At 63.8% G+C, this 53927-nt stretch carries 58 protein-coding genes and 1 pseudogene (1 of these 59 running past the window's edge); 30 read left to right on the forward strand and 29 right to left on the reverse strand.

The annotated features are described in order from the left end of the window. Positions 1-51: 51 nt before the first annotated feature. Positions 52-306, forward strand: a complete 255-nt coding sequence (locus Q3C01_RS23130; protein ID WP_458147613.1) for a hypothetical protein — start codon at positions 52-54, stop codon at positions 304-306. Positions 307-394: 88 nt separating this feature from the next. Further along, positions 395-1036, forward strand: a complete 642-nt coding sequence (locus tag Q3C01_RS23135; RefSeq protein ID WP_458147614.1) for a hypothetical protein — start codon at positions 395-397, stop codon at positions 1034-1036. A 4-nt stretch (positions 1037-1040) separates the two neighbouring features. Here the strand turns inward: Q3C01_RS23135 and Q3C01_RS23140 are convergent, their stop codons facing one another. After that, positions 1041-1529 carry a J domain-containing protein gene (locus Q3C01_RS23140; protein ID WP_458147615.1) on the reverse strand — a complete coding sequence of 163 codons (489 nt, stop codon included), beginning with the start codon at positions 1527-1529 and terminating at the stop codon, positions 1041-1043. A 287-nt stretch (positions 1530-1816) separates the two neighbouring features. On the opposite strand from Q3C01_RS23140, the pseudogene Q3C01_RS23145 reads away from it, so the two are divergent. Together Q3C01_RS23145 and Q3C01_RS23150 are read left to right on the forward strand one after the other, a co-directional pair. Beyond that, positions 1817-2583 (forward strand): annotated as a pseudogene (locus Q3C01_RS23145) (SDR family NAD(P)-dependent oxidoreductase). 183 nt (positions 2584-2766) lie between these two features. Next, positions 2767-3015 (forward strand): helix-turn-helix domain-containing protein, encoded by a 249-nt coding sequence (locus tag Q3C01_RS23150; protein ID WP_458147616.1) that lies wholly within the window; start codon positions 2767-2769, stop codon positions 3013-3015. A gap of 134 nt (positions 3016-3149) precedes the next feature. On the opposite strand, the gene Q3C01_RS23155 is transcribed toward Q3C01_RS23150, so the two are convergent. Further along, positions 3150-3401 carry a hypothetical protein gene (locus Q3C01_RS23155; RefSeq protein WP_458147617.1) on the reverse strand — a complete coding sequence of 84 codons (252 nt, stop codon included), beginning with the start codon at positions 3399-3401 and terminating at the stop codon, positions 3150-3152. Between the two features lie 160 nt (positions 3402-3561). Here Q3C01_RS23155 and Q3C01_RS23160 point away from each other — a divergent pair, with 160 nt between their 5' ends. Next, positions 3562-4098 carry a collagen-like domain-containing protein gene (locus Q3C01_RS23160; protein ID WP_458147618.1) on the forward strand — a complete coding sequence of 179 codons (537 nt, stop codon included), beginning with the start codon at positions 3562-3564 and terminating at the stop codon, positions 4096-4098. 12 nt (positions 4099-4110) lie between these two features. On the opposite strand, the gene Q3C01_RS23165 is transcribed toward Q3C01_RS23160, so the two are convergent. The 3 genes from Q3C01_RS23165 to Q3C01_RS23175 all read right to left on the reverse strand — a co-directional run bounded on the left by Q3C01_RS23165 (position 4111) and on the right by Q3C01_RS23175 (position 5470). Next, positions 4111-4329: a hypothetical protein gene (locus Q3C01_RS23165; protein ID WP_458147619.1), complete on the reverse strand. Its 219-nt coding sequence runs from the start codon at positions 4327-4329 to the stop codon at positions 4111-4113. A gap of 87 nt (positions 4330-4416) precedes the next feature. Continuing rightward, positions 4417-4683 carry a DUF2277 domain-containing protein gene (locus Q3C01_RS23170; RefSeq protein WP_458147620.1) on the reverse strand — a complete coding sequence of 89 codons (267 nt, stop codon included), beginning with the start codon at positions 4681-4683 and terminating at the stop codon, positions 4417-4419. A gap of 94 nt (positions 4684-4777) precedes the next feature. Then, the gene (locus Q3C01_RS23175) at positions 4778-5470 is read right to left on the reverse strand and encodes an ArsR/SmtB family transcription factor (RefSeq protein ID WP_458147621.1); all 693 of its coding nucleotides are present in this window, start codon (positions 5468-5470) and stop codon (positions 4778-4780) included. A gap of 142 nt (positions 5471-5612) precedes the next feature. Between Q3C01_RS23175 and Q3C01_RS23180 the strand changes: the two genes are divergently transcribed. Further along, on the forward strand, positions 5613-6020 hold the full coding sequence (locus Q3C01_RS23180; RefSeq protein WP_458147622.1) for a nuclear transport factor 2 family protein: 408 nt from the start codon (positions 5613-5615) through the stop codon (positions 6018-6020). A gap of 166 nt (positions 6021-6186) precedes the next feature. Next, positions 6187-7248 (forward strand): alpha/beta fold hydrolase, encoded by a 1062-nt coding sequence (locus Q3C01_RS23185; RefSeq protein WP_458147623.1) that lies wholly within the window; start codon positions 6187-6189, stop codon positions 7246-7248. A 225-nt stretch (positions 7249-7473) separates the two neighbouring features. Here the strand turns inward: Q3C01_RS23185 and bfr are convergent, their stop codons facing one another. The 3 genes from bfr to Q3C01_RS23200 all read right to left on the reverse strand — a co-directional run bounded on the left by bfr (position 7474) and on the right by Q3C01_RS23200 (position 8862). Continuing rightward, positions 7474-7962 carry a bacterioferritin gene (gene bfr, locus Q3C01_RS23190; protein ID WP_027522416.1) on the reverse strand — a complete coding sequence of 163 codons (489 nt, stop codon included), beginning with the start codon at positions 7960-7962 and terminating at the stop codon, positions 7474-7476. A 134-nt stretch (positions 7963-8096) separates the two neighbouring features. Continuing rightward, positions 8097-8369 (reverse strand): (2Fe-2S)-binding protein, encoded by a 273-nt coding sequence (locus tag Q3C01_RS23195; RefSeq protein ID WP_283040766.1) that lies wholly within the window; start codon positions 8367-8369, stop codon positions 8097-8099. A 169-nt stretch (positions 8370-8538) separates the two neighbouring features. Further along, entirely contained in the window at positions 8539-8862 is a 324-nt protein-coding gene (locus Q3C01_RS23200; RefSeq protein WP_458147624.1) for a hypothetical protein, read from the reverse strand. A 151-nt stretch (positions 8863-9013) separates the two neighbouring features. Between Q3C01_RS23200 and Q3C01_RS23205 the strand changes: the two genes are divergently transcribed. Together Q3C01_RS23205 and Q3C01_RS23210 are read left to right on the forward strand one after the other, a co-directional pair. Beyond that, positions 9014-9346 (forward strand): hypothetical protein, encoded by a 333-nt coding sequence (locus Q3C01_RS23205; protein ID WP_458147625.1) that lies wholly within the window; start codon positions 9014-9016, stop codon positions 9344-9346. 230 nt (positions 9347-9576) lie between these two features. Continuing rightward, positions 9577-9858: a hypothetical protein gene (locus tag Q3C01_RS23210; protein ID WP_458147626.1), complete on the forward strand. Its 282-nt coding sequence runs from the start codon at positions 9577-9579 to the stop codon at positions 9856-9858. A gap of 179 nt (positions 9859-10037) precedes the next feature. Here Q3C01_RS23210 and Q3C01_RS23215 read toward each other — a convergent pair whose 3' ends face one another. Next, positions 10038-11264 (reverse strand): lytic murein transglycosylase, encoded by a 1227-nt coding sequence (locus Q3C01_RS23215; protein WP_458147627.1) that lies wholly within the window; start codon positions 11262-11264, stop codon positions 10038-10040. Between the two features lie 7 nt (positions 11265-11271). Next, complete coding sequence (gene ettA / locus Q3C01_RS23220) at positions 11272-12921, reverse strand: energy-dependent translational throttle protein EttA (RefSeq protein ID WP_458147628.1); 1650 nt, start codon at positions 12919-12921, stop codon at positions 11272-11274. A gap of 237 nt (positions 12922-13158) precedes the next feature. Between ettA and Q3C01_RS23225 the strand changes: the two genes are divergently transcribed. Both Q3C01_RS23225 and Q3C01_RS23230 read left to right on the forward strand, forming a co-directional pair. Then, positions 13159-13371: a hypothetical protein gene (locus Q3C01_RS23225; RefSeq protein ID WP_458147629.1), complete on the forward strand. Its 213-nt coding sequence runs from the start codon at positions 13159-13161 to the stop codon at positions 13369-13371. A gap of 138 nt (positions 13372-13509) precedes the next feature. Continuing rightward, complete coding sequence (locus Q3C01_RS23230; RefSeq protein ID WP_458147630.1) at positions 13510-14472, forward strand: D-2-hydroxyacid dehydrogenase family protein; 963 nt, start codon at positions 13510-13512, stop codon at positions 14470-14472. Between the two features lie 55 nt (positions 14473-14527). On the opposite strand, the gene Q3C01_RS23235 is transcribed toward Q3C01_RS23230, so the two are convergent. Beyond that, positions 14528-15685, reverse strand: a complete 1158-nt coding sequence (locus tag Q3C01_RS23235; protein WP_458147631.1) for a L,D-transpeptidase — start codon at positions 15683-15685, stop codon at positions 14528-14530. 360 nt (positions 15686-16045) lie between these two features. On the opposite strand from Q3C01_RS23235, the gene Q3C01_RS23240 reads away from it, so the two are divergent. Next, positions 16046-16807 carry a hypothetical protein gene (locus Q3C01_RS23240; RefSeq protein WP_458147632.1) on the forward strand — a complete coding sequence of 254 codons (762 nt, stop codon included), beginning with the start codon at positions 16046-16048 and terminating at the stop codon, positions 16805-16807. Between the two features lie 7 nt (positions 16808-16814). Here the strand turns inward: Q3C01_RS23240 and sseA are convergent, their stop codons facing one another. The 3 genes from sseA to Q3C01_RS23255 all read right to left on the reverse strand — a co-directional run bounded on the left by sseA (position 16815) and on the right by Q3C01_RS23255 (position 19536). Then, positions 16815-17678 carry a 3-mercaptopyruvate sulfurtransferase gene (sseA, locus tag Q3C01_RS23245; RefSeq protein WP_458147633.1) on the reverse strand — a complete coding sequence of 288 codons (864 nt, stop codon included), beginning with the start codon at positions 17676-17678 and terminating at the stop codon, positions 16815-16817. Positions 17679-17816: 138 nt separating this feature from the next. After that, the gene (locus Q3C01_RS23250) at positions 17817-18230 is read right to left on the reverse strand and encodes a rhodanese-like domain-containing protein (protein ID WP_458147634.1); all 414 of its coding nucleotides are present in this window, start codon (positions 18228-18230) and stop codon (positions 17817-17819) included. 130 nt (positions 18231-18360) lie between these two features. Beyond that, positions 18361-19536, reverse strand: a complete 1176-nt coding sequence (locus Q3C01_RS23255) for a vWA domain-containing protein (protein WP_458147635.1) — start codon at positions 19534-19536, stop codon at positions 18361-18363. Between the two features lie 123 nt (positions 19537-19659). Here Q3C01_RS23255 and Q3C01_RS23260 point away from each other — a divergent pair, with 123 nt between their 5' ends. Continuing rightward, positions 19660-19905: a GlsB/YeaQ/YmgE family stress response membrane protein gene (locus Q3C01_RS23260; RefSeq protein ID WP_458147636.1), complete on the forward strand. Its 246-nt coding sequence runs from the start codon at positions 19660-19662 to the stop codon at positions 19903-19905. 93 nt (positions 19906-19998) lie between these two features. Further along, entirely contained in the window at positions 19999-20841 is an 843-nt protein-coding gene (locus tag Q3C01_RS23265; protein ID WP_027522430.1) for an AAA family ATPase, read from the forward strand. A 370-nt stretch (positions 20842-21211) separates the two neighbouring features. Here the strand turns inward: Q3C01_RS23265 and Q3C01_RS23270 are convergent, their stop codons facing one another. The 5 genes from Q3C01_RS23270 to Q3C01_RS23290 form a co-directional block, all read right to left on the reverse strand. Next, positions 21212-22858: a GMC family oxidoreductase gene (locus Q3C01_RS23270; RefSeq protein ID WP_458147637.1), complete on the reverse strand. Its 1647-nt coding sequence runs from the start codon at positions 22856-22858 to the stop codon at positions 21212-21214. 16 nt (positions 22859-22874) lie between these two features. Then, on the reverse strand, positions 22875-23468 hold the full coding sequence (locus Q3C01_RS23275; RefSeq protein ID WP_458147638.1) for a GNAT family N-acetyltransferase: 594 nt from the start codon (positions 23466-23468) through the stop codon (positions 22875-22877). A 204-nt stretch (positions 23469-23672) separates the two neighbouring features. Further along, positions 23673-24599, reverse strand: a complete 927-nt coding sequence (locus tag Q3C01_RS23280) for an SMP-30/gluconolactonase/LRE family protein (RefSeq protein ID WP_458147639.1) — start codon at positions 24597-24599, stop codon at positions 23673-23675. A 133-nt stretch (positions 24600-24732) separates the two neighbouring features. Further along, positions 24733-25578 carry an AraC family transcriptional regulator gene (locus Q3C01_RS23285; protein WP_458147640.1) on the reverse strand — a complete coding sequence of 282 codons (846 nt, stop codon included), beginning with the start codon at positions 25576-25578 and terminating at the stop codon, positions 24733-24735. A 169-nt stretch (positions 25579-25747) separates the two neighbouring features. Further along, complete coding sequence (locus Q3C01_RS23290) at positions 25748-26107, reverse strand: hypothetical protein (RefSeq protein WP_458147641.1); 360 nt, start codon at positions 26105-26107, stop codon at positions 25748-25750. Between the two features lie 187 nt (positions 26108-26294). Here Q3C01_RS23290 and Q3C01_RS23295 point away from each other — a divergent pair, with 187 nt between their 5' ends. Continuing rightward, positions 26295-26519, forward strand: coding sequence for a hypothetical protein (locus tag Q3C01_RS23295; RefSeq protein WP_449383108.1), 225 nt, complete (start codon positions 26295-26297; stop codon positions 26517-26519). A gap of 242 nt (positions 26520-26761) precedes the next feature. On the opposite strand, the gene Q3C01_RS23300 is transcribed toward Q3C01_RS23295, so the two are convergent. After that, the gene (locus Q3C01_RS23300) at positions 26762-27418 is read right to left on the reverse strand and encodes a glutathione S-transferase family protein (protein WP_458147642.1); all 657 of its coding nucleotides are present in this window, start codon (positions 27416-27418) and stop codon (positions 26762-26764) included. Positions 27419-27592: 174 nt separating this feature from the next. Here Q3C01_RS23300 and Q3C01_RS23305 point away from each other — a divergent pair, with 174 nt between their 5' ends. The 3 genes from Q3C01_RS23305 to Q3C01_RS23315 all read left to right on the forward strand — a co-directional run bounded on the left by Q3C01_RS23305 (position 27593) and on the right by Q3C01_RS23315 (position 31121). Continuing rightward, positions 27593-28816: a polyhydroxyalkanoate depolymerase gene (locus tag Q3C01_RS23305; RefSeq protein ID WP_458147643.1), complete on the forward strand. Its 1224-nt coding sequence runs from the start codon at positions 27593-27595 to the stop codon at positions 28814-28816. 256 nt (positions 28817-29072) lie between these two features. Beyond that, positions 29073-30947, forward strand: coding sequence for an ATP-binding protein (locus Q3C01_RS23310; protein ID WP_458147644.1), 1875 nt, complete (start codon positions 29073-29075; stop codon positions 30945-30947). 3 nt (positions 30948-30950) lie between these two features. After that, on the forward strand, positions 30951-31121 hold the full coding sequence (locus tag Q3C01_RS23315) for a hypothetical protein (protein WP_458147645.1): 171 nt from the start codon (positions 30951-30953) through the stop codon (positions 31119-31121). 24 nt (positions 31122-31145) lie between these two features. Here Q3C01_RS23315 and Q3C01_RS23320 read toward each other — a convergent pair whose 3' ends face one another. Then, on the reverse strand, positions 31146-32654 hold the full coding sequence (locus tag Q3C01_RS23320) for a helicase HerA domain-containing protein (protein WP_458147646.1): 1509 nt from the start codon (positions 32652-32654) through the stop codon (positions 31146-31148). 284 nt (positions 32655-32938) lie between these two features. Between Q3C01_RS23320 and Q3C01_RS23325 the strand changes: the two genes are divergently transcribed. Then, complete coding sequence (locus tag Q3C01_RS23325) at positions 32939-33958, forward strand: alpha/beta hydrolase (RefSeq protein ID WP_458147647.1); 1020 nt, start codon at positions 32939-32941, stop codon at positions 33956-33958. 75 nt (positions 33959-34033) lie between these two features. On the opposite strand, the gene Q3C01_RS23330 is transcribed toward Q3C01_RS23325, so the two are convergent. Continuing rightward, the gene (locus Q3C01_RS23330) at positions 34034-34633 is read right to left on the reverse strand and encodes a TetR/AcrR family transcriptional regulator (RefSeq protein WP_458147648.1); all 600 of its coding nucleotides are present in this window, start codon (positions 34631-34633) and stop codon (positions 34034-34036) included. Between the two features lie 123 nt (positions 34634-34756). Here Q3C01_RS23330 and Q3C01_RS23335 point away from each other — a divergent pair, with 123 nt between their 5' ends. After that, positions 34757-35137, forward strand: coding sequence for a tautomerase family protein (locus Q3C01_RS23335; protein WP_458147699.1), 381 nt, complete (start codon positions 34757-34759; stop codon positions 35135-35137). A gap of 15 nt (positions 35138-35152) precedes the next feature. On the opposite strand, the gene Q3C01_RS23340 is transcribed toward Q3C01_RS23335, so the two are convergent. Then, complete coding sequence (locus Q3C01_RS23340) at positions 35153-36178, reverse strand: AraC family transcriptional regulator (RefSeq protein WP_458147649.1); 1026 nt, start codon at positions 36176-36178, stop codon at positions 35153-35155. Positions 36179-36352: 174 nt separating this feature from the next. Between Q3C01_RS23340 and Q3C01_RS23345 the strand changes: the two genes are divergently transcribed. Next, positions 36353-36802 (forward strand): cupin domain-containing protein, encoded by a 450-nt coding sequence (locus tag Q3C01_RS23345; RefSeq protein ID WP_449383116.1) that lies wholly within the window; start codon positions 36353-36355, stop codon positions 36800-36802. A gap of 108 nt (positions 36803-36910) precedes the next feature. Continuing rightward, positions 36911-38404, forward strand: a complete 1494-nt coding sequence (locus Q3C01_RS23350) for a flavin-containing monooxygenase (protein WP_458147650.1) — start codon at positions 36911-36913, stop codon at positions 38402-38404. Here Q3C01_RS23350 and Q3C01_RS23355 read toward each other — a convergent pair. Next, a complete protein-coding gene (locus Q3C01_RS23355; protein ID WP_458147651.1) occupies positions 38386-39114 on the reverse strand; it encodes a GntR family transcriptional regulator in 729 nt (242 codons plus the stop codon). The two genes, Q3C01_RS23350 and Q3C01_RS23355, sit on opposite strands and share 19 nt — an antisense overlap. A 172-nt stretch (positions 39115-39286) precedes the next feature. Here Q3C01_RS23355 and Q3C01_RS23360 point away from each other — a divergent pair, with 172 nt between their 5' ends. From Q3C01_RS23360 to Q3C01_RS23375, 4 genes are all read left to right on the forward strand, one after another. Next, positions 39287-40189: a VOC family protein gene (locus Q3C01_RS23360; protein ID WP_458147652.1), complete on the forward strand. Its 903-nt coding sequence runs from the start codon at positions 39287-39289 to the stop codon at positions 40187-40189. Then, positions 40186-41793: a bifunctional 3-(3-hydroxy-phenyl)propionate/3-hydroxycinnamic acid hydroxylase gene (locus Q3C01_RS23365; RefSeq protein WP_458147653.1), complete on the forward strand. Its 1608-nt coding sequence runs from the start codon at positions 40186-40188 to the stop codon at positions 41791-41793. Before Q3C01_RS23360 ends, Q3C01_RS23365 begins: the two co-directional genes overlap by 4 nt. Then, positions 41790-42638, forward strand: a complete 849-nt coding sequence (locus Q3C01_RS23370; RefSeq protein WP_458147654.1) for a fumarylacetoacetate hydrolase family protein — start codon at positions 41790-41792, stop codon at positions 42636-42638. The genes Q3C01_RS23365 and Q3C01_RS23370 overlap by 4 nt, the downstream gene beginning before the upstream one ends. Before the next feature lie 118 nt (positions 42639-42756). Continuing rightward, positions 42757-44085, forward strand: a complete 1329-nt coding sequence (locus Q3C01_RS23375; RefSeq protein WP_458147655.1) for an MFS transporter — start codon at positions 42757-42759, stop codon at positions 44083-44085. A gap of 10 nt (positions 44086-44095) precedes the next feature. Here Q3C01_RS23375 and Q3C01_RS23380 read toward each other — a convergent pair whose 3' ends face one another. Beyond that, positions 44096-45310: an ABC transporter substrate-binding protein gene (locus Q3C01_RS23380; RefSeq protein WP_458147656.1), complete on the reverse strand. Its 1215-nt coding sequence runs from the start codon at positions 45308-45310 to the stop codon at positions 44096-44098. Between the two features lie 41 nt (positions 45311-45351). Then, positions 45352-46311: an alpha/beta fold hydrolase gene (locus Q3C01_RS23385; protein ID WP_458147657.1), complete on the reverse strand. Its 960-nt coding sequence runs from the start codon at positions 46309-46311 to the stop codon at positions 45352-45354. Positions 46312-46394: 83 nt separating this feature from the next. On the opposite strand from Q3C01_RS23385, the gene Q3C01_RS23390 reads away from it, so the two are divergent. The 3 genes from Q3C01_RS23390 to Q3C01_RS23400 all read left to right on the forward strand — a co-directional run bounded on the left by Q3C01_RS23390 (position 46395) and on the right by Q3C01_RS23400 (position 49542). Further along, on the forward strand, positions 46395-46925 hold the full coding sequence (locus Q3C01_RS23390; protein ID WP_458147658.1) for a MarR family winged helix-turn-helix transcriptional regulator: 531 nt from the start codon (positions 46395-46397) through the stop codon (positions 46923-46925). A gap of 154 nt (positions 46926-47079) precedes the next feature. Further along, positions 47080-48222, forward strand: a complete 1143-nt coding sequence (locus tag Q3C01_RS23395) for a helix-turn-helix domain-containing protein (protein ID WP_458147700.1) — start codon at positions 47080-47082, stop codon at positions 48220-48222. Between the two features lie 84 nt (positions 48223-48306). After that, on the forward strand, positions 48307-49542 hold the full coding sequence (locus tag Q3C01_RS23400; RefSeq protein WP_458147659.1) for an acyltransferase family protein: 1236 nt from the start codon (positions 48307-48309) through the stop codon (positions 49540-49542). Between the two features lie 10 nt (positions 49543-49552). Here Q3C01_RS23400 and Q3C01_RS23405 read toward each other — a convergent pair whose 3' ends face one another. The 3 genes from Q3C01_RS23405 to Q3C01_RS23415 form a co-directional block, all read right to left on the reverse strand. Beyond that, the gene (locus Q3C01_RS23405; RefSeq protein ID WP_458147660.1) at positions 49553-50881 is read right to left on the reverse strand and encodes a cytochrome-c peroxidase; all 1329 of its coding nucleotides are present in this window, start codon (positions 50879-50881) and stop codon (positions 49553-49555) included. A 16-nt stretch (positions 50882-50897) separates the two neighbouring features. Beyond that, the gene (locus tag Q3C01_RS23410) at positions 50898-52595 is read right to left on the reverse strand and encodes a phospholipase C (RefSeq protein WP_458147661.1); all 1698 of its coding nucleotides are present in this window, start codon (positions 52593-52595) and stop codon (positions 50898-50900) included. Positions 52596-52772: 177 nt separating this feature from the next. Beyond that, the gene (locus Q3C01_RS23415) at positions 52773-53564 is read right to left on the reverse strand and encodes a transporter substrate-binding domain-containing protein (protein WP_458147662.1); all 792 of its coding nucleotides are present in this window, start codon (positions 53562-53564) and stop codon (positions 52773-52775) included. A 241-nt stretch (positions 53565-53805) separates the two neighbouring features. Here Q3C01_RS23415 and Q3C01_RS23420 point away from each other — a divergent pair, with 241 nt between their 5' ends. Then, a protein-coding gene (locus Q3C01_RS23420) for an efflux RND transporter periplasmic adaptor subunit (RefSeq protein ID WP_458147663.1) crosses the window boundary here: on the forward strand, positions 53806-53927 show its 5' portion. The gene runs 1072 nt beyond the window's last position; only the first 122 of its 1194 coding nucleotides appear in the window; the start codon lies at positions 53806-53808; its stop codon lies beyond the right edge, outside the window.

Here is a 53927-nt window from a genome sequence, read left to right on the forward strand (position 1 = left end):
TCCCAGACATTGTCGGGAGGAGCATCACATCTTTCATTTGAGGAGCTATCCATGCGTCGTTTTTCCATGCTGTGTGCCGCTGTCGGCGTTGCTGCTGCAGCCTTCGTTGCCACCAGCCCCGCTGAAGCCGCCGGCTATCACCTGATCCGCTGGCAGAACACCGGCATCTGCCAGATCTGGGACGAGAGCCTTCCGACCACGCCGTGGCCGTCCGACTATCATCGCGTCAGCGGCTCCGTTCCGACCTTCGTCGACGCGCTCGCACTGAAGGAGCATGCGCTGAAGAAGGGTCACTGCACCCTCTAAGCTTTCGTCGATCGGCGAACCTTTCGAAGGGGCAAGGGCGCGAGCCGCGTCCTTGCCCTCTGCGTTTTGACAAGGGGGGACAAGCTTGATGCGCATTGTAATGGCGAAGGCTGCAGTTCTCGGACTGTCGCTTCTGGGGTTGGCGATGCCGGCGCAAGCGCAGACCTTGCAATCCTTCCGCGTGATCTCGCCGATCTTCAGCCAGCTTGTCAGCTTTGACATGCCGTCGAATTTTGCCGCGGTGTTCGAGAACACCAAGGGCGGTCACTATATCCGCGAGGCCGCGCTCAAGGGCGAGAGCGCGCAAGCCTGGAGCCAGATGATCACGGTCACCGGCGAGAAAGGTGTTTCCGGCAATCCGGGCCTTACCCCGGAAAAATTCGCCGGCAACATTGCTGGCGGCTTCAAATCCGCGTGCCCCGAGAGTTTTGCCGCAAAAGCGCTCGGCACCACAAAATTCGGCGGCTCCGATGCATTCATCGCCGTGATCGGCTGCGGCAGCGTCGACACCGGCCCTGAGCGCCACAGCGAAACCGCGCTGCTGATCACGCTGAAGGGCGAAGCCGACTACTACACCATTCAATGGGCCGAGCGCGGCCCCGCCTCCGGCAAGCCGCCGCTCGACGACGAGAAATGGCCGGCACGCCTGCGCGAGCTGCGTCCGATCGACCTCTGCCCGATCGTCGCGGGCGAGAAGGCGCCTTATCCAAGCTGCGTGAACAGAAGCTGACGCCTCATGCGTCCTTGTGCGCGCCGGGGTGGATCAAGATGTCCCGCGCGGTGGCGAGGTCGAGGAAGGCCTGCTCGCTGCCGCCGCGGTCGGGATGCATGGTCTTGGCGAGACGGCGATAGGCCTGGTGGATGTCGTCGCAGGTGAGCTGAACCGCGAGCGGCAGGCCGAGCGTGCGGCGCGCGCGTTCTTCGTTGGTGAGCTTCTTCGGCAACGTGTTGCGGCGGCCGAAGCGCGGCGCGGTCAGGCCGTGGATCACCTCGAGCACGACACCGAGGCGACGCTGCGCCGCGACCGTAATGTCGTGGGCTTGCCCGTCATGGGCTGCCTGACGCAGGATCGGAATCGCCTGCTCGGCCGCCTGGCGCAGCGTCGTGTCGGTGCTTGCACGCGCGATTTCGGCGGCAAGCCGGCCCGCCTCGTCCCAGTCGACGGTGTGGGCGGTCCGCAAACGTTCGAGGGCCAACTTCCAGGATTCAATCCGGTCCATCATGTGCGCAACACTTAGCAACGAAAGCGAGTATGCCAAGCGCGGCGTTTCCGACGTCTTAATTTCGGGTTAGCCTTTCGCGAAACTTCGACACGAATCCGGCGGGAATTTCCGCGCATCTTGCCGGCGCCGGCCTCCTCAATGAGGCCTGATCGGCGCATCGCGGCCGTCCAAATCGCGCGGCATCCAAAACGGGATGACAGCAACGCGCAGAGCTAGCTTGGCGTTTCGATTGGTTCGGTTTTGAATTAGCTTGTCGGCAACACAAGAAAAGCAGTCGAGGAAGCGCCATGTCCCTGCTCGCCAACCACGTCGCAGTCATCACCGGCGCAGGATCCGGCATCGGCCGCGCGATCGCGACAGGCTACGCGCGCGAAGGGGCGCGCGTCGTGCTGTTCGACATCAACGCGGGCGCGGCGGCAGACACCGCGGACGCGATCCGCAGCGCCGGAGGAACCGCCGACAGTTTTGCCCTCGACATCACCAGCCGCGACGCCTGCTTTGCACTGGCAAAGGAAGTCGCCGAACAGATCGGGCAGGTCTCGATCCTCGTCAACAATGCCGGCATCACCCGCCGCAACGCTTTCACCGCGGACACCGAAGCGGTCGCGAAGGACTGGCAGGACATCATCTCGCTCAATCTCAACGGCGTCTTCAACATGACGCAGGCTTATCTCGCGCCGCTGCGGGCCACAAAAGGCCGCATCGTCAATATCGGCTCGATCCAGTCCTTCGTGCATCTGCGCACGCCGAGCTCGGCCGCCTACACCACTTCCAAGCACGGCGTGCTCGGCTTCACCAAGGCGCTCGCCGCCGAGCTCGGCAAGGAAGGTGTGTGCGTCAACGCCATCGGACCGGGCTTCATCGAACACCGCTGAATGCCCAGGTACGCGCCACCAATACGGCGCTGGTGCAGGCCTTCCTCGATCACACCCCGCTCGGGCGCACCGGCAAGCCCGAGGACATCGTCGGCCCTGCGATCTTCCTGGCGTCTGATCTGTCGGCCTACGTCACCGGCTCGATCGTGATCGTCGACGGCGGCTACAGGACGGTGTGAGCGGGCTACGCAGCTTGTGCCAATGGCGGCCACTTTGCGGTTATCCCAAGGTCATCTGGTGCATTCCGTCGTTGTTAACCATCCGTTAACCAAACCCGACCACCGTAGAACTACGGCTTGGGGGTCGTTTGTTCTCGATCCGCTTTCAACGATGGAAGCGGGCGTTGGTCGGGAGGTGTGTTGATGACCATTGTTCACTCTGCTGCGTCCGCGTCGGCTATGCAGCTTCTTTCCCCCAATGAAATCGTTCCGCTCCTGATCGGGTCGACTGTCGGCGAGATCGAGCGCGAGCTCGTGCTCCAGACGCTCGCCCGCTGCGACGGCAACCGCACACGCGCCGCGCGCGTGCTCGGCCTCTCCGTGCGCACGCTGCGCAACAAGATCCGGATCTACGCAGCCGAAGGCATCGACGTGCCCGCCTATCACGATTAGAGCACGATCCGGACCCGAAGGGCCGCGTCAGTGCAAAGCGTGAAGCAGTTTTCCGTCGCGACATACGCGGAACGCGTTTGCGCGCGGACCATACTCGAGACCCTGACCTCAAGTGCGATGGGCATCATCGCGCTTTAGGACGCGGCGCGGCGGCGCCACCATCTCCTGAGCGTCACGCCAAGCGCGATCGCGAGCGACAGCGCCGCGACGAAAGCCGCGGTCAGTTCGATCGCGCGCAGCAGGAAGGCGGTCATGACCGCCCAGGAGGGTTGCGGCTCTTCGGCAAAGGCGATCGGGACGATGCCCGGCACGAGGACCTGCTCGAGCCCGGCGGCAATCGCGAACACCAGCATGAACAGCAAGAGCATCTTCCATGCCGCGGTCATCAACGGCTCCGCTTGGGGGGTAATCTCGCGCAGCCGATCCAATGCCATGGCTTGCCGCGCCGCCGGTTGATGTTGATCAAGCGCGGCAAAACGGCCCCGCGCAATTGCTGCCGTCGTGAAACGCCGCTAATTAACGGGCTTCTCGATCAGGAGTAGTGGCGTGGCAGACGATCAGGGGCGGCAAGGGCGACAGGGACCTCAGGGTCCGCGTGGGCGGCAGGGCGAGCCGGGGCGAACGGGCCCGCAGGGACATCCCGGGCGGCGCGGCCCGGACGGTGAGCGCGGCAAGCCGGGGCCGCAGGGCAAGCCCGGGGCGGCCGGTAAGGCCGGACCGCAGGGTAAACCGGGAGCGCAAGGCAAGCCGGGCGAGGCTGGTTCGCGGGGACCTGTCGGCGCGCAAGGGGCAGCCGGACCGCAGGGACAGGCCGGTCCGCAAGGCCCGCGCGGCGAACCCGGCCCGGCCGGTCAGTTGCCCTCGATCGAGCAGGTGCTGCCATGGCTGGGGCAGCTCTTTGATGCCTGGGACGAGCGGCGGCGCCAGCGCGAGCGCGAAGCCGCCGAGCGCGAGGCGCTGGAAGCCGCCGTCCAGGACGACATCGATGCCGATATCTACGTTGGCGACGCGAGCGAGGAGACGGACGAGGACGACCACAGAAAAAAGAAGAAAAAGAAGAAGCACGGCAACAAGGACAAATAAGCGCAGCCGCGCCTAGTGTGCGGACCCGTTATCCTTGTGCGGCAGCATGCCCATGCGCTCGAACTGCCAGCGCATGGCGCGGTACCAGACATAGCCGACCGCCGCGCCGCAGACCGCCAGGATGACGAAGTTGGCACTGCTGTAGGAACCGCTCCACCACATCATCCAGGCGGTCCACAGCGCCGTGAAGATGACGGCACCGGCTTTCAGAGAGATCAGAGGGCGGCTCATGGTGATGCTCCGGGTTTGCTCAAAAACCCCGGCGAACATCTTCGCGCGCCGCGAGGTGCTCGACCGTGAGACAGGTCACGTAAGCCGCTAGCCGAAGCGCAGCCGCGAGCGCTCCTTCGCCTTCTCGGCCTCCGTCGCGCGGTCTCGCGCCGGCGCGTGGGTGTGCAGCGAGGTCAGGAGTCGTCGCGCGGCCTCCGACACCTCCGCCACCGCAAGATCAAATGCCGCCTCATTGGCCTGCGACGGCTTGTTGAAGCCGGACAGTTTTCGCACGAATTGCAGCGCGCTGGCGTGGATCTCGTCCTCCGTCGCCGGCGGCTCGAAATTGAACAGCGTCTTGATGTTGCGGCACATAAGTTCCTCCTGAAAGGCGCTCCTGTTCGAGGACGATCGGCGTCAGCCCAATGCTACATGCCGGGTCCGCCGATGTCATCGGCACCACGATGGGTCAGAACGGAACGGGGACGCCAAGCCGCTCGAAGAAGGCGCGCCCCTTCGGCGTGAGACGAAGCGCACGTGGAATGCGATGCGGCACGAGCGCGTGCGTCTCGACCAGCCGCTTCAGCAGCGCATTAGCAAATGGGCCCGCCAGATGCGGAACACGTTCGGTCCAATCGTTGCAGAGGCGCATGTGAGGATCACGGCCCGGCTTGAAGTCGATTGCCTCGGCGCGACACCAGGCCAGGCCCTGCTCGGTAAGAGAGCCGTCCTGGCCGCGCAACGCGATCAGTTCGCGACGCACCAAACCGTCCAGCAGCGCCACGCCAAGCTGGCCGGCGAGATGGCAATAGCAGGTGCGCGACTGCCGGAGCGGTGTCGGCATGCGTCGCGTTCGTTCGGCATGATCGGTCCTGGTGGCGAGATTGACGAGATTCTCGATCAGGCCAGCGACCTCATCGTCGGCGATCCGATAATACCGGAACCGGCCCTGCTGCCACACCGAGAGCAGGCGCGCGTCCGTCAGCTTCTGCAAATGCGCGCTGGCGCTCTGCGGCGACACGCCGGCAAGCGATGCCAGTTCGCCCGCAGGCAAGGCCTTGCCGCCGAACAGGGCACTCACCATGGCCTCACGCGCCGGATCGCTCAAAGCCTCCGTGAGCCGCGAAAATCCCGATTGCACCGACACTCGTGCGATCACCATCAAAAACTCCCATCCCTGATCTGGGCGCGCCCCCGCCTCATCGCAACCATCCAGAGTGCGGTCATTTCAGGATTCCGTGAAACTTTGGCGGCGCAGCCCTGCGATCCTCGGGGAATATCCCCCGAATCCCGAGGATTACACCATGATCAACGAAGCACACCAAAGCGACGCCGAACGTATTTGCAAGCTGTGGGACGAAGCCCTCGGCAACAAGGATCTCAAGTCAGCGCTCGCGCTCTATGCGGATGACGCATCCATCGAAAGCCCGCTGGTCCAACACCTCCTGAAGACCCCAAGTGGAATCGTCAAAGGCAAGGACAATTTGCGCAGCTTCATTGCCCGCGTCTTCCAGACCAATCCGCCTCAGCGCAAGCGCTTCAAGCAAGGTTTCTTCACGGACGGCCGTATCGTCACCTGGGAATATCCACGCGTCTCTCCCGACGGCGACCAGATGGAGCTGGTCGAGATCATGGAGATCGATAAGGGCCGGATCCAGCGCCACAGGGTTTATTGGGGCTGGTACGCACTCGGTTTTCTCAAGCACGAATGAGCCGGCAGGCTCTTGGGCCGGCCGCCGAATATTCCACTTGCGCGACGCAACATTGCGAAAATGTTCTGGTGGCCAGCGGTGCATCCGCCCTCGATCCTCAAAGTGACGCTGATAAGATCGCCCGCGAAGCGGCCCGGATGAAGGCGGCCGCAGCGCGGAGAGACACATGAAGATTTCGGGCGCGATGCTTACTGCCGTTTTGCTGTCCATCTCAATCCCGGCGATGGCGGCCGATTACCCGGCTCCGAAACAAGGCGACTGGATCGCGAAGGATTTCAAGTTCCACACCGGTGAGACCATGGCGGAGCTGAAACTGCACTACACCACGATCGGCGAGCCGACCGGTCAGCCGGTGCTGGTGCTGCACGGCACCGGCCAATCGGCCGCCGGCATGCTGACACCGGCTTTCGCGGGCGAGTTGTTCGGCGCCGGACAGCCGCTCGATGCGTCCAAGTATTACATCATCATTCCCGATGCGGTCGGCCACGGTAAATCGTCAAAACCGTCCGACGGAATGAAGACGAGCTTTCCGAAGTACGATTACGACGACATGGTCGAGGCGCAGCACCGCCTCGTGACGGAAGGCCTCGGCATCAAGCACTTGCGCCTCGTGATCGGCAATTCCATGGGCGGCATGCAGACCTGGCTGTGGGGCGAGAAATATCCGCAAAGCATGGATGCGCTGGTGCCGATGGCCTCGCAGCCGACCGAGATGGCATCACGCAACTGGATGATGCGGCGGATCATGCTCGACACCATCCGCAGCGATCCCGACTACAACGGTGGCAATTACACGAGCCAGCCGCGCATGATGAAATATGCCATCGTCGCCTATGGCATCGCCAGCATCGGCGGGACGCTCGCCTATCAGGCGCAGGCGCCGACGGCGGCGAAGGCCGACAAGATGATTGACGAACGGCTCGCCGCACCAATCACCGCGGATGCCAATGACTTCGTCTATCAGTGGGAGTCCTCGCACGACTACGATGCTTCGGAGCGCCTGGAGCGGATCGAGGCACCGCTGCTGCTGATCAACGCCGCTGACGACGAGCGCAATCCGCCGGAGACGGGCGTTACGGAAGCGGCAATGAAGCGGGTCAAGAACGGCCGCCTATTCCTGATCCCTGCGAGCACGGAGACGCGCGGCCACGGCACCACCGGCAACGCAAAGTTCTACGCCGAGCAGCTCCGGCAATTGCTCCAAACCGCCCCGCAGCGGACGATGTGAGAGCAACGCGCGGCCGTTGATTTCGCATCGCATCAACCGCCGCGCATGCGCCGCATATGATTTGAGCATGGGCCCGCCGCTCGGGCGTTATTGCGTCAACGATACGGATCGACGCACGGGCTAGACCAAGACTGGCAATTGCCAGCTCGCACAACAATACCGGCCCGTGACTACGGGTCCCCGCCTTCGCGGGGACGACATCGGTGCATGTTGCGAGTGCGGAGCCTAATGCCCCTCGCCCTCAAGTCCACCAACGTGCTTCTGGGTGTAGAGCTCGAGGCCGATGCGGCCGATCAGGTCGAGCTGGGTCTCCAGGAAGTCGATGTGGTGCTCCTCGTCACTCATCAGCTTCTCGAACAGGTCGCGCGTGACGTAGTCCTTCACGCTGTGGCAGTAGGTGGCCGCTTCCTGGTAGAGCGCGCGCGCGCTGATCTCGGCGGCGAGATCGCAATCGATGATCTCCTTGACGTTCTGGCCGATGCGCAAGGGATCGAGCACCTGCATGTTCGGGAAGCCATCGAAGAACAGGATGCGCTCGGTGAGCTTGTCGGCGTGCTCCATCTCCTCGATGGATTCCTTGCGCCAGACCTTGGCCATGTCGCGCAGGCCCCAATTGTCGAGGAAGCGGTAGTGCAGCCAGTATTGATTGATCGCGGTGAGCTCGTGACGCAGTGCCTTGTTGAGATATTCGATAACTTTCGCGTCGCCCTGCATGATTCACTCCAGCTCTTGCGGCCTCATCGGTAATAAACCGAATTTAGAACGCATCTAAAACAAGTTTGGAACGGGAGCAACCCGTCGCGGGGTCGCACCCGGGGATAAGCTCGGCCGATTGAAGAAAAAAGAAGTCAGCAGGCTGCGAGTGCGAACTCGGCGGGCTCGACGATCTCGTCGTTGGCGGCGACCTGGTGGCTGTGCGGGCAGCCGGCACAGCAGGACTTGGCACATGGGCCGAGAGCTTCATCGATGATGGTCTTGATGGTGCGCGCGCAGCGTCCGCATTCGGCGCTACAACCGAGGCAGCCATAGACCTGCTTGGCATGTCGCACGGCGTCGTCGGAATCGGCGACGGCGGCGCGGATGTCGTCATCGCTCAGCACGTTACAGGAACAGACGATCATGGAAAACGGCAGGCCCTTCGGTGATGCACCATCATCGATATTTAAGGGCTCGGCCGGATGCAAAAGGAAAAACCGGTATTTGAAGCTATTCCAAACTGAGCCGCGATTCAGCCTAGAACGGATCTAAAGAGGCAATTTGCGCTGGATCAAGGTGCAATCGAACGCAGGCCTAGTCGCCGCCTCCGCCACCACCGCTGTCACCGCCCCCGCCGCAGTCGCTACCGCCGCTGTCACCACTGCCGCTGTCACTGCTGGAACTGCAGGAGCTATCGATCGGATTGCTGGAACTATCGACTGACGACGATGAATTGTCGCTGGAAAACCAGCTTCCCAGCGAAAAGCCGTAAGTGCTGCCAGAGTAGCTGTCGCCGCCATCGGCACCGGCACCCGCGCGCGAGCGCCGCCGGCTGCGGTTCTGCACATGGGTCATCAGGACGAAGCAGACCGAGGTGGCCCCGACAGCGATCAGGGCGCTCATCATCAGACTGTTCATGGCTTGTTGCTCGGATTTCGTGCCCTCGCGGGAGCCGCCTCCCGCACGCGTTCGTCGCCTCCCGCGGGCATTCCGTTCATTGATCATTCAAGCAGGATATGGAACCTTGGGTGCGGAACCACGTCCGCGTCCGTTGTGAAAGGTAAAATCTATGAAGAAATCGCTCCTGGCACTCGCTGCCGCCGCCACACTGGCCGCATCGGCACTTGCGCCGGCGCCGGCCCATGCGCAGCGCGGTGTCGCCGCGGGCGTGGCCGCCGGCATCGTTGGCGGCGCCATCGTCGGGGGCGCACTGGCATCCCCGTATTACTACGGACCCGGTCCCGGTTACTATGATGGTCCCGGCTATCCGCCCCCGCCCCGCTACTACGGCCCGGGCCCCGGCTATGCCGCTGACGACTATTACGGCGGCTGCGTCTGGCAGCGGCAGCGCTTCTGGGATGGCTATGCCTGGCGCGTGCGCCGCGTTCGCGTCTGCGGCTGAGTAGACCGCCTTTTCCACAGATTAGTGCCGGAACGGCCGGTTTTTTGCGGGGCTTTCGTTCAGCCAAAAGCCTGAAAAAGACCGCTTTTTCTCGTCACAGCTCCGCGTGCGTTTACGGTGGATTGACCATTTGCGCGCTTCCTAGCGGGACGGCCAATTCCATCAGAGTGTGCGTGAGCCTTTGAAACCCGGCGCTCGTTTGAGCGCCTTCTCCCAGGAGAGCCCTTAGCATGAAGAAGACTTTAGTTGCCGCCCTCACGGTTGCGACGGTCGCCGGTTCGCTGGTGACCGCCACTCCGCCCGCCAAGGCCCATGACGGCGTCGGCGCCGGCCTCGCTGCCGGGCTGATCGGCGGTGCGATCGTCGGCGGCGCCATCGCGGCAAGCCGCCCCGCCTATGGCGGCCCGGTCTACGTGGCCGAGCCCCCGCCGCCCGCGCCCTGCTACTGGCAGCGCCAGCGTTACTGGGACGGTTATGGCTGGGTCGTTCGCCCGGTCCGCGTCTGCTACTGAGTTGATCGACGGGCGCACCTCGCGCCGCGATCGAAGCCCGGCCGAAATCATCGGCCGGGCTTTTTTCTTTCGTGCTCGCTAGAGCATGATCCGGAAAAGTGTGGAGCGGTTTTCCGAAAAGATCATGCTCACACAACAACCTAAAGCGCGATGACGATTCATCCTAATCTCATCGCGCTTTAAGGCGTTGCCTGGATCGAGCGCAGCACCTCTTCGCTCGGCCAGCAATCGACCTTCAACCCTGCCGACTTCTGATAGGCTCCGAGCGCGGCGCGCGTCAGCATGCCCGCCTTGCCGTCGACCTTGTCCTTGTAGAGCCCGATCCGCGTCAGCCCGCGCTGCATCGCCTCGACGTCCTTTGTTCGCAACTGCTTCGAGGCTGACCAGGGTGTCACAAACGGCAGCGGGCTCGTCATGCGATCGCTGAGATGGCCAACGAACAGCACGTAGAGATCGGAGAAATTGTACTCCTTGATGACGAAGTAGTTTTTCGTGGTCAGGAACGACGGGCCGTAGATGCCTTCGGGCTGGAGCAGCGATGCCGGCTGCGCCAGTTCGGCCGCACTCAGCTTCTGCCCGCGTACCGGCACAAAGCCTTCGCGCAGCCACTGGCCAATCGGTTTCGTCACCTCCGGCACGCCGCTCGTGCAATCGACTTTCGCCGGCGCCTGCACCTCATAGGCCCAGCGTACGCCGCTCTGCCAGCCCTTGTTGACGAGTTGCTGCGCGGCGGAGGCCAGCGCGTCCGGCACCGAATGCCAGATGTCGATGCGGCCGTCGCCGTCGAAATCGACGCCGTGCTTGTAGTATTCGGACGGCAGGAACTGCGTGAGGCCGGTGGCGCCGGCCCATGACGCCCGCATGTCCTTGCGCGTGACCACGCCCTCGCCGAGAATCTTCAGCGCGAGGATGAACTCGTTGCGGTACGTGTCCTTGCGCCGGCCGACATAGGCCTGCGTCGCGAGCACGCGCACGAGATCGTAAGGCAGCGTGTAGCGGCCATAGTCGGTCTCACGTCCCCAGATCGCGAGCATAACGGTGGCAGGAACCCCCGAGCTCTTCTCGATTTGGGTGAGCGCGTCGCGATACTTTTGCAGGAGCCGCTGCCCCTCGCCGGCAAGCCGCGCGATCGAGGCTTCCTTGATGTAGTCGGCCGGCACCTGCACGAACTCGGCCTGCGACGGCGCACCGGTCGCGGGCCGTCCCGGCAGGATCAGATCAGGCAGCTTGTAGTCCGGCTCGAGCCCTGCAGTCTCTCGATCAAACGTCGCGCGCGACACGCCCTCGGCCTGCGCCTCCGGCCAGAGCGAAGCGATGAACTGGGTAAAGGCGGCGTCGGCGGCATGGGCGGACGACCAGCAGCAGGTGATCACCATCACCGCAGCAATGAGCGTCCGCCGCATCATGCTGAATTCACCGCGTCAACTTCTTGTACTTCACGCGATGCGGAATGATGCTGTCCTGGCCGAGGCGGCGCATCTTGTCCTTCTCGTAGTCCTGGAAGTTGCCCTCGAACCATTCGACATGGCTGTCGCCTTCGAAGGCCAGGATGTGGGTCGCGATGCGGTCGAGGAACCAGCGATCGTGGCTGATGATGACTGCGCAGCCGGCAAAATCCTCCAGCGCCTCTTCCAGCGCGCGCAGCGTATCGACGTCGAGGTCGTTGGTCGGCTCGTCGAGCAGCAGGACGTTGGCGCCCGATTTCAGCATCTTGGCGAGATGCACGCGGTTGCGTTCACCGCCTGACAGCGCGCCGACCTTCTTCTGCTGGTCGGCGCCCTTGAAGTTGAACGACGAGCAGTAACCGCGCGAATTCACTTCCTTCTTGCCGAGCAGGATCAGCTCGTTGCCGCCGGAGATTTCCTCCCACACCGTCTTCTTGCCGTCGAGCGCATCGCGCGACTGGTCGACATAGCCGAGATGCACGGTCTCGCCGACCGTGATGGTGCCGCTGTCCGGAGTTTCCTGCTCGGTGATCATCTTGAACAGCGTAGTCTTGCCGGCGCCGTTCGCGCCGATCACGCCGACGATGCCGCCGGGCGGCAGCTTGAAAGTGAGATCGTCGATCAAAAGGCGGTCACCATAGCCTTTGCTGAGGCTTTCGAAGTCGACGACATTGGCGCCGAGCCGCTCGGCGACAGGAATGATGATCTGCGCGGTCTGGGTCTGCTTCTCGCTCGCCTGCTTCAACAGCTCTTCATAGCGCTGATAGCGCGCCTTGGATTTTGCCTGACGCGCCTTCGGCGAGGACGCAACCCATTCCTGCTCGCGGGCCAGCGTCTTCTGATGCGCGGCATCCTCGCGGCCTTCCTGCTCGAGCCGCTTCTGCTTCTGCACCAGCCACGACGAGTAGTTGCCCTCGTAGGGAATGCCGCGACCGCGATCGAGCTCGAGGATCCAGCCCGTGACGTTGTCGAGGAAGTACCGGTCGTGGGTGACGATCAGGATCGCGCCGGGATAATTGCGCAGATGCCCTTCAAGCCACGACACGGATTCGGCGTCGAGATGGTTGGTCGGCTCGTCCAGCAGCAGCAGCTCGGGCTGGTCGAGCAGCAGCCGGCACAGCGCGACGCGGCGACGCTCACCGCCGGAGAGCTTCGTGACATCGGCATCGTCGGGCGGGCAGCGCAACGCGTCCATGGCCTGGTCGACCTTGCTGTCGAGATCCCAGAGGCCCTGGGCCTCGATCTCGTCCTGGAGCTTGGTCATCTCGTCGGCGGTCTCGTCGGAATAGTTCACCGCAAGCTCGTTGTAGCGGTCGAGGATCGCCTTCTGCTTGGCGACGCCCTGCATGACGTTTTCACGCACCGAGAGCTTGGGGTCGAGGTGCGGTTCCTGCTCGAGATAGCCGACGCGGGCGCCCTCGGCGACCCAGGCCTCGCCGGTGTACTCCTTGTCGAGGCCGGCCATGATCTTGAGCAACGTCGACTTGCCCGAGCCGTTGACGCCGAGCACGCCGATCTTGGCGTCCGGGTAGAAGCTCAGGCGAATGTTGTCGAGCACCTTGCGGGTCGGGTAGCTCTTGGTCAGGCCTTCCATGAAATAGACGAACTGGCGCGCCATCGGTCCCGTGAAACCTTCGATTTGAGGAAATTTGCTTGTCGCCGATGTAGCGATCCTGCCCCCAAAGGGCAACGTTTTCCCTCCGTTCACCACGGATGAATACGGGATGGACACCATCCGGGCAGCCGATCCCTACAATTGAAACCATTTTTTAATAAAGCAGGCCAAAGCTGGTCGTGACGCCACAAAAAGCGCCACCCGCGGCAGAAGCGGCGGGGAGAACAGCGAGGCCGCATCATGGCAATGATCGAGACAACCGCTCATCCCGTCCCGGCGGGAGCCGGAGGCTCCACCCTCTTCGCCGAGCTCCGCGCGTTCTGGGTCCGGTTCTTCGCCACGGCTTTCAACCCCTATCGCCCGGAACTCCACTACATGCGCGGCCCCGGCCCCGCCTGGCGCGCCAAGCACGGCATGGACGCGCCGTTCCGCCTGAAACCGCGCGACCTCTGACGCCCCGCCTGCTGCCGGATTTTTGAAGAGTCCTGCTGCTTGCGCCGGCCGCCGATTGTGCGCAAGCATGGCAAGGTTCGATCGATGGCGCCTCCTTCGTGCGCCGTCGCCCCTCGCCATGGATGGACGGTTTTCCCGATGACGCGGCTGCGCTGTGCAATTCTCGACGACTATTTCAACATCGCCCAAGACGTCGCTGACTGGTCGAAGATCTCCGATCGTGTCGACGTGACGGTGTTCAATCACCCCTTCGCCTCCGAGCAGGCTACGGCAGGCGCGCTCGGGGATTTCGAGATCGTCTGTGCGATGCGCGAACGCACGGCGTTTCCCAAGAGCCTGTTCGAGGTGCTCCCCAAGCTGAAGCTGCTGCTGACCTCGGGCATGCGCAACGCCGCGATCGACATGGAAGCGGCGAAAGCGCGCAACGTCGTTGTCTGCGGCACGCAATATTCCCGCGATCCGACCGCCGGGCTCACCATGGGCCTGATCCTGGAATTGACCCGCGGCATCGGCCGCGAGAACGCCCGCATGCATGCGGGCGAACCCTGGCAGAGTTTTGCCGGCATCGAGATCGAGGGCCGGACGCTTGGCGTTGTCGGGCTTGGCAAGCTCGGCAGCAAGGTCGCGGGAATCGCGAAGTCGTTCGGGATGAACGTCATCGCCTGGAGCCCGAATCTGACTGCTGAGAAATGCAAGGAGATCGACGTCGGCTACGCCAGCAAGGAGGAGCTGTTTGCGAAGGCTGATATCATCACCATCCATGTGGTGCTGAGCGAGCGCTCGCGCGGGCTGGTCGGCGGCGCCGATCTCGCGCGGATGAAGCCGACCGCCTATCTCGTCAACACCGCGCGCGGGCCGATCGTCGACGAGGCAGCGCTGCTCGAGGCGCTGCAACAGAAGAAGATCGCGGGTGCGGGCATCGACGTGTTCTCGGTCGAGCCGCTGCCGACCGATCATCCGATCCGCAAGCTCGACAATGTCGTGCTGACACCGCACCTCGGCTACGCCACCGCGGACGGGCTGCGCATCCATTACGGGCAGATGGTCGAGGCGATCGACGCCTGGACGAAGGGTAGCGAGCCGCCGAAGCGGCTGGCCTGAAACGAAAAGGGCGTGCCGATGGCACGCCCTTCGCAATAAGGATCTTTCGAAGCGCTCAGCGTACCGTGACGGGCGCCGGCAGCGGTGGCACCACGGTCGGCTGCCTGCCCGGGGCCGGGCCGGCCTGGGCTGCCATCGGCGCTGGTGCGGCAGCGCCGGGCGCCGGCGCGGCAGATGCGGTCGCCGTTCCCGGCGACGGGCCGCCCGGCATCACGACGACGCGGGTACCGACCTTGACGCGATCGAAGAGGTCGGAGACGTCCTCGTTCAGCATGCCGATGCAGCCCGAGGAGACGAACTTGCCGATCGTCGAGGGCTGGTTGGTGCCGTGGATGCGGTACACCGTCGAGCCGAGATACATTGCGCGCGCGCCGAGCGGATTGCCGGGACCACCAGCCATGAAGCGCGGCAGATAGGGCTGGCGCTCGATCATTTCCGTCGGCGGATGCCAATCTGGCCACTCCGCCTTGCGGGTGATCTTTTGCACACCGGTCCAGGTGAAACCGTCGCGGCCGACACGCACGCCGTAGCGAATCGCGCGGCCATTGCCGAGGACGTAATAGAGGTAGGTGTTCGGGGTATCGACGATGAGCGTACCGGCCGGCTCCTTGGTCTGGAACGCGACCTCCTGGCGACGCAGGTTCGCCGGCAACTCCGTGGGCGCCGCGTCAGGCTGCTCCTCCGGGGGAAGCGCCGCAACCGTCATCGGCGGGCCATTCGGACCGGCAGGCTGCTGCTGGACACCGCCGGTCGCGGCGGGTCCACCGACGCCTTCCGGCGGACGCAGGCCGTCGTCGGCGCCCTGCGGCGCGGCCGGACGGTCGGCATAAATCACCGCAGGCGGGCCGGCGGGCCGGCCATATCGGGGATCATCCGGCGACATCACCGGCCCCTGCGGCGCATTATTGGAATAGACCGGCGGAGCGCCGGCGGGGCGGCCATAGCGCGGATCGTCAGGCGACATCACGGGACCGGACGGGCCGGGCGGCGGCAGCGCGGCGGAGTTCCGCGGCTGCGACGGCATCGCGTCGTCGTCATCCTCGAGCGCGTCGAAATTCGGCACGCGGTCGCCGGGACGATATTCGGACGGATAGCCCTGCTGATAGACCGGGGCCTGCTGGACCGGATAGCTCTGCTGAGCCTGCGCGAGCGAGGCTCCCGCCGCAGCGGCTGTTGCGGCAGCGCAAATCGTCAGAAAATGTTTGATCATCATCGCCCTAGTTTAGTCCCCAGGCCCGACCGGACCGTTAAGGGGCAAATGGACGAAGATCGCGGCGCATTCAAGACAAAACAGGCCGGTTTGGGCCTGATTTGGTGATTTGTGATCGGCGGCGCGACCGTTGCTCAGGTGCATCACGAAACGGAAATCGCACGGGCCGCAGGTTGCCGGTCTCTCCGCCCCCGATTTTTACGGAAAGGCTCAGGAGCGTTCGGGTATTCTCGAATCAGCCTGATTCGTCCTCCGCGTTGACCTATTTCCCGCGCGGCGAAGGCGGCAAGCCAGTACCGTCACCGCGTTCAGATGGCTCAAGGGCCTCGGCACCAACCTTGCCAAGGCGGAAATTGCCCTTCGATGCTTCCCGGCTTCCGCTTCCTGTTTGCCGCGATCCTGTTGTCAACCTCCATCCTGGTGTTCGGCTTAGGGGCCGCCGCGCTGCTGCGGGCGACGCATGAGCAGTTCGTCAGCAATCCGTCCTGGCGAAACGGCCCGCAGGAGCAGGTGTTCGCACAGGCGAGCGAGCCGCCGCAGCCGGTGCTCGCAACGCTGCGCACCGAGCCGCTGCCGCCCTCGACCTCGGTGCGGGATGAAGTCCCGACCATCGGCCTTCCCGAAAGCGGACCTGAGCAGGCTGCCGCACTGACATCCGAGGTGAGCAGCGCGCCGGTCGTGCCGGTCGCCGGGGAAGCCCCCGCGACTGAGGCTCCCTCTCCGCCAGCCGAGGCTCCGGTGACGCAAACTGCGTCGGCCGAGCCAGCGCCCCCAGTCACCGACCCGCTCGCGATCATCGAGGCGGCCCCAACTCCGGCCACAGTAGTCGAGCCGCAGCAGGCCGGAGCGACCGTGCCTCCGCCGTCCGAGGGGACCAGAGAGGTCGCGGCGCTCGCCGATCCAGCGACGGCCGCTCCGCAGGATCCGCCGACGAAAGCCAAGGCCGCGAGCGACACGTCCGACAAGCAGGCCGCCAAGCGGCGCGCGAATAAGAAGCGGCAGCGGATCGTGCGCCGGCCGCTACCGCTGCCAGTGCAGGTGCAGCAGATATTCAGTCCCTTCGCCACGCAGCCGCTGCAGCAATACCGGCAGCCGGCCTACGCGGCGACCACCCGCGCCCGTTGAGCGGGCCTCAGGCCGGCCCGGTCGCGATCACCGGACCGCCCTCCTGGCCCCATTCCGACCATGAGCCGTCATAAAGCGCGGTGTCGGTGATTCCGATCCGGTAAAGCGCGAGCGTCAGCACGCCGGCAGAGACGCCGGAGCCGCAACTCGTCACGATCGGCGCGTCGAGCTTGACGCCCGCGCCGCTGAAGGCCTGCTTGAGATCGGCGAGCGACTTCATTTCGCCGGTCGCGGCATCGAACAATTGGGCATAGGGCACGTTGCGGGCGCCCGGGATGTGGCCGGAGCGGATGCCCGGCCGTGGCTCCGCGGCGCGGCCCTCGAAGCGTTCGGCCGGACGCGCATCGATCACCTGCTCGGCACGGCTTTCGACGTTCGCGATCAACTGCTGCATGCTGCGCACGCGCTTCGGATCATAGCTCGCCTTGAATGTTGCGGGTTTCCGCTTCACCTCGCCGCTCTCGACCGGACGCCCCTCGGCGCGCCACTTCTTCAGGCCGCCGTTGAGGATACGCACGTTGCTGTGGCCGTAGGACAGGAACATCCACCACGCGCGTGGCGCCGCGACCCAGCCGCCGGCATCGTAGATCACGACCGTATCGGCATTGCCGATGCCGAGACTGCCGACGTCGCCGCCGAACTGCTCGGCGCTCGGAAACATGTGCGGCAACGGATTGGCGTGGTCGGATACAGCATCGACATCGAAGAACACCGCGCCCGGCAGATGCGCGGCAAGATAGTCGTCCTTCGGCAGCGGCAGCACGCCCGGCAGCTTGAAGGTGGCGTCGAGCACCTTCACGTTGGCGTCGCCAATGTGGGCGGCGAGCCATTCGGTGGAGACGAGGGGATCGATGGTGGTGGCGTCAGTCATTGATGTAGTCTCCGGCAACTTTCTAGGTCGTCATGGCCGGGCTTGTCCCGGCCATCCACGCCTTGCTTGTGTCGCGAAAGAACGTGGATGCCCGGGACAAGCCCGGGCATGACGTCGTGGCTGATAGCTCGGTCCCAGTCAGGCTTTCTTCTTCGGCTCCCACTTTTCCACCGGGCCGCCGGCGTCGCGCCAGGCAGCATAGCCGCCGGCGATGTGGGCAACGGGCTTGAGGCCCATGTCCTGCGCGGTCTTGGCTGCGAGCGCGGAACGAAGGCCGCCGGCGCAGTGGAAAACGAACTTCTTGTCCTCCTGGAAGATCGGTTTTGCGTAGGGGCTCTGCGGATCGATCCAGAATTCGAGCATGCCGCGGGTGCAGGCAAACGCGCCGGGGATACGGCCGTCGCGCTCGATCTCGCGGGGGTCGCGGATGTCGACGATGACAACGTCGCCGTTCTTGGAGATTTCGATGGCGTCCTTGGCCGACAGCGTTTCGATCTCGGCATTGGCCTCGTCGATCAGCGCCTTGATGCCGCGGGTGATATTTTGGGGCATGTGCTTCTCCCTCTTGTTGTCACGCTCGTCGTTCCGGGGCGATGCATAGCATCGAACCCGGAACCTCGATCAACAATTACGACCTCGAGATTCCGGACTCGCGCTACGCGCGCCCCGGAATGACGGGATGCTAGTGCGTCAACTCCTTCATCGCCCCCTCAAGCCCCTCGATGGTGATCGGGAACATGCGGTTGGCGAAGATGCGGCGAATGATCGTGGTCGATTCCGAATAGTCCCAGTGCTTCTGCTGCACCGGGTTCAGCCACACCGCATGCGGATAGGTGCGGATGATGCGATCGAGCCAGACCGAGCCCGGCTCCTCGTTGACGTGCTCGACCGAGCCGCCCGGCACCATGATCTCATAAGGCGACATCGAGGCGTCGCCGACGAATACGACCTTGTAGTCGTGCGGATATTTATGCAGCACGTCCCAGGTCGGCGTGCGGTCGGTGAAACGCCGCTTGTTCTGCTTCCACACCCCCTCATAGAGGCAGTTGTGGAAGTAGAAATACTCCATGTGCTTGAACTCGCTCTTCGCCGCCGAGAACAATTCCTCGACCTGCTCGATATGCGAATCCATCGAGCCGCCGATGTCGAAGAACACCAGGAGCTTGACTGCGTTGCGCCGCTCGGGGCGCATGACGACGTCGAGATAGCCGTGGTTGGCAGTTTGCTTGATCGTATTGTCGAGATCGAGTTCGTCCGGCGCACCGGTGCGGGCGAACTTGCGCAGGCGGCGCAGCGCGACCTTGATGTTGCGGATGCCGAGCTCGACATTGCCGTCGAGATCCCTGAACTCGCGCTTGTCCCACACTTTCACGGCGCGGTTGTTGCGATTCTTCTCCTGCCCGATGCGCACGCCCTCGGGATTGTAGCCATAGGCACCGAACGGCGAGGTGCCGGCGGTGCCGATCCATTTGCTGCCGCCCTGATGGCGGCCCTTCTGTTCCTCGAGCCGCTTCTTCAGGGTCTCCATGAGCTTGTCCCAGCCCATAGCCTCGATCTGCTTCTTCTCTTCCTCGGTGAGGTATTTCTCGGCGAGCTTCTTCAGCCACTCCTCGGGAATCTCCGCCTTGTCCATGGCGTCGAGCAGGCTTTCCAGTCCCTTGAACACGGTGCCGAAGACGCGGTCGAACTTGTCGAGATTCCGCTCATCCTTCACCAGTGAGGCGCGCGACAGGTAGTAGAAATTCTCGACCGTAAAGTCCGCGAGGTCGGCGTCGAGCGCCTCCATCAGCGTGAGGTATTCGCGCAGCGTCACAGGGACCTGCGCGTCGCGCAATGAGGTGAAGAATTGGAGGAACATGAGTAAGAGATTGCCCGTCGGATTGCTCCCGTCAAGGGGCGAGACGGGTCGCCACGCTCTGGACCGGGAGGCTTTTTGCTCTAGAATTGCTGCAGTTGAGGCTTGGTTTTGGGGATCTTTGCCATGGGAATTGTCGCAGCGCTGATCATCGGAGCGATCGCCGGCTGGCTCGCGGGGAAAATTGTCCACGGGGCGGGATTTGGACTGGTCGGCAACATCGTGGTCGGCATCATCGGCGCGCTGGTTGCGGGCTGGATCCTGCCGCAGCTCGGCATCGGGCTCGCCACCGGCACGTTCGGCTCGATCCTGGACGCTACGATCGGCGCGGTGATTGTGCTGGTCATCCTTTCGCTGATAAGACGGGCCTGAACAGCTTGACCTAATCCGGAACGGCCGCTCGAAGCGGCCGTTCCCATGTTGTGGCGGAGGTACACCTCGCCCGATGATCAACAAGGACGCTCGATGAAGTTTACCGGCACCAAGGACTATGTTGCGACCGACGATCTCAAGGTCGCCGTCAACGCCTCAATCGTGCTGGAGCGACCGCTTTTGGTGAAGGGCGAACCCGGCACCGGCAAGACCGTGCTCGCCGAGGAAGTGGCGAAAGCGTTGAACGCCCCGCTTCTAACCTGGCACATCAAGTCCACCACCAAGGCGCAGCAGGGCCTCTACGAATACGATGCGGTATCGCGCCTGCGCGACAGCCAGCTCGGCGACGCGCGCGTTTCCGACATCAAGAACTACATCAAGCGCGGCAAGCTGTGGGACGCCTTCACCGCCGAGCAGCGCCCGGTGCTGCTGATCGACGAGATCGACAAGGCCGACATCGAGTTTCCGAACGACCTACTGCTCGAGCTCGACCGCATGGAATTCCATGTCTACGAGACCGGCGAGACGATCAAGGCCAAGCAGCGCCCGATCATGATGATCACCTCCAACAACGAGAAGGAGCTGCCGGACGCCTTCCTGCGCCGCTGCTTCTTCCACTACATCAAGTTCCCCGACGCCGAGACCATGGGCCGCATCGTCGACGTCCACTTCCCCGGCATCAAGAAGCGCCTCGTCGAAGAGGCCCTGCGCATCTTCTTCGAGGTGCGCGAGGTGCCCGGTCTGAAGAAGAAGCCCTCGACCTCCGAGCTGCTCGACTGGCTGAAGCTGCTGCTCAACGAGGAGATGACACCGGAGCAACTGCGCGAACGCGACCCGCGCAAACTGATCCCGCCGCTGCACGGCGCCCTGCTCAAGAACGAGCAGGATGTGCACCTGTTCGAGCGGCTGGCATTCTTGAGCCGGCGGGAGGTTTAAGCCCTCCCCAGTTGCAACGGCGCAGCGCCGTTGCTCCAACCACCGTTGTCATTCCCCGCGAAAGCGGGGAATCCAGTACGCCGCGGTCTCTCCGTACCCTCGCGCTGCCTCTGGAATACTGGATCGCCCGCTTTCGCGGGCGATGACGGCGAGGGCGTGGTGCGCGCGTGCTCCAATCTCGTCATTGCGAGGAGCGACGAAGCAATCCAGACTATCTCCGTTTGAACCGGCACGTAGCCGCTCACGACTACAACTGAGCCGGGCCAGCTCGTAGGGTGGGTTAGCGTCAGCGTAACCCACCACTTCCGTAACAGGTGGAAAGCAAAGAGGTGGGTTACGCTTCGCTACCCCACCCTACGAAGCAGCGCCCTCACGCCACCGCTGTTTCCGGCACGTTTGCCGCTTCCATAGGCTTCCTGCCGCGGATCAGGTCGGAGGCGCGGTCGGCGATCATCATCGTGGATGCGTTCAAGTTCGCCGAGATCATGCGCGGCATCACCGAGGCGTCGACGACGCGCAGGCCCTGCAGGCCGTGGACGCGGAGCTGGTCGTCGACCACGGCCCAGGTGGACTCGGCCGGGCCCATGCGGCAGGTGCAGCCGGGGTGGAAGGTGGTGGTGCCGCGCTCGGTGGCGGCGTGCAGGAATTCGTCGTCGCTGTTGACGTTGGGCCCGGGGAAATCCTCATAGGCGTAATAGGGCGAGAGCGGCGCCGACTTCAAAAGCCTGCGCGCGAGCTTCATGCCGCCGACGATGACGCGGCGGTCGAGCTCGGCGTCGAGATAGTTGGTCTGGATGATTGGCGGCGCAAAGGGATCGCTCGAGCGGATGCGCACATGGCCGCGACTTTCGGGACGCTGCTGCCAGGAGGCGACCGTCATGCCGGGCTCGTCCTCGAGCTGGCCCTGCACGCCTTCCTTGTAGCTCGCCGGCGTGAAGGTGAGCTGAAGGTCCGAGCGATCCGGGCTCTCGCCCGAATACCAGAAGCAATAGACCATGGTCGGCGACAGCGAGAGGAGGCCGCGGCGTGCGGTGGCCCATTTCATCGCCTCGACCCAGAGACGCCAGCCGCGGCGGAGCTCATTGATGGTCTTGATGTCCTTCACCCGCGCCACCGTGCGCGGCGCATAATGATCCTGCAGGCCTTCGCCGACCGGCCGCGCATGACGCACGGCGATGCCGTGCTGTTGCAAGAGATCTGGCGAGCCGACGCCGGAGAGCTGGAGGAGCTGCGGCGAGTTGTAGGCGCCGCCCGACAGGATCACTTCCTTGTTGGCGCGCACCTCGACCGGCGTGCCGCCCCGGCCGCCCTTGCTATAGCGTACGCCGACGGCGCGCTTACCCTCGAAGATGATCTCGGTCGCGTGCGCATGCGTGTGCACATGCAGATTGGACCGCTTCATCGCGGGCTTGAGGAACGCAGTCACACCGGAGACGCGCAGGCCCTTCTCGATGGTGCGCTGGCAATAGGAAACGCCTTCCTGCTTGGCGCCGTTGTAATCGGGATTGCGCGGGATGCCGAGCGACACGGCGCCGTCCATGAAGGCTTCGCAGAGCGGATCACGCCACTCCATGGTGGTGACGGTGAGGCTGCCATCGCGGCCGCGATAAAGCGCCTCGCCCTCGCCGACCCGCTTCTCCAGCCGCTTGAAATATGGCAGCACATCGGCATAGCTCCAGCCGCGATTGCCCATCTGCGCCCAGGTGTCGAAATCGAGATTCTGGCCGCGGTTGTAGATGTGACCGTTGATCGAGGACGAGCCGCCGAGCGTCTTGCCGCGAGGCGCGTAGATGCTGCGGCCGCCGGTCCAGGGCCCTACCTCCTGCTCGTAGGCCCAGTTGATGCTCTTCATGTGGAAGGTCTTGATGAAGCCCGCCGGCAGATGGATGTAGGGATGCCAGTCGCTCGGGCCCGCCTCGAGCACACACACGCTGGTGTTGGAGTCTTCGCTGAGCCGGTTCGCGAGCACGCAGCCGGCGGAGCCGGCGCCGACGATTACATAATCAAATCTGTCCATCTTGCCTCGAACCGCCTCAGCGCGGCTTGTCGTTGAGTTGATAGGTCAAATGCGCCTTCACCGTCGGCCATTCAGCTGCGGTGATGCTGTAGACCACGGTGTCGCGCAGCGTGCCGTTCGGCGCCACCTGATGGCTGCGCAAGATGCCGTCCTGCTTGGCCCCTAACCGCTCGATGGCACGCCGGCTCTGGTGATTGAAGAAGTGCGTGCGGAATTCCACCGCAATGCAGTTGAGCTGCTCGAAGGCATGGGTCAGCAACAGCAGCTTGCACTGCGTGTTGAGCGGGCCGCGCTGCGCGCTCTTGGCGTACCAGGTCGAGCCGATCTCGACGCGGCGGTTGGTCGCATCGATGTTCATGTAGGTGGTCTGGCCGACGATCTTGCCCTCGGCGTCGAACACGGTGAAAGGCAGCATGGAGCCCGCGGCCTGGAGGCCAAGGCGCCGGTCGATTTCCTTCGCCATGTTCTCAGGCTTGGGGATCGCGGTGTACCAGAGCTTCTGGAGTTCGCCGTCCTTCACGGCCTCCACCAAGGCGTCGCGATGCTGATGCGACAGCGGCTCGAGCCGCGCATGCTCGCCGCGGAGGGTGATTGGATCAGGCCAGGGCATTGATGGTGTCTCCTTCGTCATTGCGAGCAACGAAGCGACGAAGCAATCCAGGCTGCAAGCCCTCATCCTGAGGAGCGCGGAACGCGCGTCTCGAAGGATGAGGCCCGGCCGGTGGCCTCGCCCTTCGAGACGCGCGCCGATGGCGCGCTCCTCAGGGTGAGGGTCTTCTGGATTACTTCGCTTCGTTCGCAATAACGACTTGTCTCACTTATTCAGAAAATTCAACGGCAATCCGCCGCGCGGCCAGTCCATGGCGATCAGCTCACCCTTGCCCGACAGCGTGATGTAGGCGGTCTTGAGCTCGGGGCCACCGAAGGCGATGTTGGTCGTGACGCGGTCGCCGGTCGGGACCTGCTCGACCAGCCTGCCATCCGGCGCGATCACCGAGATGCAACCTGAGACCAGCGTTGCAACGCAGACATTGCCGTTGGCCTCGACCGCAAGCGAGTCGAACATCTGATAGCCGCCGAGGCCCGCGATCGGCTTGCCGCGCTCGCCGCGATAGATCACTTCGCGCGGCTTCAGGCTGCCGGGCGCTGCGAGCTCATAGGCCCAGAGCCGCGCGGTCGGCGTCTCCGCGATGTAGACGGTGTTCTCATCCGGCGACAGGCCGATGCCGTTCGCCGGCAGCACGCCGTGCACGACCTCGACGATCTCCTGCATCCCGGGCTTGAGATAATACATCCCGCCGACATCCATGTCGCGCGCACGACGCTTTCCGAGGTCGGAGAACCACAGGCCGCCATGCCGGTCGAAGACGAGATCATTGGGACCGCGCAGGTCATGCTCGCCGCATTTGGTCACGACCGTCTCGACCTTGCCCGATTGCAGATCGACGCGCTGGATCGAGCCACCGAGATAATCGTCGGGCTGCGGGCCCGGCATGATCATTTTGCCGGTCGGGATCCAGGAGAAGCCGCCATTGTTGCAGACGTAGATCTTGCCGTCGGGGCCGAGCGCCGCGCCGTTCGGTCCGCCCGGCATTTTTGCGACGATCTCTTTCCGTCCGTCGGGATAAACGCGCGTGAGCCGTGCCCCGCGGATCTCCACCAGTACGACCGAGCCGTCCGGCATCACCACCGGGCCTTCCGGAAACTCGAGATCGGTGGCGAGAACGCGGATGCTGGACATCGGAAACCTCCCGGCTTTTTATCGCGTCGCCGGGATGTCCGATGGCGGTCCGGCACGCAGGTTTGCGTGCCGTTATGACAAAGGCGCTTCCGTTTGCCAAGCAAGCGGCCGGGTATGCCAGCGTTGCGCAGCCCTACTCCTTCACCGGCACCCAAATCTCGAAGCCGCCATTGCCTGTCTTGGGATCGAACTTTTCGTCATAGCGTTCGAAATTCGGCGCGTCCGCGGCCTTCAGGCTCGATGCCGGCAGCCACTGATTCCAGATCGTGTTGACGGTTCGGCGGATCGAGGCGACGTGGTCGGTGTGAGTGAACACCGCGTAGCGCTGTTCGGGAATCCGGATGCGTCCGAAGCGCCGCGGCAGGTCAGAGAAATCGGAGACCTCGACGCCGGCGATATAGTCGAAATTGCCGGCATCGTCGCCGTTGCAGCAGACGCCATAGGCGACTTGACCTTTCCCTTGCGCCACTTGCGCTGGAATGTCGGCGACCTCCTGATGGAAGCGATGCCACAGGCCCGGGATGGCGGCGCCGTTGTCACAGGAGATGCGCTCAGCGATGCCTGCGACGAGGAACGCCTTGGCGGTTTCGAAACGAGGCGGTGCGAGATTGTCGAGCATGGTTGAGTCCATGAGGATCGGCTCCTGAAGCTTGAGGTGTTTGACGCACGTCGCCGCCCTGACCGCTTCGGGTGTCACGCCGAAATGGTCGCGGAACGCGCGGGTGAAGGCTTCGTGAGATCCGTAGTCCGCATCCAGCGCCAGCGACAAAATGTCCGGCGCACCGCGCGCCAAGTTACGCGCGGCCTCGGTGAGCCGCCGCGCCCGCACGTATCGCATCACCGGAAAGCCGGTCGCCGCGGCAAACGCCCGCACCATATGGAAGCGTGACACGCCACCGATCTCGGCGATCTCGTCGAGCGTCAGCGGCTCGGCGAGATGGCTTTCGATGAACCAGAGTGCACGCTGGGCTGGGTTCATGAACTAGAGGTCCTCGTTCGAAGCGCGGCGATGCTGCACCTCGCCGCTGCACCGCGCTTGATCGGCATTGCTGTCGCACACGTACGGTTTCGTAGGGTGGGTTAGCCGAAGGCGTAACCCACCACGCCACTGGCGAGATAAGCGGTGGGTTACGCTTCGCTAACCCACCCTACTTGTCCTTCGTTTCCTTCGCCGCTGGCGCGTCCTGCTTCTTCTTCAAATCCTCCGCGGTCTTCGTCTGTGCGGCCTGGAGATCGCCGAGCGTCTTCTGCAAGCCCACCACCGTCGCTTTCAACGCGTCGATCTGGCGATTGGCGGCGTCGATCTTCTGCTGGTGATCCAGGGTGAGCTTGGTCATCGTCTTCTGAAGAAAGTCGACATTGCTTTGCAGGCAGCTCGTCCGCCGCTCCCAGGTTTTCTCGACCGTACAGATTTCGATGCCGGGAACATCCTGCGCCCGAATGTGTTCCGTTGACATCATCACGAGCAGCGATATCGCGACACATAGCAAAGCATTCCGGCCCGGCATGCAGGTTCCTCACGATAACGTCGATCACGGCAAATTGCGCAGACGGTACGCGGCCGCGCAACGATACCATACTGGCACCGCATTCTGGCGTTGAGCTTGGGCGGTTCCTCGATATGGAGGAATAACGACGGACGCGGAGGAGTGGGGCGGCTCTGTTCGCGTTCTTTTTGAGGGGAGATTATTTAGAATGGCAACGCGCGAAAGACGTCTGGCCGAATTCAATGGCGAGGGAGAACCCCCGTCGGGGATGCCGGTCGAAGTGCTTTGCGAAGATCATAGTGGAACCTACCAGCTGCCCTTTGCCTGCCGCTACGTCGGCGGGCGCTGGCAAAACCACGAAGCAGGCATCGCCGTCGAGGCGACCGTGATCGGTTGGCGCCTGCCGCGAGTGAAACAGACGGGTGCCGTGTAGAAACAGGCCGACCTGTCTCAAAATGCGACGGAGCCTGGCCGGATTTTAAGGTATGGAACGCTGACCGAACGAATCGCGTCCGAATCAGCCGCCGGGCTCCGTTTTCGACCTGTTCACCCCTAAATGTCGGCGCAGCGCCGCACCGACGCACCAGATCAAGGAAAGTCGCGCACGGGCAAAGCCCCGTGGCCGGCGGCAAAGGTTAATAGCGCCCCTCAAGCAGGCAGCCCCCGAAAGGGTGCCTAATATTCGACCTCAAGCTCCTCGATCTCCGCCGGCTCCGCCTTGGCGGCCGCAATCCATTCCTGTATCTCGTCCATGCCCATGATGGTGTCGGCATAGGCCTTGAGCCGCGGCTCGAGCCTGACGTCATAGGTTACAAAGCGCGTCACGACGGGCGCGTACATCGCGTCCGCCATGGTGCGCTTATCGCCGAACAGGTACGGACCGCCGGACTTTTCCAGGCAGTCGCGCCAGATCGCCCAGACACGGTCGATGTCGGCCTGCGCCCGCGACCAGATCTTGAAGCCGGGGAAATGCCCCTTGAGGTTCACGGGCAGCGAGGCGCGCAGTGTAGTGAAGCCAGAATGGATTTCACCGCAGATCGAGCGGCAATGGGCGCGCTGGATGCGCTCGGCCGGCAACAGCGCGGCGGCCGGCATGATCTCGTTGAGATACTCCCCGATCGATAGCGTGTCCCAGATGGTGGCGCCCTCGTGCCGCAGGCACGGCACCAGGATCGAGGACGACAGCAGCAGGATCTCGGCACGCGCGGACGGGTCGTCCGGCGCGGTGACGATCTCCTCGAAATCGAGCCCAGAGAATTTCGTCAACAGCCAGCCGCGCAGCGACCAGGACGAGTAGTTCTTGCTGCTGATGGTCAGTGTCGCCTTCGCCATATGGCCCTTCCCTCGCGCCTGAATTCCTGACGCAGCCGTCCCGTTATGCGCGGTGCCCAGTGTTTGTGCTTCCCCGTATTCCACAGCAAGTGACATGCCAGTTCTCAGAGCGAATTGACTCGAATCTGGCGTCGATATTGCATGATGGCCTGGGGTCGGGGTGGGCGTTTCAGTATGATGTCGATGTACTATCAGGCCTTTCAGAACCATATGGATCTGACGGAGCCATGGCGGGCCGGGGCTTCGTCTGCCCTGAAATATCTCAACCTGGTGCCGCAGGGGATGTCAGGTGCCGTAGTCGGCCGCCTGTCGGCTGCGCTGGAGCTGATCTCACGCTCCACCATCACCTACGACCGCCCGGCCTATGGCATCGACAGCGTGATGGTGGGAAATCGCGAGGTCGGCGTCCGGGAGGAGATCGCCTACGCAACGCCATTCGGCTCGCTGCTGCATTTCAAAAAGGACGATGGCCCCGAGCAGCCACGCATGCTGCTGGTGGCGCCGATGTCCGGCCATTTCGCTACTCTCCTGCGCGCCACCGTGAAGACGCTGCTTCAGGACCACGACGTCTACATCACGGACTGGCACAATCCGCGCGACATCCCGCGCAGCAAAGGCCGCTTTGGCCTTGACGACTACACCGAGCACCTCATCGACTTCCTCGCTCGGCTCGGCCCGCGCCCGCATATGGTCGCGATCTGCCAGCCCTCGGTGCCCGCCCTCGCGGCCGCCGCGGTCATGTGCGAGGACAATCATCCGTCGCGGCCAGCGACGCTGACGCTGATGGCCGGCCCCATCGATACGCGGGTGCAGCCGACCAAGGTCAACGAGTTCGCCAAGAGCAAGCCGATCACCTGGTTCGAGCGCAATCTGATCAACTACGTGCCGATGCAGTGCCGCGGCGCTTTCCGCAAGGTCTATCCGGGCTTCGTGCAGCTCACGGCCTTCGTCTCGATGAATCTCGAGCGCCACATCAAGCAGCATCTCGACCTCGCCAATCACATCGCCAAAGGCGAGAAGGAAAAGGCGGCGAGCATCAAGACTTTCTACGACGAATATTTCGCGGTGATGGATCTGCCCGCAGAGTTCTACATCGAGACCGTACGCGACGTCTTCCAGGAGCACCTGCTGCCGCTCGGCAAGATGACCTATCGCGGGCGGGTGGTGAAGCCGAAGGCGGTCAGCCGCATGGGTCTGATGACGGTCGAGGGCGAGAAGGACGACATCTGCTCGATCGGCCAGACGCTCGCAGCGCAGGATCTCTGCACCGGCGTGCGCGCCTACCGCCGCGTCCATCACATGCAGGCCGGCGTCGGCCATTACGGCGTGTTCTCGGGCAAGCGCTGGAATAACGAGATCTATCCGCTGCTGCGGGATTTCGTGCACGTAAATTCGTGAGCCGGTTGCACTTCTCCCCGACCTGGACCGCGCGAAACGCAGTCCGGGCGCTGCGTCGGCCGTGCTGTCCCCGGATTACGTAGCGATGCATCTGCGCTACAATCCCGACGGGAATCTTCCTTTCTGGGGAAAGTCGACCGCTTGGCCTGCTCGAAAATTGACCGGCGACGGCCGGAAGCGGAGTCTGCTGCCCATTTTGGCCCGCGAGCACGTCAGCGGCCAGCATCCGTCCGCTTTTACGGCAGAGTATGAGCGCATGAGACTGAGGCGGCTTCTGATCCTCGCGATGGTCGCGCAGGCCACGGTGACAGCCGTTGCCCTGCTTGCGTCCGACGTCATGACCGGTATCGCAAGCCTGCGGGCGTTCGGTGCGGCCCAACTGCTCGCCCTGCTGGCAAGCAACCTCATTGCCCCGCTACTCGCGCTCGGCTGCGCACGCGTGATCGAGAGATCGCAGACCAAGCGCACCGCGGCGCTGGATGCGGATCGGGCCGAGACGAGACGGGCGCTTGCGGACAGCGCGCGGCAAACGCAGGCGGTGATCCGGACCGCGCTCGACGCCTTCGTGCAGACCGATGAAGACGGTGTCGTCGTTGCCTGGAGCCCGCAGGCCGAAGCGCTGTCGGGATGGACGCGAACCGAGGCGGTCGGCGCCGACGTCGTCGAGCTGGTGGTGCCGGGGCCGCTCCGCGCCGCCTTCAGACAGCGTATGAAGCGACGCTTGAGCGAATTGTCGGAAACCCCGACCGGCATGCGCTTCGAAGCGGTCATGGTCCACAAGAGCGGCGACGAGATCCTGATCGAGGCGTCGAGCACCGGCTTGCGTCTCGGCGACCGCACCATCGTCAATACCTTTGCAAGGGACGTCACCCAGAAGCGCGTCGCCGAGGAGCAGCTCATCCAGGCCCAGAAGATGGAGGCGGTCGGCCAGCTCACCGGCGGCATCGCACACGAATTCAACAACATGCTCACCGTCATCACGGGGACGATCGAGATCCTCGCCGATGCCGTCAAGGACGACCCGCACCTTTCGACCATCACCAAGCTGATCAGCGAGGCGGCCGACCGCGGCGCGGCGCTGACCTCGAGCCTGCTCTCCTTCGCAAGGAAGCAGGCGCTGCAACCGACCGAGATCGACGTCAACGACCTGCTCGAAGAAACCACTCGACTCTTGCGCGCGACGTTCGACAAGCAGATCGAGATCACCACCAGGTTCGATCGCGAGGTCTGGCCTGCGCTGGTCGACCGCGGACAGCTCAGCTCGGCGCTGCTCAACCTCGCGATCAATGCCCGCGACGCGATGCCAGCGGGCGGCAAACTCACGCTGAGAACGCGCAACGTCGTGCTCGGCGTGCGCGAAGCCGCAACGGTCGGCGTCGGCTATGCCGGCGACTATGTCGAGATCGAGGTCACCGATACCGGCACCGGCATTCCGCAATCCATCCTCGACCGAATCTTCGATCCGTTCTTCTCGACCAAGGAGGTCGGCAAGGGAACGGGGCTCGGGCTCAGCATGGTGTTCGGCTTCGCCAAGCAGTCCGGCGGCAGCATCAAGGTCGCTTCCGAGGAAGGGCGTGGCACCACGTTCAAAATCTACCTTCCAAAGGCCGCCACACGCGTGCGTCATCCTGCCGGCGAGGACGCGCGCAAGGTGCCGGGCGGTCACGAGACCATCCTCTGCGTCGAGGACGACCGCGACGTGCGCAACTACGTCACGGTCCAGCTTGAGGACCTGGGCTACAAGGTCATTGCCGCCGCCAATGCTGCCGAAGCGCTCGCGATCGCAGCCAAAGGCGCGCAATTCGACCTGCTGTTCACCGACATCGTGATGGCCGGCGACACGAACGGACGGCAGCTCGCCGAACAGATGGTGGCCTCGCGGCCGTCCTTGCGCGTCCTCTTCACCTCAGGCTACGCCTACGACTCGCTCCATACGCAGGGACGCGCGGGGCAAGGCGCGCCGCTTCTGACAAAACCCTACCGCAAGGCCGAGCTGGCGCGCATGCTGCGCCGCTGCCTCGACACGGCTGTGGATTCCGTCGGCGATCCGATCCCGACGCCCTATTCCGTCGAGGCCGAGCGCGATCGCTTCCTGCGCAAGCAGGCGTCCGATGACCCCACGCGAGATTGAGGTATGGATCGACAGACCAAGGCCACGCTGTGGGTCGCCTTCATCGTGATCGCGTCGTATTTCGCCTGGTTCTATCTCGACTGCGCGATGGATGAGGCCTGCCATTTCGTCTGCGAAGCCAACAGCCGCCGCGGCTGTCACACGCAATGGACGTCGGATACGGGCAAGCCCTAACAACAGGCCGCTCTGATCATCGCATCACGGCGACGCGCTGCAATCCTGCTCGGCCGGCAGCTCGTCGCCGTTGGGGTCGCCCGGCGCCGTCGCCCAGGCGAGCTCGACGAGCGTCACGATTCTTCGCCCGGCACCGTCGAGCTGGCAGACGATGAGGCCCTGCTCCTCGATATAGGTGAGAAGACGCTGGGCGCGGCGCAGCGAGTGCGAACCATAGGCGCGGGCGATCGCGGCATCGCCCGGGCACGGCCAGCCCTCCTTGGCCGCGCGGGCGATCATCATGAAGACGCCCTGCATGTCCTCCGGCAGGATGGAGGCGCGAAGCGAAACGTCCTGCCAGGCATCGTCCTCCGCGATATCGGTCGCAAGGCCGGCGCGGGCGCGCGTCAGCATGCGGCGGAATTCGCTGAGGTCCGGTGCGACCGGACCGAGACCTTCGATGCGGCAGCGGACCACGAACTCCTGATAGAGCACGCCGATGGCGCGGAAGCCGGCATCGGGCTCGGCCAGGATGGCGCGCAGGATACGATCCAGGCGTTCACGCCGCTCCGCCAGCTCCTCGGCGCTCGGCTGCTGCTCCACCGGGTCAGGGCGGATCTCCGGCGCCGCCGACTTCGCCGCCATGAGCTGGCCGAGCAGGTCCGGCGCCGGCCGGCGCTGTGGCCTGTTCGCCTCGGGCGGCGGGGCGGCAAGGATGATGGCGCGCGCGTCCTCCAAAGTCGCTTCCGGCAGCGGCAGGAGCCGCGGGGTCGCGTTGCGCGGCTTTGTCTCGGTCGCGCCGATGCGCAAGCCGAGGGGACGGCGGGAGAGCGCCGGGCCGAGCGCCATGAACTGTCCACGCTCCAGGTCGCGGAACGCGTCGGCCTGTCGCCGCTCCATCCCCAACAGATCGGCAGCGCGCGCCATGTCGATGTCGAGGAAGGTGCGGCCCATGAGGAAATTCGACGCCTCGGCTGCGACGTTCTTGGCGAGCTTTGCCAGCCGCTGGGTGGCGATGACGCCGGCGAGCCCGCGCTTGCGGCCACGGCACATCAGGTTGGTCATGGCGCCGAGCGAGAGCTTTCGCGCCTCGTCCGACACTTCGCCTGCGACAGCCGGCGCGAACAGCTGCGCCTCATCCACCACCACAAGCATCGGGTACCAATGGTCGCGCTCGACCTCGAACATGCCGCCGAGGAAGGCGGCGGCGCGCCGCATCTGATTCTCCGCGTCAAGCCCCTCGAGATTGAGCACTGTGGAGACGCGATGGATGCGCGCGCGCTCGCCGGCGACCTGAAGGCCCCGCTCGGTGTGATCCTCCGCCTGGATCACGAGGTGGCCGAACTGTTCCGCCAGCGTAACGAAGTCGCCTTCGGGATCGAGAATCGCCTGCTGCACCCATCGCGCGCTCTGCTCCAGGAGCCGGCGCAAGAGATGGGATTTGCCCGAGCCGGAATTTCCCTGCACCAGAAGGCGAGTCGCCAGCAGTTCCTCGAGGTCCAGGGTCGCCGGGGCACCAGCCGTCGTGTGCCCCATCTCGATCGCAACGGTCATGTCCCGACTCAAGCCCTTCCTTCGCGGAGGAGGGGCTTATCAAGCTGATGGGGAGACGTCGAGCGGCGCATGGGCGATCACGCCGTATTCCACTGCAGGCTTGCAACTCGCGAGCCCGATCCTGTCATGCCCGGTAGGAGCTACTGACACGCAACATCGAAAATCGGCTGCCAACACGCGCTTATCGGAAACCACATCTTTGCGAACGCGCCAGCCGGAGCTAGGCTGGCTGACGCTAGGCGCAAGGCTAGCGCAGGGCGGCTTCCTTGAAAGGATCGTGTGTTTTGATCGGCTTGTTCGCAGCAGGTTCGCTTACTCCGGCGTTCGGTCAGTCTCAGCAACTGGTCACCGAAGAAGCGATGGTGAAGACCGGCGATCCCGGCATCGACGTCTATGTCCGCAACAAGCGGCCGGCGAACATGACCTCGTTCAGACCGGAGCAGACCGTCGTGTACGTTCACGGCGCGACGTATCCTTCGGAAACCGCGTTCGATCTCAAGCTCGATGGCATGTCCTGGATGGAGTACATCGCCTCGCGCGGTTATGACGTGTGGCTGCTCGACGTGCGGGGCTACGGAAAGTCCAGCCGGCCTGCGGAGATGGCCGACAAACCCGAAGCCAATGATCCGATCGTGACCGGGGGGACCGCGGTCAAGGACATCGGCACGGTCGTCGATTATGTTCTCGAACGCCGAAACCTCACTAAGCTCAACCTGCTGGGGTGGTCGTGGGGGACGACATTGATGGCGACCTACACGACGCAGAACCCGTCAAAAGTCGAACGCCTCGTGCTCTATGGGCCCGTCTGGATCAGGCAGACGGCATCTTTGGTTCAGGCCGGCCCCGGCAGGCTCGGCGCATACCGGACGACGACGCGCGAGCAGGCAAAGCAACGCTGGTACACGGGCGTGCCGGAGGACAAGAAGGGATCCCTGATTCCAGCGGGGTGGTTCGACGCATGGGCCGATGCGACTTTCGCGACGGACCTGGTGGGAGCCGCGATGAACCCGCCCGTCCTGCGCGCGCCCAACGGTGTCGTTCAGGATAACCAGCGATTCTTCGGAGCCGGAAAGCCGTACTACGATCCCGCGAAGATCACGGTGCCGACGCTACTCATCCACGCCGAGTGGGACCAGGACACGCCGCCCTATATGGCCCAGACGCTATTTCCCCTAATGGTCAATTCGCCGGGCAAGCGCTACGTCCAGCTTGCTGAAGGCACGCACAGCATCCTCATGGAAAAGAACCGGCTAAAGCTCTTTGAGGCAATTCAGGCTTCCCTGGACGAAGGTCGCAAGGATTAGGCGAGCCGGTTGCGATCGGGACACAGCGCCATTGGAAGCGCGCGAAGTAATTGAGCGCGGTTCGCATTGCGCGCCCTACTTCACGGCCTTCGCGAGCACGAGATTGACCGTGTGCGCAGCAATCTTGCGAAGCTGGGTTTCGTCACCGAAGGCGCGTTCGAGCACGGCCAATCCGCGCGTCACGGTGACAATGTGGAGTGCGGCAACCTCGGGAGCTCCGCTGAATTCGCCTCGCACAGCGCCCTCCGACAAAGCGTCCTGAACGAGACCGGTGATGCCGGACATCAGATCCGCGAACGCCCGCCGCGCATCCTCGTCCAGCCCCTCGCCTTCGTCCGATGCCAGCTCCATCAGGCCCCGCGTGGTCGGACATCCCCGGGGCGGCGAGCCGGACCGGAAATTCCTGATCGTCAGATCGAAAAATGCGGTCAGGCGCTTTCGCAGAGCTCCCGAGCCGAGCACCTTTTGAACTGCGCTGAGATACTCGCCCGCATAGCGCTCATAGGCGGCAAGAAACAGCGCTTCCTTACTGCCGAAGGCGTTGTAGAGACTGCCGCGCTGGACACCCGCGTCGCGCGCGATGTCCGAGAGCGACGTTCCACGCACCCCTTTGCGCCAGAACTGGTCAAACGCGACGCGCAGCACGTCGTCGTGGTCGAACTCGCGCGGCCTCATGTGTTCATCTCACTCCGGGGCAAAAAATATTTGACAGGACGTCAAGAACGTGACCTTAATTCTAGACACCGCGTCAAAAACCTAATGGGGTCGATCGTTGATTCCGTCAAGGAGGATCGCACCGTGCCGCTCGCTCACATCTCGCTGCGCAAGGGAAAGCCGGACGCCTACCGGAAGGCGATCTTCGATAGCCTTTACCGCGCGATGCGCGAAGCGCTCGGCGTTCCCGAGGACGACCAGTTCATGACCATCACGGAGCATGAGCCGGCGAACTTCCGCTACGGTGCTTCCTGCTTCGGCATTGCCCGCAGCGAGGACGTCGTCTACATCCAGATCACCGTGTTCAGCACTCGCACGGCGGAGCAGAAGATGGCGCTGTTCAAGCGGACCGCAGAGCTGCTCGGCGAAAGTCCCGGCATCGGTGCGGAAAACGTGTTCATCAACGTACTCGAGGCGGCGAAAGAAAATTGGTCCGTCGGCCACGGCCTCGCGCAATTCGTGTGAGGTGATGAGCTCGCGTCAGCTCAGCCGGCGCCTGAGGGTCGCCGAGGGCGTCTCGCCGAATTTTTCGCGATACGCACCGGCCATGCGGCTCAAATGCGTGAAGCCGAGATCGAAGGCGGCATCGGTGATCGAGCAATCTGGCGCGCCCCGCGACAGACGCGCGTGAAGCGCGGCAAGGCGCATGTCGAGCAGCATCTCGGAAATCGACAGGCCGAAATGCCGACGGAAGCCGAGTTGGAGCGCCCGGATACCGATGCCGGAGACGCAGGCGAGCTCTGCGAGGTCGAGCGGCTCGGTCGCCTTGGCCGCAAGGCAATCGCGCGCGACGCGGAGCGCGCGAGGCAGCCGTTCGGCCTGCCCTGAGAAGGTACGGATGGCGTGGGACAGGCCATGTTGCTGGCCATTGAGGAGCAGATCGAGCAGCGTCTCGCGCCAGTCGGCGATTGCGATCGCGGACAACCGGCCGGCCGGCCCCAGCCGTTCGGCGAGCGTCATCAGCTGGTCGAGCGTGGCCCAGAGACTACGCGCTGCTTCGGCATTGAGATCGATCGCCGGATCGAACTCGACCGTGCCGGCAGCGCGCCCCGACAGCGCGGCGGCACGCTGCTCGACCAGACGGCGGTCGAGCAGCAGGATGAGTTGTGCGCAATTCTCCCACACCATCCGGGTCGGCACCGTCGGTGACAAGAGCGAGGCAGTCGATGCGGGCGCGGTTTCCAGATCGCGCGCGCCGGCGCGGATCCGCGACGATCCGTGAAGCGGAATCTGCACCAGGAAGAAGCGCTCGAGGCAGCCTGGATCGATCGTGACCGAGCCGCCATAAGCGACATAGTTGATGGAAAAGCCGTCAAAGGCCGCGCAATTGTGCTGGGCATAGAAGCCCGGCGCCCTTGCCTGAAGCGGCTCAAGTTGATGCGGACAGAAGATGCGCCCGATCTGGTCGGCCGCCTCGTCGACCGCAGTGGTCGCGACGCGGGCGAAGGCCGCGAGCCTTTCGGCTCGGGACCCGGACGCGCCCATTTCCAGCTCGGCTGCGGACATCGTCGACCACGCTAGGCGTCACGAATTATTTTAAGCCTATAATAGTTGCGCAGGTTCGAAAAGAGCCGCGTCGCAAAAACGTCGTGCTGCAGGGCAGCAGATTCGTTTAGCGGATAGACAGCCCCTCGCCCCGGACGGATGCTCCCTCCCGCCGGTCTTTTGATGGAGGGAGCCATGACTGCACTCGAAAAAGGCATTACTGCAAGCGGCACGGGTTTTGGCGGCAAGAGCTGGAACATCTTGGGCCAGCTTTATTTCCCCAAGGCCATCTGCGACTCCACGTTCGCGTTCGAGACCAACAGCGAGCCCGGCCAGTTCGTGCCGGTGCACATCCATCCCACCCAGGACGAGTTCATCCTGGTGCAGGAAGGCGTGCTCGACCTCAAGCTCGACGGCCAATGGACGAAAGCGAAAGCCGGCGATCTCGTGCGCATGCCGCGCGGCATCCCGCACGGCTATTTCAACAAGTCGGACAAGCCGGCGCGTGCGATGTTCTGGGTCTCGCCGATGCAGAAGCTGGAAGCGCTGTTCAACATGCTGCACAACCTGACCGATCCGGCCGAAGTCGTGCGCATCTCGGCGCAGCACGAGGTGGACTTTCTGCCGCCCGAGGCCAACGACTAGACGGAACGCCTCGCCGTCCAATTCACGTCCGTCGCAAGCCCAGCGGCCGCGCTTTGCGGCCGAACGGGACCTGCTGCGCGCAACACATCACTCATTGCGAGTAAAGCCATGGTCAGCCCCAAGCATGTCTGCGTGATCGGCGCCGGCGTCTCCGGCCTCGCCGCCGCAAAAGCCTTCTCCGCCCGCGGTCACAAGGTCACCATCATCGAGCGCAGCGCCGATCTCGGCGGTGTCTGGGAGCCGGCGCGCTCCTATCCGGAGGTGCAGACGCAGAGTCCGAAGGATCTCTATCGTTACACCGACCGTGCCATGCCGGAGGCCTATCCGGAATGGCCAACGGGACCGCAGGTGCACGCCTATCTCAACGACTACGCCAAAAGCTACGGTCTCAACCGGATGCTTCGCCTCAACACGAAGGTCGCAGGCATGGAGCGGCGCAACGACGGCAAGACCGGCTGGACGCTCGCGCTGTCGGACAAAAGTGGCGCGACGACGAAGGAAGATTTCGATTTCGTCGCGGTCTGCACCGGTCAGTTCAACGAGCCGCGCGAGCTAAGCCTTCCCGGTGAAGAGACTTTCAAGGCGCAGGGCGGGCAGATCCTGCATTCCTCCAAATACAACGATCACTCGATCGCCAAAGACCGCCGCGTCGTTGTACTCGGCGGCTCGAAATCGGCAACCGACATCGCGGTGAACGCGGTGAAGGCCGGCGCACGCGAGGTCACGATCGTGTTCCGCGAGCCGGTGTGGCGCATCCCCTATTTCATCGGCGGACTCGTCAACTTCAAGCGCATCCTCTACATCCGCACCCAGGAGCAGATGTTTCAGGGGTGGGGCGCGAGCGCGCTGGCGCGCATCGCGTATCGCGTCACAGCGCCCTTGGTGTGGGCGAACTGGCGCGGGCTCGAGAGCCTTTTGAAGGCGCAGCTCAAGCTGAAGCAATGCAAGATGGTGCCGAAAGAGCGGATCGAGGACGGCGTCAACTGCTCGGTGCCGATCGCAACGCCGGGCTTTTACCCGATGGTCGCTGATGGCCGCATCAAAGCCGTGTTCGGCACCTTCGACCACTACGAGGGCAACACCATCGTGATGAGCGGCGGCGAGCGCGTCGCGGCCGACGTCGCCGTGCTTGCGATCGGCTACAAGCTCGGCGTGCCGTTCCTGCCCGAGGCTTATCAGTCAAAACTGGTCGATGCCGACGGCCAGTACCGGCTCTATCGCCTGATCGCCAATCCTGATCTGCCCGACATGGGCTTCGTCGGCTTCAACTCGTCGTTCTGCACCGTGCTCTGCGCCGACCTCGCCGCCAACTGGCTGGTGCGCTTCGCCGACGGCCAGCTCGCGAACCAGCCGACCGCGCAAGCGATGCGCGACAACATCGAGATGATGCTGCACTTCAAGCGCGTCGAGCGTCCGGCCGCCGGCGTCTATGGCGGCCTGTGCGTTGCGCCTTACCACTATCGGCATTTCGACGAGCTGATCGCCGACATCGGCGCGAAGGAACAGAAGCGCAATGGCCTCGCGGAGCGCTTCCTGCCGCCCGATGCGGATGCCTATGCGAGATATCTCGCTTCGGCGCCGGACTACCGGGCGGCGGCGTGAGCAGCGTCGGATTTGGGCAGCACCGTCTCCAGATCCGAGTAGATGACATCCGCCGTGCGTTGATAGTGTTGCTGGAGCAGGGCGACAGCTTCATCGGTCTTGCGGTCGAGCACCGCCTGAAGGATCTGCACATGCTCGGTGCCCACCTTGCGGACCGGATAGGCCTTTGCGATCGACATCATGCGGTAGCGATAGAGCCGGTCGGCAAGCTGCTCGCAGAAGCCGAGCAGCGGGCGCGAGCCGCAGAGCCCGATCAACGTCGCGTGGAAGGCGCGGTGCGCTTTCTCCCAATCCGGATTGTCCTCGAACTTGTCAGGGTCGAGCGAGCGCGGCGTGCGGTCGAGCCGGTGATGCGTAACCAGGAGCGACTCCTCCCAGGCCTGGGTCGCGTTCTGCATGGACTCGCGAAGTGCGAGGCCCTCGATCCAGCAACGCGTCTTGGTCAGCTCCTGCAGTTCATCCTTGCTGACCGGCTTCACGTAGAAGCCGCGCTGCTCCATGCCGACGACGAACTCCTCCGAGGTCAGGCGGTTGAGCGCCTCGCGGAGCGGAGTCTGCCCGACATTGTAGTGCTCCATCAGGAAGCGCGACTGCAGCTTGCGTCCGGGCGCAAGACGCGTGGTCAGGATGTCGGCCTTGAGGCGCGCATAGATGCTCGTCGCCAGCGTCGCCGGCTGCTCCATCTTTTGGCTCGACAGGTCAGAGCTCATGAGAGTCACACTGATTCATCGCCATTTTTTGTACATCACCGGGCATTGCACCATAATTTATAAATTTGTTCTTTACGATCGTTTTTCTATATATTACTAGCTCGTCGACAACAACAGGCTCGATGGCTGATCCGGCGGCTCCGCCCTCGGCCTTTGACGACGAGGAAGCCCGATGTCCGATTTTCCGGTGGCGGCCTTGCGCAGCGTCGAGATCACGACGCCTCGCCTAAGTGCCTCGGCCGATTTCTACCAGAAGGTCTGGGCGCTCGATTTCGCCGCGGAAGCTGGCGGCACGATCTATCTTGCCGCCACCGGTGCGGACTTCCACGTGCTCGAACTGACGCAAGGCGAGCGCGAAGCGCTGCGCAAGGTCAGCTTTCGCGTGCGCTCGCGCGAGGATCTCGATCGCCTGTTCGCCCGCGCGCGCGAGGCCAAATGCGAGATCATCACGCCGCCCGGCCCCTCGCTTGCGCCGTCGGGCGGCGCGCATTTCGCGATCCGCGAGCCGCAGGGCTGCTGCATGGAGTTCGTCCATGGCGATCGCACCAAGGCGGCGCGCGTGATCGCTGACCGGCCCGAGCGGCTCGCGCATGTCAACATCAACAGCGCCGACATCGACAAGCTGTCGAGCTTCTACCAGGAAGTTCTCGGCTTTCGCCTGACGGACCGCTCGAAGCTGATGGCGTTCCTGTGCTGCAATAGCGATCACCACGCCGTCGTCCTTGCAGAAGCAAAGGTCAACGGTCTCAACCACATCGCCTTCCTGATGCCAGACCTGGAGTCGGTGATGCGCGGCTCCGGCCGCTTGGTTGATCACGGTTTTCCGATCGGCTGGGGGCTCGGCCGGCATGGGCCCGGCGATAACGTGTTCGCCTATTTCGTCGATCCGACCGGCGTCGTGATCGAATACACGGCTGAAGTGCTCCAGGTCGACGACAGCTACCGCGCCAAAGGACCCGCCGAATGGGTCTGGCCGCCGGGACGCTCCGATCAATGGGGCATCGCGCCGCCCAAGAGCGAGGCCTGCAAGACGGCGCAGCTCTCCGTGCCGTTCGACGCGGGTCGGCGCGCATGACGATGTCTTCAGCCAACACCGACTACGATGTGCTCGTCGTCGGCTTCGGGCCGACTGGCGCTGTCGCAAGCGCCCTGCTCGGCCAGTTCGGCCATCGCACGCTGGTCATCGACCGGCTTACCGATATCTACGACAAGCCGCGCGCGATCGCGCTCGATCACGAGATTTTCCGTCACTTCGACAATATGGGCATCGCGGACGCGATCTCGCCTTACGTCGAGCCGTTCACGGCGTCCGAGCATTTTGGCGCCGACGGCCAGTTGATCCGGCGCATCGACATGGTCGCAAAGCCCTACCCGCTCGGCTACACGCCGAGCATGGTGTTCAGCCAGCCGCCCGTGGAAGCGGAGCTCCGCCGTCACGCTTTGAGCTTTGCCTGCGTCCGAGCCGAACTCGGCGTCGAGCTGGTCGATCTCGTGCAGCGGCCAGAACGCGTCGAAGCCAAGCTGAAAGACGCGGGTGGACAGTTGCGAACGGTGACGGCGCGTTATGTGCTGGGCTGCGATGGCGCCTCGAGTACGGTGCGGCAGATCGCTGATATTGCGCTCGAAGACCTGATCTTCGACGAGCCCTGGCTCGTGGTCGACGTGCGCGTCAATCAAGGCGCTCTGGCAAAGCTGCCGCAAAACTCCGCACAGTTCTGCAATCCGGCGCGGCCCGTGAGCTTCCTGATCGGGCCCAAAAACCATCGTCGCTGGGAAATCATGCTGTTGCCGGGCGAGGACCCGCGGCAGATGGAGCGGCCGGAGAACGTCTGGTCGTTGCTCTCGCCCTGGCTCGCACCTGGCGACGGCGAGTTGTGGCGCGCGGCATCCTATCGCTTCCATGCCCTCGTCGCCGCCAACTGGCGCAACAAGCGCATCATCATTGCCGGCGACGCCGCGCATCAGCAGCCGCCCTTCATCGGCCAGGGCATGTGTCAGGGGCTTCGCGATGCGACCAACATCGTGTGGAAGCTCGATCGCGTGCTCAAGCGTACCTCGCCCGGGACGCTGCTCGACAGCTATACAACCGAACGCAAGCAGCACGTCATCGATCTGACCGGCAAGATCAAGGCGATCGGTCAGTCGATCTGCGAACGCGATCCGGCCGCTGCACGACGTCGCGACGCGCTAATTTTGGCCGATGGCGGCGGTAAACCACTCGCGCTGACGCGGCAGGAGATCATCCCGCCGCTGCGCGCAGGCTTTCTGTCGGCGCAGGACGTCGCGGCACGCGGTAGCCTGTTTCCGCAGCCGGCGATCGTGAGCGAAAGCGAACCTCGTCTGCTCGATAAGGTCACTGGTCCCGGCTTGCGCGTGTTCATCGACGGCCGCCGCAGCGACGCGTCCTCGCTCGCTGCACTCTGTGCGACATATCCCGATTTGCCCGCAACGGCCATCGCACCGGCCGGCACCGACAAGCCGGGCACGCTCGAAGAGATCGACGGCGTGCTCGCCCGCTGGTTCGACCGTCACGGCGTCGTTGCCGCGATCGTGCGGCCTGACCATTACGTGTTCGGCACCGCGCGCAACGCGTCCGAGTTCGACGACCTCCTCCGGGACATCAGCTCGCGCTTGCACGGCAATCACAATACGGACATGAGAATGGAGAAGACCACATGAAACTCGCAACCGTTGCGATCGACGGACTCACGACCTGGGGCGTCGTCGAGGGGGACAACTTTTTCGATGTCGGGGCCGTGCTCGCGTCGCGCTATGCCGATCTCCGGGCGGCCATCGCGGGTGCCCTCGCCGGCGTTGCGGATGCCAAGTCGAAGGCGGCGGCTACGCAGCTTGCGAAGCTCGTCTGGCTACCCGTCGTACCCAACCCGGACAAGATTCTCTGTGTCGGCCTGAACTACGAGACACACCGGAAGGAAACCGGTCGTGCCGAGGTCGAGCACCCAACGATCTTCTCGCGCTATTCCAACAGCCAGACCGGGCATCTGAAGCCGATCATCCGGCCGCGCGTCTCGACCGATCTCGACTTCGAGGGCGAGCTTGCGGTCATCATCGGCAAGGCCGGGCGCTACATCTCCCGCAGCGAGGCAATGGGCCACGTGGCCGGCTATGCCTGCTACAACGACGGCAGCATCCGCGATTTCCAGCGCCACACCCACCAGTTCACGCCGGGCAAGAATTTTCCGGACACCGGCGCGTTCGGCCCGTGGATGATGACGCCCGACGAGCTCGGCGAGCTCGCCGAGCTGAAGCTCACCACCCGCCTCAACGGGCAGGTCGTGCAGGAGACGCAGATCAAGCACATGATCTTCGATATCGCGCGCCAGATCGAATATTGCTCGACCTTCACGCGGCTCGAGCCGGGCGACGTCATCGTCAGCGGCACGCCGGGTGGCGTCGGCGCCAAGCGCAATCCGCCGCTGTGGATGAAGCCGGGCGACGTCGTCGAGGTCGAGATCGACAAACTCGCCGTGCTGCGCAACCCGATCGTCGACGAGGCGCGGTGAGCAATCCGCTCGCCAGGAGCTGCCTGCAACGGCCGCGGCGAAGCCCAGGCGGCTTCGCCCGCGCGCCGGCGCGCTCCTGAAGTCAAAACAGACAACAAGACAAAAGAGGGGGAACGTCATGAGCAACAGTTCAGATATCCTGGTCGGGGCGACGGGACGAACCGACACAGCACCAATCACACCCGCGTACCGCAAGCTTGTCGTCGCGTCCTCGCTCGGATCGGTGATCGAGCACTACGATTTCTTCATCTACGCCTTCACCGCGCCCGTCGTGTTCGACCGCTTCTTCTTCCCGAAGATGGATTCGACGGCGAGCATGCTTGCGGTCTACGCAACATTCGCGGTCGGCTTCGTCGCCCGCCCGCTCGGCGGCATGGTGTTCGGCCATTACGGCGACCGGCTCGGCCGCAAGGCGATGCTGACGATCACCTTCGTGCTAATGGGCGTCGCGAGCTTTTTGATCGGCTGCCTGCCGAGCTACGACGCGATCGGGCTGTTTGCGCCGATCGCGCTGGTCGCCTTGCGCTTCGTGCAGGGCTTTGCCTTCGGCGGTGAATACATGAACGCAGTGTCGTTGACGCTGGAGAATGCGCCCTCGGCACGGCGCGGCTTCTTCGCCTCCTTTGTCAACGCCTCGGGTCCGATCGGCGTAATCCTGGCGTCCGGCTTCATTGCGCTGCTCGGCTTCGTCTCGACGCCGCAGGACTTTGCGCAATGGGTCTGGCGCGTCCCCTTCGTGCTTAGCCTCGTGCTGGTGGTGCTCGGCACCTACATTCGCCTCCAGGTGGACGAGTCAACGCTGTTCAGGGCGGTCGAGGCGACGGCCGCGCGGCCGAAGGCGCCGCTGCTCGACGTGCTGCGGTCATGGAAGAAGTCAGTCCTGTTCGGCTGTCTCGCCAACATGGTGCACAGCACGTTCCAGTACATGAGCACGGTGTTCGTGCTCGGCTATGCCGTGAAGACGCTCGGCATGGCGCAGTCCAACGTCACCTTCGGCACCATGGTCGCCAACGTGCTGGAGATGTGCATGGTGCCGCTGATCGCGAGCTTTTCGGACCGGTTCGGCCGGCGCCCGTTCATGGCGCTTGGCATCCTGCTCGCCGCGGCGTGGTACCCGATCTATTTCCAGCTCGTCGCGAGCAAGGATCCGACACTGCTCATCATGGGCCTCGTCGTCTCCATCGGCATCATCCACGCATTGATGTTCGCGCCTGAAGCTGCCTTCACGGCCGAACTGTTTCCGACCGAGGTCCGCGTCAGCGGCTCCTCGCTCGGCAAGCAGCTCGGCATCATCCTCGGCGGCGGCATTGCGCCACTGGTCGGCATCGCACTGATGGGAGGAGCAGTCGGCAGCTTCACCCCGGTGATCCTCTATTTCGAAGCAATCGCGGCGTGCGCCTTCATCGGCATTGTTCTGGCGCCGGAGAGTTCAAGACGCGCCCTGTAGCGCAAGCACGCTAATGACTTGCCCCCTTCACAAGGGGGCATCTGCTTTCCGAAAGCGGCCACACCGTCTCCCCCGGCGGAATCTTTCGCACGATCTCGAAATAATCCCAAGGATATCTCGACTCCAAGGGCTTCTTCACGCGGGCGAGATACATCGTGCGGGTGACGCGGCCGTCCTCCCGAAGCGTCGCATTCTCCGAGAAGACGTCATCGATCGGGATCTCGCGCATGGCAGCAGCGACCCGGTCGGCATCGTCGGTGCCCGCCTTGGCGATGGCCTTCAGATAGTGGTGCACGGCACCGTAGACGCCGGCATGCAGCATCGATGGCGGCATGCCTGTTTTCTCCATGAACTGCTTCGACCAGGCGCGGGTCGCATCGTTCAGGTCCCAATAGGACGCGGTCGTCAGGTACGTCCCCTGCGCCGCCTCCAGACCCAGCGTGTGCACGTCCTGCAGGAACAGGATCATGGCCGCGAGATTTTGGCCACCCTTCACGATCCCGTACTCGTTCGCCTGCTTCATCGCGTTGATGGTGTCGTTGCCGGCATTGGCCAGCCCGATGACCTTGGCGCCGGAGGATTGTGCCGTCAGCAGGAACGAGGAGAAGTCCGCGCTGTTGAGCGGGTGGCGAACGCTGCCCAGCACCTTGCCGCCGGCAGCGGCAATCACGTCGCTCGCGTCCTTCTGAAGCTGCTGGCCGAAGGCATAATCGGCGGACAGGAAGAACCAGGAGGTGCCGCCGGCCTTGACCACCGCCGACGCCGTGCCGTGCGAGACACCATAGGTGTCGTAGGTCCAGTGGACGCCGAACGGCGAGCATTGCTCGTTGGTCAGCGCGGTCGTGCCCGCGCCGGAATAGAGCACGATCCGCTTCTTTTCGCGGGCGATGCCCTGGATTGCGAGAGCGACGCCGGAATTCGGCACGTCGACGATCGCATCGACGCCTTCGACATCGAACCATTGCCGGGCGATCCCGGTGCCGATATCAGCCTTGTGCTGGTGATCCGCGGCAATGACCTGGACAGGCTTGCCGAGCACGGTACCGCCGATTTCGCGAACCGCCGTCTCGGCGGCGACCAACGAGCCCTTGCCAGTGATGTCGGCGGTGACACCAGCCATGTCGGTGAGGACGCCGATCTTGACGACGTCGCCGCTCACTTGTGCTTCCGCGGCGACCGGAAGCATCAGGGCCATCAGCGCGCCGCCGAGTAGAGTTGCTCTCATCTTTTTGGTCTCTCCCCTGTCTTGTGTTTGTTGTCGTCGCCTCAGCAGCCGATCGAATCCAGCCAGGCAAGGATCAGGGTGGCCAGCTCATCGCTGTTGTCCTCGAGCATCATCATGTGACCGTTGCCGGTGATGCCGCGATCCGGCAGCCACACATGTTCGGCGCCGAAATAATTGGCGGTAGCCTCATCGACCTCACGGGGATGGCGCGGATCGCATTCACCCGTGATGATCAGGATGCGATGGGCGCGGAGCTTCTCCGGTTCAAACAGTTTGAGCCCGCGTCCGCCGATGTTGAAACGTTCGTTCAAGAGGCGCGCGCTTTCCGGCACGATGGAAGCGAAATAGTCGTTGAAGGCGTTTGACGGGAAACGCTGCGTGTTGGCCCAGTAGGCGGCAGCAAACTCGGCGTTCAGCCGCACCGGCCGATCCTCCAGCGCATAGACCGGCCGCCCCGCCCTTGCATCGTCGCGGAGCGCCAGGATCGCAGCCGGATCGTCGGGCAGATCCCGCAGCAGGTTGGCAGGCGGCCCGGGCGCAATGCCGACGATCGTACTGACGAGATCGGGGCAGTGTTCCGTCATCCACCAGGCCATCGGACCGCTCGCCGAGTGCACGAGCAGCACGGCTGGACCAATTTCCTCGAGCAAAACGAGCAGCGATCTGGCGATGTCCTCAGTGCCAAGCGTCGGGAAATCCTCTCCCTGCGGGGAGCGGCCGTGGCCAGGCCAATCCGGCACGAACACGTGCCGGCCCTCATCCGCAAATCGCGGTGCCCAGCCGGGCCGCCGATCCGGGGTGGCGAGGTAACACGTCCCGGTATGCGCCGCGCCGTGCACCATGACGACCGGAGCCTTGCCCGGCAGCCCGTGCGGCGGCCGCACATGGTCGACGAAGATCGGATGCGCCTCGGTGCCCGAATAGAAGCACGGCGCTCCCTCCTCGATCGACCCCGCCGCGTACCTGCGTCGCGACGGCGAAATATGCCCTCGATCGTCCACAGCTAACGCGCTCCTCCGGTTCTTGTCGTATCCGGCGCGATGTTAAGGTGATATCGAGCCAGAACGCAATGAGAAAGTCACATATGAGACTATCCTGGAAAAGCCGAAATGGCGCTGCGGCGCGCAACCAGCCCGAACAGGGCGCGAGCGGCATGGCGTCCGTGCTCGGCGGCACCAAGATCAGGATCGCCTACAAGATGGGCTACGTCCTGAATTTCTACCGGGAGCCTTCGTTTCGGAAGATCGAGATGGACCTCGGCATCACCCGACCCGAGATCGTCACGCTCATCTTCCTCAATTATCGCGAGGGCGTGACCGCGAGCGAGATCTGCGAATTCTCCGGCCACCTCAAGGCCAATATCAGCCGCGGAATCATTTCGTTGGAGAAGAAGAAGCTGATACGTCGCGACATCGACACGACCGACAATCGCCGCCAGCAACTCTATTTGACGCCGGCCGGCCGCGCCCTCTACGCAAAGTACATCCCCGCCTTGCGCAAGCGCGAGCGCGCGATGCTCTCATGCCTGTCCGCCGCCGAACGCAAGCAGTTCGAGGGCCTGCTGGACAAGCTCGCAGAGCACGTCCCGCATTGGTCGGCGGTCGACGAATTGTGACCGGACGAATTGTGAGCGGACGAGATGACTCCGCGCGCCAGAGGCATAAATGGCAGCCGGGAAAGTCCGGCCGCGGTCTGCGATTTTGGATTGTCCAGGCTACTGGCGGATGCGACATTGGAGCACCGAAAGGGATATCTGAACTGTGACTACGATGGGTCTCACGGCGCTTGATCTCGGGCTTCGCGGCGCGGCAAGCGGCGTGTTTCTCCTGATGGTGCTCGTGCTGCTGCGGCTCCGCCCCTTCAACAAGCACGTGCTGCTTGGCATCGCGATGTCGGCGGGCGGCGCGGCCTTCGCGATCGCGACCGCACCGTTCATCCCGAAATCGTCGCTCTGGTGGACGTTGTCGATCCTGTCCGGGCAACCCGTCGTGATCTGGCTGTGGGCAAGGATCACGTTCGAAGACGATTTCGTCCCCCTGCTTCGGCACGGCGCATTGTGGCTTGTCATCGTCGGTTTCAGCTTTGCGGTCAGCCTCACCTGGACGAGCTATCCGACCTTCTCGCACCGCGGCGCCGATGCGCTGGCCGCCGTCGTCGTTCTGCTGATGCTGTCCGCCGCCGTCCATATGGTGAAGACATGGCGTGCCGATTTGGTCACCCAGCGGCGCCGGTTGCGCACCGCGGCACTCGTCATCAACCTCGTCTTCGTCGTCCTCATCGCCGCATCAGGCCTGCCCCCTCCGCCCGTCACCGGTGTCGGAATATCCGGCAGCCTTGCTACAGCGGCCGGCTTGTTCATGCTGGCAATGCTCGGGGGCTTCGGTCTGTTCAATGCCCAGATCACCGCGGCTCCGCGCGACGCGACCGCGGCAATCGCTTCGCCCAATGCTGATAGCGAAGTCGCCGCCGCCCCGAACGGGGGTGATCGCGCATCCATCGCCCCGGCGCTGCTGCGCCGTCTCGACAATCTGATGACCGTGGAGCGCGTATACCGGCAGGAAGGACTCTCGATCGGCCGGCTGGCGGCCATGCTCGATCTGCCGGAGTACCGGCTCCGCGAGGCGATCAACGAGGGGCTGGGCTATCGCAATTTCAACGTCTTTCTCAACAACTACCGGATCGAGGACGCCAAGGCGGCACTGTCCGATCAGAGCCAGCGCGATGTCCCGGTCCTGACCATCGCCATGGACGCCGGCTTCCAGTCGATCGGACCCTTCAACCGCGCCTTCAAGGCTGCAACGGGTATGACGCCGACCGAATTCCGGCGCGACGCTCTGGCCCGCGCGCAGGAAACCGAGGCGGAAAGCGGGACCAATCGCAAAATCGGCCAGTCCCGCCAAGGATTCGGCTAGCAGAATTGTGGATCGGGCAAGAGCAGATCTGCGCCGTCAGGCAGGCTCGCCTACGACGCTGTCCCTCCCATCCCCGAGGCCTTCATGTCCAGCCCGACCGCTCCCGCCGCGGAACGTCTCCACGCCCTCGACGCCGTCAGGGGTTTTGCGCTCCTGCTCGGCATCGTCCTGCACGCAACGCTCTCCTTCGTCCCGGCGCCGACACGGTTCTGGGTGATCCAGGACATCCAGCCCAGCACGACATTGGCGCTTCTGTTCTTCGTCATCCACGTGTTCCGGATGACGACGTTCTTCGTCATGGCCGGCTTTTTCGCCCATATGAGCTTCCATCGCCGCGGGCCGCTCGGCTTCGTGACCGACCGGCTCCAGCGGATTGGGCTGCCGCTCCTCGTCGGCTGGCCGATCATTTTCGCTGCGATGGTAGCCGTCACGATCTGGGCCAGCGACTTCCTGCATGGCGGACCGGTGTCGGGCAGTCCCTGGCCGCCGGCGCTACCAAAATTTCCCCTCGCCCATTTCTGGTTTCTCTACGTGCTGCTGGAACTCTATGCCGCCACGCTGCTCCTGCGCGGCGGCATCGTCCGGCTGGACCCGACCGGCCGGTTTCGCGCCGGCGTCGACCAGTTGATCGCCCACCTCATGGCAAGCCGGTTGGCGCCTCTGCTTCTCGCCGTGCCGATCGGCCTCGCCCTCAGTCTCGATCCGAAATGGATCGGCTGGTTCGGCGTCCGCACGCCGGATCAGTCTTTCCTGACCAACACGCAGGCGCTGATCGGATACGGCGTCGCGTTCGGCTTCGGTTGGCTGCTGCATCGCCAGGTCGATCTGCTCGGCATCTTGAGGACGCGCTGGCTTTCCAATCTGATCGCCGCCGTCATTCTGATCGCGATCAGCTTCCTGCTGACGCTTGTGCTGTCTTCCCCGGCCGCGCGGGCCTTGCCGGTCAACGTCGGAACGATCAGGCTCGCCAGCGCCATCTGTTACGCGCCTGCGATCTGGACGACGACCTTTGCCAGCATCGGGCTTGCGCTGCGGTTTCTGTCCGGCTTCAGCCCGGCGCGGCGCTATCTCGCCGATTCCTCCTATTGGCTCTATCTCATCCATATGCCGATCGTCATGGCGCTCCAGGTCGCAGTCTCCCAGCTCGATTGGGCCTGGCCGTTCAAATTCGCGGCCATTCTCCTGGTCGCCATTCCGGTGATGCTGGCGAGCTATCAATGGATGGTGCGTTACACCTTCATCGGCACGGTGCTGAACGGCCGCCGCTTGCGGCGTGAGACACCACTCGCAGTTGCCTCCACGAGCCCCGCTGCGCCGTGACGCCGCGAGCTCAGGGCTCCGGCTGAGCGCCGTCCGTCAGCGTCTTGAGGAAGGCGATGATGTCGGCTTCGTCCTGCGCCGTCATCGCCGGCGTATCGCCGAGGTGGCGGTCGAAGGGTGGATCGCTGACGTCGACATTGGCGTGATACTTCGCCGGCAGATCGTCGTATTTCTGCACCGTCCCATCGGCTCCGCGCGGAAACACTTTTTCCGGATTGGTGTCGCGGAAATTGTAGAAGTCCATCACCTCTTCGAGCGTGCGGAAGACGCCATTGTGGAAGAAGGCGCGGCGTATCGCCGTGTTGCGCAAGGTCGGCGTCAGGAACATGCTGCAATATTGCGTCTGCTCGGCGATATCGGTGCGATACGGGCCGCAGGCACCGAGATCGAAATGATCGGGGTCGCGGTTGCGCGCGAGCGCGGCATTGCGCGGCGCTCCGAGCGCTTCGTATTGATGGTCCGTGAACAGCGGCGGCAGACCATCGCGAGTCGGCGCCGAGGTGTGGCAGCCGGCGCAATTGGCCTTCTCAGGGTCGTTGAACAATTTGAGGCCGCGCAGCTCACTCTCGGAAAGCCGCGCCTTGCCCTCCAGCCAATAATCGTACTTGCTCGTATAGGGATGGAAGCTCGGCTCTTCCACCTGATAGCGCGCGACGGCGAACATTGCCTCTGCGACCAGCAGCCGCTGGTTTTCGAGCACGCCGGCACCGAACAGCTCGGTGAAACGCGGGACGTAAGCTGCGCGGCGCAACTTGTCCGCCACCACCTCGATGCTGCCGGCGTCCATCTCGTTGGGATCGAGCAGCGGACTGATCGCCTGCTGCTGGAGCGTGTCGGCGCGCCCGTCCCAGAACAGGCCGCCTTGCGGCACGATGTTCGCCGCCGAGCCGGCACCGCCGGCGACTTTCGTCGCGCGCGCGGCCTGCTGACCGAGCGCGGCCATCTGCGCGAGATCAATCACGTTGTCGTCGTCGCCCTTGTCGGGGCCGATGCTGAAATTCGGTTGTCGCTCGAGATAAGTCAGCGAGGGAACGGCACGCGCACCTTGCTGCGACATCGTCTGCCCGCCGAGCATCACCGGGCCGTCGTTCGGCGGACCGTAGGCGTGGTCCGGGCTGTGGCACGATGCGCAGGACAGCGCGCCGGACGAGGAGAGCGAGGCGTCGTAGAATATCTCGCGCCCAAGCTGCGCCATCGCAGTTAACGGCGCGACGGGCGGACGCATGAGGCGAACCGGATTCGGATTCGCACCCGGGCGTTCTTGCGTCTCCGCCGCAACGACGACGCCGGCCATGCAAAGCAGGCCGGCGCCGATGAGCCACACGATGCGGCTGTTCATACGGGGTCCGATAGTCTTAGTGATGATGGTGCTCGTCCGGCGGGCTGACCACGACCGTGCCGGAGGTCGGGTCGAGGAACAGCGCGTCGATCCTGAGATCGTGGCCATGGTCCCGATCGAAATCGAACAAGTCCATGATCGAACCAGCCGTTGCATCGAACGAGCCGCCGCCCAGGCGCTTGCCCTTCAGCCAGTTGTCTTCGATGAACCGCACCACCGAAGCCTGCGAGATGGCGGTGTGGCTGACGAAGTTGGTCTTGGCGTAGGGCGAGATCACGATGAAGGGCACGCGGGTGGCGGGACCGCAACGGCCGTTCACCGGCTTGCCGCCGACGCCGTTCTGCTGAGGCTGCTTGGCGGCGCCGAGGCCGCACTGGCCGGGACCGTTGAGCTGATCGGCAGTCGAGTCGTAGGAGGCGCTGGTCGGCGTGGCGTAAGCGTGGTCGTACCAGCCGTCGGAGTCGTCATAGGTGATGATGACAGCGGTCTCGCGCCACTCCGGCTGCTTCTGGAGGAAGTTGATCAGGTCAACAGTTCCCTGCTGCTCGTCGAGGGGATCGGAATAGCCGGCATGGCCATCCTGATAAGCAGGCAGTTTGACGTAGGACACCGCCGGGAGATTGCCCGCCTTCACCGCCGCGTAGAAATCTTCGAGATCGTAGCCGTGATTGGCGGGATCGAGGGTCTTGCCATCCTTCTCATAGGTGTGGCCGATCGCATGGACCGAGCTCGGCCGCAAATGGTTCGGATTGGCGGTCGACTTGTAGAACTGGAACCAGGCGTGGTGCGGAACATAGTCGGCCTTGGTAGCGCCGACGACGGTCGAGAACGAGCTGCGTGCGCAACCGGTGGTACCGTTCGAGTTGGTAACGGAAAGATCGAATCCGCCCATGAACGAGCCCCAGCTAATGCCGGAATCGTTGAGCAGGTCGCCGATGTTCTTGCCGCTCATCGTGACCTGCGTCGTATAGCCCGGGGTGCTGCAAGGGTCATAGGCAGGACCAGGGTCGCCGATCACCGTGAGGCCTCCTTGGCCGTCCGGGATGATTTGCGTCGCTGCATTGCCGAGCACCGCCACTGCGCCATTGGTCTGGCCCGAAATCACGTTCAGCGCGCCGACCGTCGACGGACCATAGGTGTCGGTATAGGCATTGTCGTTCATCGAGAAGTGCTGCGCGTAGTTCCAGAACGCCGTGACGGTGTTGCCGTCGAAATAGCCCATCACCTGGCCGGTGGTGCCGAAAGCGCCGACGCCGCCAGCTGTGCCGCGCCCGGTATATTTCGGAAACAGATCGGCCTTGCCGTTGTCATAGGCCTGCTGTTCCGGCGTGTAGGCGTGGTTCTGCGACTGCGTGTTGGCCTGGGTGCGGTCAAGACGGAAAGGATTCGTCGCGCCGGCGCCGTTGGCCGTGTTGGTGTAGTTCGGATTGTTGGTCAGCAAATTGGCGTTGGCGAGGTTGTTCACCTTCGGCGTATGCGGCTTTGCAACGAAGGGAATCGCGCCCGACGGATTGGTCGCATTCGGATACGTTGCGAAATAATTGTCGAAAGAGCGGTTCTCGTTGAAGATGACCACGAGATGCTTGATCGGCGTCTCGGTGTGGTGATGGCGATGATCGCGGTCGAAGTCGTCCTGACCGAATACCGGCGAGCCGCACACGACCGCCGTCGCGACCGCGAGAATCGCGGTCGTGCCGAGAAGTTTGTTTTTCATTCTATTGCCCCAAGATCAAAAAATATGACATCGACGCGCGGCAAACTAGCCGCCGTGAATGACAGGTCTGTGTCGGTTTGACGCAGTTCGCGGCATGTCCCATCGCGAGGCTGCGTCTTTTTTGGGCGGCGAGTTCAGCCGAGATCTTCGGCGCGCTCGTTTCGACGAAAGAACGACCTACTCCGTGCGGATCGGTGCGTCCTTCAAGCCGTTGACATCGAAGGCCTTGCGCAAGGTGCCATTGGCGAGCGCATCGGTCATGAACTTGGTGACGAATGCCAGCGCCTGCGAATGGCCGAGCGGCACCGCGACCGCAGTGACCGTCTTCTTGAAGGTCTCGTCCAGCACCCGCGTGCCGGGAATTTTTTGCGCCATCTTGTTGAGCTGGTCGCGCGACAGCGCAAAGGCGTCGATCTCGCCGTTCTTCAGGAGTTCGAAGATCTCGTCATAGGTCTGATAGCCCGTCACCTTCGCGTGCTTCAGATGCGCGACCGCGCCGCGCATCGTGGTCGTGGCGTTGACGGCAGCGACCTTCACGTCGGGCTGATCGAGCATCGCGAAGCTGGTGATGCCCGATCCTGGCTTGATGATATAGGTCGCATCCGCGACCTCGTAGATCGGGCCGAACGCCATCCTGGTCTCGCGCTCGGGATCCTTCGGCAGGAACGTGACGTCCCAGCTCCCCTTCGCAGCCGCGTCGGTGATCTGTCCGGAATTGTTGTGCACCACATATTCGACTGCTACGCCAAGCTCGGCCGCCATCGCCTTGCCGAGGTCGACGGGCACGCCGGCGAAGCCTGCTTCGGTCCTGGTCGACCAGAACGCGCCGCCCGCCGGGCTGATAGCGATGGCGACGCGCAATTTGCCCGTCGGCGCAATCTCGGCCTTGAGATCCTCCGCCATCACCGGCATGGCCATTATCGCGGCGAGCGCGAGGCCAGCGCAGGCCGGCCAGATCGAAATCGGCATGTCGTCAGTCTCCCCATCGGCTCGTCCATCATCCGCAGCCCGTCGAAATTGTGGTCGATCATGCGCCCGGTGAAAAGCGGATTTGGCAGAATTACAGACAAAACTGTCACATGTCGCGCCTCGCTTCGCAGTGCAAGACCATCGCGCCGTCACGGCTATGGTGTTCCACGGCTCCCCGTTTGTTGCTATCAAATCGCGGAGGCGACCTGCCGCAGGCCAACAACAGACGGGGAACACCGCAATGACGCGCGCGAATCTCGCTTGTCCCGCACGGCACGATCAACGGTCCGGACCGATCGGGCGGCTCCTCGCTGCGATGACGACCCTCCTTGCGCTTGGCGGCTGCGATCAGAAGAACGTCTA

This window comes from Bradyrhizobium sp. UFLA05-109 (genome assembly GCF_054185165.1).

What these genes read in the sequence shown, in the direction of transcription:
- sseA (WP_458147633.1), bottom strand. Translation starts at nt 17,678, where the DNA reads ATGACTGACGCCACCACCATCGATCCCCTCGTCTCCACCGAATGGCTC.
- Q3C01_RS23240 (WP_458147632.1), top strand. Translation starts at nt 16,046, where the DNA reads ATGCTTCCCGGCTTCCGCTTCCTGTTTGCCGCGATCCTGTTGTCAACC.
- Q3C01_RS23290 (WP_458147641.1), bottom strand. Translation starts at nt 26,107, where the DNA reads ATGCCGGGCCGGAATGCTTTGCTATGTGTCGCGATATCGCTGCTCGTG.
- Q3C01_RS23210 (WP_458147626.1), top strand. Translation starts at nt 9,577, where the DNA reads ATGAAGAAGACTTTAGTTGCCGCCCTCACGGTTGCGACGGTCGCCGGT.
- Q3C01_RS23305 (WP_458147643.1), top strand. Translation starts at nt 27,593, where the DNA reads ATGATGTCGATGTACTATCAGGCCTTTCAGAACCATATGGATCTGACG.
- Q3C01_RS23315 (WP_458147645.1), top strand. Translation starts at nt 30,951, where the DNA reads ATGGATCGACAGACCAAGGCCACGCTGTGGGTCGCCTTCATCGTGATC.
- Q3C01_RS23345 (WP_449383116.1), top strand. Translation starts at nt 36,353, where the DNA reads ATGACTGCACTCGAAAAAGGCATTACTGCAAGCGGCACGGGTTTTGGC.
- Q3C01_RS23405 (WP_458147660.1), bottom strand. Translation starts at nt 50,881, where the DNA reads ATGAACAGCCGCATCGTGTGGCTCATCGGCGCCGGCCTGCTTTGCATG.
- Q3C01_RS23135 (WP_458147614.1), top strand. Translation starts at nt 395, where the DNA reads ATGCGCATTGTAATGGCGAAGGCTGCAGTTCTCGGACTGTCGCTTCTG.
- Q3C01_RS23300 (WP_458147642.1), bottom strand. Translation starts at nt 27,418, where the DNA reads ATGGCGAAGGCGACACTGACCATCAGCAGCAAGAACTACTCGTCCTGG.
- Q3C01_RS23155 (WP_458147617.1), bottom strand. Translation starts at nt 3,401, where the DNA reads ATGACCGCGGCATGGAAGATGCTCTTGCTGTTCATGCTGGTGTTCGCG.
- Q3C01_RS23250 (WP_458147634.1), bottom strand. Translation starts at nt 18,230, where the DNA reads ATGCCCCAAAATATCACCCGCGGCATCAAGGCGCTGATCGACGAGGCC.
- Q3C01_RS23230 (WP_458147630.1), top strand. Translation starts at nt 13,510, where the DNA reads ATGACGCGGCTGCGCTGTGCAATTCTCGACGACTATTTCAACATCGCC.
- Q3C01_RS23225 (WP_458147629.1), top strand. Translation starts at nt 13,159, where the DNA reads ATGGCAATGATCGAGACAACCGCTCATCCCGTCCCGGCGGGAGCCGGA.
- ettA (WP_458147628.1), bottom strand. Translation starts at nt 12,921, where the DNA reads ATGGCGCGCCAGTTCGTCTATTTCATGGAAGGCCTGACCAAGAGCTAC.
- Q3C01_RS23280 (WP_458147639.1), bottom strand. Translation starts at nt 24,599, where the DNA reads ATGTCCAGCATCCGCGTTCTCGCCACCGATCTCGAGTTTCCGGAAGGC.
- Q3C01_RS23185 (WP_458147623.1), top strand. Translation starts at nt 6,187, where the DNA reads ATGAAGATTTCGGGCGCGATGCTTACTGCCGTTTTGCTGTCCATCTCA.
- Q3C01_RS23165 (WP_458147619.1), bottom strand. Translation starts at nt 4,329, where the DNA reads ATGAGCCGCCCTCTGATCTCTCTGAAAGCCGGTGCCGTCATCTTCACG.
- Q3C01_RS23255 (WP_458147635.1), bottom strand. Translation starts at nt 19,536, where the DNA reads ATGTTCCTCCAATTCTTCACCTCATTGCGCGACGCGCAGGTCCCTGTG.
- Q3C01_RS23260 (WP_458147636.1), top strand. Translation starts at nt 19,660, where the DNA reads ATGGGAATTGTCGCAGCGCTGATCATCGGAGCGATCGCCGGCTGGCTC.
- Q3C01_RS23275 (WP_458147638.1), bottom strand. Translation starts at nt 23,468, where the DNA reads ATGCCCTGGCCTGATCCAATCACCCTCCGCGGCGAGCATGCGCGGCTC.
- Q3C01_RS23410 (WP_458147661.1), bottom strand. Translation starts at nt 52,595, where the DNA reads ATGAAAAACAAACTTCTCGGCACGACCGCGATTCTCGCGGTCGCGACG.
- Q3C01_RS23330 (WP_458147648.1), bottom strand. Translation starts at nt 34,633, where the DNA reads ATGAGGCCGCGCGAGTTCGACCACGACGACGTGCTGCGCGTCGCGTTT.
- Q3C01_RS23350 (WP_458147650.1), top strand. Translation starts at nt 36,911, where the DNA reads ATGGTCAGCCCCAAGCATGTCTGCGTGATCGGCGCCGGCGTCTCCGGC.
- Q3C01_RS23140 (WP_458147615.1), bottom strand. Translation starts at nt 1,529, where the DNA reads ATGATGGACCGGATTGAATCCTGGAAGTTGGCCCTCGAACGTTTGCGG.
- Q3C01_RS23375 (WP_458147655.1), top strand. Translation starts at nt 42,757, where the DNA reads ATGAGCAACAGTTCAGATATCCTGGTCGGGGCGACGGGACGAACCGAC.
- Q3C01_RS23370 (WP_458147654.1), top strand. Translation starts at nt 41,790, where the DNA reads ATGAAACTCGCAACCGTTGCGATCGACGGACTCACGACCTGGGGCGTC.
- Q3C01_RS23270 (WP_458147637.1), bottom strand. Translation starts at nt 22,858, where the DNA reads ATGGACAGATTTGATTATGTAATCGTCGGCGCCGGCTCCGCCGGCTGC.
- Q3C01_RS23395 (WP_458147700.1), top strand. Translation starts at nt 47,080, where the DNA reads ATGGGTCTCACGGCGCTTGATCTCGGGCTTCGCGGCGCGGCAAGCGGC.
- Q3C01_RS23200 (WP_458147624.1), bottom strand. Translation starts at nt 8,862, where the DNA reads ATGAACAGTCTGATGATGAGCGCCCTGATCGCTGTCGGGGCCACCTCG.
- bfr (WP_027522416.1), bottom strand. Translation starts at nt 7,962, where the DNA reads ATGCAGGGCGACGCGAAAGTTATCGAATATCTCAACAAGGCACTGCGT.
- Q3C01_RS23355 (WP_458147651.1), bottom strand. Translation starts at nt 39,114, where the DNA reads ATGAGCTCTGACCTGTCGAGCCAAAAGATGGAGCAGCCGGCGACGCTG.
- Q3C01_RS23415 (WP_458147662.1), bottom strand. Translation starts at nt 53,564, where the DNA reads ATGCCGATTTCGATCTGGCCGGCCTGCGCTGGCCTCGCGCTCGCCGCG.
- Q3C01_RS23360 (WP_458147652.1), top strand. Translation starts at nt 39,287, where the DNA reads ATGTCCGATTTTCCGGTGGCGGCCTTGCGCAGCGTCGAGATCACGACG.
- Q3C01_RS23390 (WP_458147658.1), top strand. Translation starts at nt 46,395, where the DNA reads ATGAGACTATCCTGGAAAAGCCGAAATGGCGCTGCGGCGCGCAACCAG.
- Q3C01_RS23175 (WP_458147621.1), bottom strand. Translation starts at nt 5,470, where the DNA reads ATGGTGATCGCACGAGTGTCGGTGCAATCGGGATTTTCGCGGCTCACG.
- Q3C01_RS23400 (WP_458147659.1), top strand. Translation starts at nt 48,307, where the DNA reads ATGTCCAGCCCGACCGCTCCCGCCGCGGAACGTCTCCACGCCCTCGAC.
- Q3C01_RS23310 (WP_458147644.1), top strand. Translation starts at nt 29,073, where the DNA reads ATGAGACTGAGGCGGCTTCTGATCCTCGCGATGGTCGCGCAGGCCACG.
- Q3C01_RS23150 (WP_458147616.1), top strand. Translation starts at nt 2,767, where the DNA reads ATGACCATTGTTCACTCTGCTGCGTCCGCGTCGGCTATGCAGCTTCTT.
- Q3C01_RS23265 (WP_027522430.1), top strand. Translation starts at nt 19,999, where the DNA reads ATGAAGTTTACCGGCACCAAGGACTATGTTGCGACCGACGATCTCAAG.
- Q3C01_RS23380 (WP_458147656.1), bottom strand. Translation starts at nt 45,310, where the DNA reads ATGAGAGCAACTCTACTCGGCGGCGCGCTGATGGCCCTGATGCTTCCG.
- Q3C01_RS23340 (WP_458147649.1), bottom strand. Translation starts at nt 36,178, where the DNA reads ATGTCCGCAGCCGAGCTGGAAATGGGCGCGTCCGGGTCCCGAGCCGAA.
- Q3C01_RS23365 (WP_458147653.1), top strand. Translation starts at nt 40,186, where the DNA reads ATGACGATGTCTTCAGCCAACACCGACTACGATGTGCTCGTCGTCGGC.
- Q3C01_RS23205 (WP_458147625.1), top strand. Translation starts at nt 9,014, where the DNA reads ATGAAGAAATCGCTCCTGGCACTCGCTGCCGCCGCCACACTGGCCGCA.
- Q3C01_RS23170 (WP_458147620.1), bottom strand. Translation starts at nt 4,683, where the DNA reads ATGTGCCGCAACATCAAGACGCTGTTCAATTTCGAGCCGCCGGCGACG.
- Q3C01_RS23180 (WP_458147622.1), top strand. Translation starts at nt 5,613, where the DNA reads ATGATCAACGAAGCACACCAAAGCGACGCCGAACGTATTTGCAAGCTG.
- Q3C01_RS23320 (WP_458147646.1), bottom strand. Translation starts at nt 32,654, where the DNA reads ATGACCGTTGCGATCGAGATGGGGCACACGACGGCTGGTGCCCCGGCG.
- Q3C01_RS23285 (WP_458147640.1), bottom strand. Translation starts at nt 25,578, where the DNA reads ATGAACCCAGCCCAGCGTGCACTCTGGTTCATCGAAAGCCATCTCGCC.
- Q3C01_RS23130 (WP_458147613.1), top strand. Translation starts at nt 52, where the DNA reads ATGCGTCGTTTTTCCATGCTGTGTGCCGCTGTCGGCGTTGCTGCTGCA.
- Q3C01_RS23195 (WP_283040766.1), bottom strand. Translation starts at nt 8,369, where the DNA reads ATGATCGTCTGTTCCTGTAACGTGCTGAGCGATGACGACATCCGCGCC.
- Q3C01_RS23295 (WP_449383108.1), top strand. Translation starts at nt 26,295, where the DNA reads ATGGCAACGCGCGAAAGACGTCTGGCCGAATTCAATGGCGAGGGAGAA.
- Q3C01_RS23235 (WP_458147631.1), bottom strand. Translation starts at nt 15,685, where the DNA reads ATGATGATCAAACATTTTCTGACGATTTGCGCTGCCGCAACAGCCGCT.
- Q3C01_RS23215 (WP_458147627.1), bottom strand. Translation starts at nt 11,264, where the DNA reads ATGATGCGGCGGACGCTCATTGCTGCGGTGATGGTGATCACCTGCTGC.